43 protein-coding genes, 6 tRNA genes and 2 rRNA genes are annotated in these 49252 nt (G+C 53.3%); 16 read left to right on the top strand and 35 right to left on the bottom strand.

Going from position 1 to position 49252, the window contains the following annotated elements; all coding sequences use genetic code 11:
- Nucleotides 1-82 (bottom strand): 16S ribosomal RNA (locus tag PUT07_RS34480); the annotation flags it as partial.
- Nucleotides 83-511: 429 nt separating this feature from the next.
- Between PUT07_RS34480 and PUT07_RS34475 the strand changes: the two genes are divergently transcribed.
- Nucleotides 512-721: a hypothetical protein gene (locus PUT07_RS34475; protein WP_274473371.1), complete on the top strand. Its 210-nt coding sequence runs from the start codon at nt 512-514 to the stop codon at nt 719-721.
- Nucleotides 722-894: 173 nt separating this feature from the next.
- On the opposite strand, the gene PUT07_RS34470 is transcribed toward PUT07_RS34475, so the two are convergent.
- The gene (locus tag PUT07_RS34470) at nt 895-1284 is read right to left on the bottom strand and encodes a VOC family protein (protein WP_274473370.1); all 390 of its coding nucleotides are present in this window, start codon (nt 1282-1284) and stop codon (nt 895-897) included.
- A 102-nt stretch (nt 1285-1386) separates the two neighbouring features.
- Nucleotides 1387-1608 (bottom strand): hypothetical protein, encoded by a 222-nt coding sequence (locus PUT07_RS34465; RefSeq protein ID WP_274473369.1) that lies wholly within the window; start codon nt 1606-1608, stop codon nt 1387-1389.
- Nucleotides 1609-1769: 161 nt separating this feature from the next.
- Here PUT07_RS34465 and PUT07_RS34460 point away from each other — a divergent pair, with 161 nt between their 5' ends.
- Together PUT07_RS34460 and PUT07_RS34455 are read left to right on the top strand one after the other, a co-directional pair.
- Complete coding sequence (locus PUT07_RS34460) at nt 1770-2048, top strand: hypothetical protein (RefSeq protein WP_274473368.1); 279 nt, start codon at nt 1770-1772, stop codon at nt 2046-2048.
- Between the two features lie 137 nt (nt 2049-2185).
- On the top strand, nt 2186-4345 hold the full coding sequence (locus PUT07_RS34455; protein WP_274473367.1) for a 5'-nucleotidase C-terminal domain-containing protein: 2160 nt from the start codon (nt 2186-2188) through the stop codon (nt 4343-4345).
- Between the two features lie 79 nt (nt 4346-4424).
- Here PUT07_RS34455 and PUT07_RS34450 read toward each other — a convergent pair whose 3' ends face one another.
- The gene (locus tag PUT07_RS34450) at nt 4425-7121 is read right to left on the bottom strand and encodes a response regulator (RefSeq protein ID WP_274473366.1); all 2697 of its coding nucleotides are present in this window, start codon (nt 7119-7121) and stop codon (nt 4425-4427) included.
- A 154-nt stretch (nt 7122-7275) separates the two neighbouring features.
- Here PUT07_RS34450 and hisC point away from each other — a divergent pair, with 154 nt between their 5' ends.
- Nucleotides 7276-8400, top strand: a complete 1125-nt coding sequence (gene hisC / locus PUT07_RS34445) for a histidinol-phosphate transaminase (RefSeq protein WP_274473364.1) — start codon at nt 7276-7278, stop codon at nt 8398-8400.
- Between the two features lie 109 nt (nt 8401-8509).
- Nucleotides 8510-8980 (top strand): large conductance mechanosensitive channel protein MscL, encoded by a 471-nt coding sequence (gene mscL, locus PUT07_RS34440; protein ID WP_274473363.1) that lies wholly within the window; start codon nt 8510-8512, stop codon nt 8978-8980.
- A gap of 39 nt (nt 8981-9019) precedes the next feature.
- On the opposite strand, the gene PUT07_RS34435 is transcribed toward mscL, so the two are convergent.
- The 8 genes from PUT07_RS34435 to PUT07_RS34400 all read right to left on the bottom strand — a co-directional run bounded on the left by PUT07_RS34435 (nt 9020) and on the right by PUT07_RS34400 (nt 16353).
- Nucleotides 9020-9766, bottom strand: coding sequence for a (S)-benzoin forming benzil reductase (locus tag PUT07_RS34435; protein WP_274473361.1), 747 nt, complete (start codon nt 9764-9766; stop codon nt 9020-9022).
- A 38-nt stretch (nt 9767-9804) separates the two neighbouring features.
- Nucleotides 9805-10620 carry a hypothetical protein gene (locus tag PUT07_RS34430; protein WP_274473360.1) on the bottom strand — a complete coding sequence of 272 codons (816 nt, stop codon included), beginning with the start codon at nt 10618-10620 and terminating at the stop codon, nt 9805-9807.
- Nucleotides 10617-10820 carry a copper ion binding protein gene (locus PUT07_RS34425; RefSeq protein WP_274473354.1) on the bottom strand — a complete coding sequence of 68 codons (204 nt, stop codon included), beginning with the start codon at nt 10818-10820 and terminating at the stop codon, nt 10617-10619. Before PUT07_RS34425 ends, PUT07_RS34430 begins: the two co-directional genes overlap by 4 nt.
- Before the next feature lie 32 nt (nt 10821-10852).
- Nucleotides 10853-11182, bottom strand: coding sequence for a metal-sensitive transcriptional regulator (locus PUT07_RS34420; protein WP_274473352.1), 330 nt, complete (start codon nt 11180-11182; stop codon nt 10853-10855).
- An 86-nt stretch (nt 11183-11268) separates the two neighbouring features.
- Nucleotides 11269-13518: a heavy metal translocating P-type ATPase gene (locus tag PUT07_RS34415; protein WP_274473351.1), complete on the bottom strand. Its 2250-nt coding sequence runs from the start codon at nt 13516-13518 to the stop codon at nt 11269-11271.
- 190 nt (nt 13519-13708) lie between these two features.
- Entirely contained in the window at nt 13709-14191 is a 483-nt protein-coding gene (locus PUT07_RS34410; RefSeq protein ID WP_274473350.1) for a CBO0543 family protein, read from the bottom strand.
- Between the two features lie 60 nt (nt 14192-14251).
- Complete coding sequence (add, locus tag PUT07_RS34405; RefSeq protein WP_274473349.1) at nt 14252-15301, bottom strand: adenosine deaminase; 1050 nt, start codon at nt 15299-15301, stop codon at nt 14252-14254.
- Nucleotides 15302-15663: 362 nt separating this feature from the next.
- Nucleotides 15664-16353, bottom strand: coding sequence for a DNA alkylation repair protein (locus tag PUT07_RS34400; protein WP_274473348.1), 690 nt, complete (start codon nt 16351-16353; stop codon nt 15664-15666).
- 108 nt (nt 16354-16461) lie between these two features.
- On the opposite strand from PUT07_RS34400, the gene PUT07_RS34395 reads away from it, so the two are divergent.
- From PUT07_RS34395 to PUT07_RS34385, 3 genes are all read left to right on the top strand, one after another.
- Nucleotides 16462-17259, top strand: coding sequence for a Cof-type HAD-IIB family hydrolase (locus PUT07_RS34395; protein ID WP_274473346.1), 798 nt, complete (start codon nt 16462-16464; stop codon nt 17257-17259).
- Between the two features lie 383 nt (nt 17260-17642).
- Complete coding sequence (locus PUT07_RS34390) at nt 17643-18098, top strand: acyl-CoA thioesterase (protein WP_274473345.1); 456 nt, start codon at nt 17643-17645, stop codon at nt 18096-18098.
- 18 nt (nt 18099-18116) lie between these two features.
- Entirely contained in the window at nt 18117-18956 is an 840-nt protein-coding gene (locus PUT07_RS34385) for an SDR family oxidoreductase (protein WP_274473344.1), read from the top strand.
- Between the two features lie 499 nt (nt 18957-19455).
- Here the strand turns inward: PUT07_RS34385 and PUT07_RS34380 are convergent, their stop codons facing one another.
- From PUT07_RS34380 to PUT07_RS34350, 7 genes are all read right to left on the bottom strand, one after another.
- Nucleotides 19456-21165: a methyl-accepting chemotaxis protein gene (locus tag PUT07_RS34380; RefSeq protein ID WP_274473343.1), complete on the bottom strand. Its 1710-nt coding sequence runs from the start codon at nt 21163-21165 to the stop codon at nt 19456-19458.
- Nucleotides 21166-21254: 89 nt separating this feature from the next.
- Nucleotides 21255-22286, bottom strand: coding sequence for a galactose/methyl galactoside ABC transporter permease MglC (mglC, locus tag PUT07_RS34375; protein ID WP_274473342.1), 1032 nt, complete (start codon nt 22284-22286; stop codon nt 21255-21257).
- An 18-nt stretch (nt 22287-22304) separates the two neighbouring features.
- On the bottom strand, nt 22305-23822 hold the full coding sequence (locus tag PUT07_RS34370) for a sugar ABC transporter ATP-binding protein (RefSeq protein WP_274473341.1): 1518 nt from the start codon (nt 23820-23822) through the stop codon (nt 22305-22307).
- A gap of 135 nt (nt 23823-23957) precedes the next feature.
- A complete protein-coding gene (locus tag PUT07_RS34365) occupies nt 23958-25004 on the bottom strand; it encodes a galactose ABC transporter substrate-binding protein (protein ID WP_379241324.1) in 1047 nt (348 codons plus the stop codon).
- A 144-nt stretch (nt 25005-25148) separates the two neighbouring features.
- Complete coding sequence (locus PUT07_RS34360; RefSeq protein WP_274473339.1) at nt 25149-26129, bottom strand: substrate-binding domain-containing protein; 981 nt, start codon at nt 26127-26129, stop codon at nt 25149-25151.
- 12 nt (nt 26130-26141) lie between these two features.
- The gene (locus PUT07_RS34355) at nt 26142-27869 is read right to left on the bottom strand and encodes a cache domain-containing sensor histidine kinase (protein ID WP_274473373.1); all 1728 of its coding nucleotides are present in this window, start codon (nt 27867-27869) and stop codon (nt 26142-26144) included.
- Between the two features lie 83 nt (nt 27870-27952).
- Entirely contained in the window at nt 27953-29608 is a 1656-nt protein-coding gene (locus tag PUT07_RS34350) for a response regulator (protein ID WP_274473338.1), read from the bottom strand.
- Nucleotides 29609-29855: 247 nt separating this feature from the next.
- Between PUT07_RS34350 and PUT07_RS34345 the strand changes: the two genes are divergently transcribed.
- The 5 genes from PUT07_RS34345 to hprK all read left to right on the top strand — a co-directional run bounded on the left by PUT07_RS34345 (nt 29856) and on the right by hprK (nt 34741).
- Nucleotides 29856-30788, top strand: a complete 933-nt coding sequence (locus PUT07_RS34345) for an AAA family ATPase (RefSeq protein ID WP_274473372.1) — start codon at nt 29856-29858, stop codon at nt 30786-30788.
- 4 nt (nt 30789-30792) lie between these two features.
- On the top strand, nt 30793-31944 hold the full coding sequence (locus tag PUT07_RS34340; protein WP_274473337.1) for a DUF58 domain-containing protein: 1152 nt from the start codon (nt 30793-30795) through the stop codon (nt 31942-31944).
- A complete protein-coding gene (locus tag PUT07_RS34335) occupies nt 31907-33274 on the top strand; it encodes a DUF4129 domain-containing protein (protein WP_274473336.1) in 1368 nt (455 codons plus the stop codon). Before PUT07_RS34340 ends, PUT07_RS34335 begins: the two co-directional genes overlap by 38 nt.
- A gap of 138 nt (nt 33275-33412) precedes the next feature.
- On the top strand, nt 33413-33583 hold the full coding sequence (locus tag PUT07_RS34330) for a hypothetical protein (protein WP_274473334.1): 171 nt from the start codon (nt 33413-33415) through the stop codon (nt 33581-33583).
- Nucleotides 33584-33832: 249 nt separating this feature from the next.
- Complete coding sequence (gene hprK, locus PUT07_RS34325) at nt 33833-34741, top strand: HPr(Ser) kinase/phosphatase (RefSeq protein ID WP_274473333.1); 909 nt, start codon at nt 33833-33835, stop codon at nt 34739-34741.
- 217 nt (nt 34742-34958) lie between these two features.
- Here the strand turns inward: hprK and PUT07_RS34320 are convergent, their stop codons facing one another.
- Nucleotides 34959-35492, bottom strand: a complete 534-nt coding sequence (locus tag PUT07_RS34320) for a hypothetical protein (RefSeq protein WP_274473332.1) — start codon at nt 35490-35492, stop codon at nt 34959-34961.
- Nucleotides 35493-35638: 146 nt separating this feature from the next.
- Here PUT07_RS34320 and PUT07_RS34315 point away from each other — a divergent pair, with 146 nt between their 5' ends.
- A complete protein-coding gene (locus PUT07_RS34315) occupies nt 35639-36652 on the top strand; it encodes a hypothetical protein (RefSeq protein WP_274473331.1) in 1014 nt (337 codons plus the stop codon).
- A 145-nt stretch (nt 36653-36797) separates the two neighbouring features.
- Here the strand turns inward: PUT07_RS34315 and PUT07_RS34310 are convergent, their stop codons facing one another.
- The 7 genes from PUT07_RS34310 to PUT07_RS34280 all read right to left on the bottom strand — a co-directional run bounded on the left by PUT07_RS34310 (nt 36798) and on the right by PUT07_RS34280 (nt 45711).
- Nucleotides 36798-37040 (bottom strand): hypothetical protein, encoded by a 243-nt coding sequence (locus PUT07_RS34310; protein WP_274473329.1) that lies wholly within the window; start codon nt 37038-37040, stop codon nt 36798-36800.
- A gap of 42 nt (nt 37041-37082) precedes the next feature.
- Nucleotides 37083-39086, bottom strand: a complete 2004-nt coding sequence (locus PUT07_RS34305; protein ID WP_274473328.1) for a transglycosylase domain-containing protein — start codon at nt 39084-39086, stop codon at nt 37083-37085.
- A gap of 146 nt (nt 39087-39232) precedes the next feature.
- Complete coding sequence (locus tag PUT07_RS34300; protein ID WP_274473327.1) at nt 39233-40111, bottom strand: aldo/keto reductase; 879 nt, start codon at nt 40109-40111, stop codon at nt 39233-39235.
- Between the two features lie 144 nt (nt 40112-40255).
- Nucleotides 40256-41914 (bottom strand): thiamine pyrophosphate-binding protein, encoded by a 1659-nt coding sequence (locus tag PUT07_RS34295; RefSeq protein WP_274473326.1) that lies wholly within the window; start codon nt 41912-41914, stop codon nt 40256-40258.
- A gap of 5 nt (nt 41915-41919) precedes the next feature.
- Nucleotides 41920-43719 (bottom strand): GAF domain-containing sensor histidine kinase, encoded by a 1800-nt coding sequence (locus PUT07_RS34290; RefSeq protein ID WP_274473325.1) that lies wholly within the window; start codon nt 43717-43719, stop codon nt 41920-41922.
- A 21-nt stretch (nt 43720-43740) separates the two neighbouring features.
- Nucleotides 43741-44631 carry a GGDEF domain-containing response regulator gene (locus PUT07_RS34285; RefSeq protein WP_274473324.1) on the bottom strand — a complete coding sequence of 297 codons (891 nt, stop codon included), beginning with the start codon at nt 44629-44631 and terminating at the stop codon, nt 43741-43743.
- 42 nt (nt 44632-44673) lie between these two features.
- Nucleotides 44674-45711, bottom strand: coding sequence for an HD-GYP domain-containing protein (locus PUT07_RS34280; protein WP_274473323.1), 1038 nt, complete (start codon nt 45709-45711; stop codon nt 44674-44676).
- Between the two features lie 337 nt (nt 45712-46048).
- Between PUT07_RS34280 and PUT07_RS34275 the strand changes: the two genes are divergently transcribed.
- Nucleotides 46049-46618: a DUF1697 domain-containing protein gene (locus PUT07_RS34275; protein ID WP_274473322.1), complete on the top strand. Its 570-nt coding sequence runs from the start codon at nt 46049-46051 to the stop codon at nt 46616-46618.
- Between the two features lie 53 nt (nt 46619-46671).
- Here PUT07_RS34275 and PUT07_RS34270 read toward each other — a convergent pair.
- From PUT07_RS34270 to PUT07_RS34260, 3 genes are all read right to left on the bottom strand, one after another.
- A tRNA-Pro gene (locus tag PUT07_RS34270) sits at nt 46672-46745 on the bottom strand.
- Nucleotides 46746-46775: 30 nt separating this feature from the next.
- Nucleotides 46776-46852 (bottom strand) — tRNA-Arg (locus tag PUT07_RS34265).
- Nucleotides 46853-46859: 7 nt separating this feature from the next.
- Nucleotides 46860-46934 (bottom strand) — tRNA-Gly (locus PUT07_RS34260).
- Between the two features lie 166 nt (nt 46935-47100).
- Here PUT07_RS34260 and PUT07_RS34255 point away from each other — a divergent pair.
- Nucleotides 47101-47943, top strand: a complete 843-nt coding sequence (locus PUT07_RS34255; protein ID WP_274473321.1) for an AraC family transcriptional regulator — start codon at nt 47101-47103, stop codon at nt 47941-47943.
- Between the two features lie 10 nt (nt 47944-47953).
- On the opposite strand, the gene PUT07_RS34250 is transcribed toward PUT07_RS34255, so the two are convergent.
- The 5 genes from PUT07_RS34250 to rrf form a co-directional block, all read right to left on the bottom strand.
- Nucleotides 47954-48664 carry a phytanoyl-CoA dioxygenase family protein gene (locus PUT07_RS34250; RefSeq protein WP_274473320.1) on the bottom strand — a complete coding sequence of 237 codons (711 nt, stop codon included), beginning with the start codon at nt 48662-48664 and terminating at the stop codon, nt 47954-47956.
- A 152-nt stretch (nt 48665-48816) separates the two neighbouring features.
- A tRNA-Leu gene (locus PUT07_RS34245) sits at nt 48817-48896 on the bottom strand.
- A gap of 16 nt (nt 48897-48912) precedes the next feature.
- A tRNA-Lys gene (locus PUT07_RS34240) sits at nt 48913-48988 on the bottom strand.
- Between the two features lie 8 nt (nt 48989-48996).
- A tRNA-Met gene (locus tag PUT07_RS34235) sits at nt 48997-49073 on the bottom strand.
- Nucleotides 49074-49117: 44 nt separating this feature from the next.
- Nucleotides 49118-49234: ribosomal RNA gene (rrf, locus tag PUT07_RS34230) — 5S ribosomal RNA — on the bottom strand.
- Nucleotides 49235-49252 lie beyond the last annotated feature (18 nt).

The raw sequence follows: 49252 nt of genomic DNA, 5'->3' as shown, positions 1-49252 counted from the left end.
GCACCGAAGTGCTCCGCTCGACTTGCATGTATTAGGCACGCCGCCAGCGTTCGTCCTGAGCCAGGATCAAACTCTCCATAATAGCTGAACGATTGCTCGCTCATTTATTGAAAGCTGAATAGCTCAAATGACTTGCTAGCGAGATTGTTAATCTCATGTTTGAACGATTGCTCGTTCTGTTTACTCACTCGTTGTTCAGTTTTCAAAGATCAATGTCTTTCGTACACTGCCGCGTTTCCGAAGCAGCGAGAAGTAATATACCACAGCTCGTCCGTCCATTGCAAGAACTTTTTTCTCATCAATTTCTGGCGCGAAGTTCATACTATCATATGTTGCCGTTCCAAAGCAAGTCCGCTTGATTACTCAAGTTGTTCGCCGTTCAAAGCAACGAGGTATAATGTAACATGCCTTCAGACCAATTACAACCCCTTTAGAAATGTTCCGCAATTTCAATTGTTTCGAATGTTCTCGCAGGCACGGGAATACAATCCCTTAATGAAGAAGTTTATTTATGCATCGGGCTAAACGCAATCTTGGGCCCAGCCCGCAGCCCGCTCACGGACACAGCGGCCCTTATTCAATGAATGGGCACGTCTTGGAATATCAAACGGACACCAGCGCCGTTATTTCGCCGATTCCAGCGGTACTTCGCCTCGAAATCAACAAGTTAACGTTCCATGTGTCCGTTAAAAGTGTAACGTCCTGGTATCCGCCGATCTAACGGCTGTGCAGTCCGTTAGCTTTCGGATGACAGAAGCGATTCGCCTGCATTGTCCCACGGCTTGCAAGGCTGCCCCGAATGAGGCACAACGCCAGCACCTATGCAGCAGCTCTCGCCTCAGCATCGAAGCGCTCACCGTCCATGCGCGCAACGGCACCTATATGCCCGGAACCTTAACGGGTTGACTGAAAGAACTCGATCCGCTCGCCATCCAGCCCATTGAAGAAAAAGTATCTGGAACCGTTAGGCAGCGTAGTAATTTCTTCGTCCAACTGCTCGACGGAAAGTCCCTTGATTCTCGCAAACTCAGCTTCAACATCATCTACGGTGAAAGCCAAATGATGCACTTTCCCCTCTTGCGGCAAACCGGCGTTATAGCCCTCAATCAGCTCGACTTCCGTCTCGTTCGCCGCTTCAAAGCCTAGGAACGCGAGCCGGATAACACCGTTCGTATGAAGCAAGCTCCCTTTATGCTTAAGACCGATAACCTCTTCATAGAAACGAATTGACGCTTCCAAATTTGCTACCATGACACCGACGTGCTCCATTTTCATAACTGCCATATATAGAAACCTCCTTCTCTCAACTGCCTATAATTGTAGCGGAAAGAAGAAGGGAGAGCCATATACATTTTAGCTGTTTAAACTGCGACAGGGATACAAGACTTAACCCCAGCAGATCGTCTCAATCTCCCCGTCCAAAGAAAAGAGCGTAACTTCTTTATTCGTAATATTGACCAGACCCAGGTCATCGAAAATTTTCCGCACCTTGGCATTAGATAAGTGGCTCAGGATCGTCTCGACCGCTCTTTGCAAATAGGCCTGATGCCCGGACTCATAGAACATAAGGACCTCTTTGTCATTCACCCATAATTTCGTGTAATTCATGCCATATACCACCCCCAGCTCATATTAAATTAATTGTATATATTGGAAACTAGGAAAGTGTGAAGACATTATTAGATATCTGTTAGGAACGCAAAATTTGCCCACAAGGGCCCCAATCGTTGTATACTATGGCTAAGAATGTTAGACGGGAGGGTACAAACATGAGATTGTTAAAGCTTTTGCAAATCTATGAGGTGGATGGGATTACGCCCAAGCATCAGTCAGAACGGTTCAATTTTGACGAGATTCAAGGGCAAACTTTCCGTGAAATGAACCCAACGGAAGTCGGTTCCCCGATGATTCTATCCGGCATACATCGATATTTTCCATTCAAAACTACTAGAGTTCAAGCGATAGACCGGGATGGCGTGGATTTCCGGGTACTTACGCGTAATACAATCTATCATTTCGAGGTATACAAAGACCGCAAAGCCACTTAGCCTTGGAAGGCTGGCGGCTTTTTTTGTTCCTTTTTATAATAATAATTTCTTTACTTCTCAAAAACTACCAATCCCCTTTATACTAATAGATGGGTTATTAACCGACGTTCTATTATTATGGAGGAGGATTTCTTTACATGAAAAAAACTTTGACGACGCGTCTCACCGCACTCGCTCTTGTGGCCGCACTTACAAGCTCATTTGGAGGCAGTCTGGCTTTCGCGGAAAGCGCGGGAACAACCGCTGCAGCACCTGCATCGGCGCTGAAATCGGACATGCGGCTTGCCATTGAGAACGGCGCAGTAGAAGGTTATGGAGATAACAACTACCGGGAAGCCAACCCGGCAACTAGAGCGGAAGTCGTGACGATGATCAACCGGGCGGCCAAGCTGAAGAACGCTGATCTTACCTCCTTCGCATTCCCCGATCTGGCGAATTGGCAGAAACAAGCTGTCGCCAACGCCGTTGCAGCGAAACTGATCAGCGGCTTCGCGGACGGAACCTTCCATCCGGATGCAGTGGTAACCCGTCAAGAGTTGGCCGAGCTCATTGTGAAGACGGTTACAGGCGGACAGCTTCCGAACGTCAATGAGAAGGTATTGAACTATTTCAAAGACGCCTCTTCCATCGCTGAGCAATCCCGTCCTTATGTCGCCTATGCGGTGATTAGCGGTATTTTCTCCCCAACGCTCGATGGAAATTTCAATCCGACCGCCCCGGTAACGCGCGATGAAGTCGCCAAGGCGCTTAAGCCGATTCTGTTCAAAGTCGTCGACATTCTAACAACCAATGACATCCACGGCAAAATCGAAGTCGGCTTCGATAAGAAAAGGAATCAAGGGCAAGGCGGGATCGAAACGTTAGGCGGCATCGTAAACGATTTCCGCGCCGTGAATCCCGATGGCACTGTCGTCGTTGACGGCGGGGATGCTTGGCAGGGGACGCTGATCTCCAATACAACGAACGGTCAATCGGTTATGGATACGATGGCTCAAGTTCAATATGACGCCGCAGCTATCGGCAACCATGAATTCGATTTCGGTCGCGATGTGCTGATCTCCAATATTAAGAATGCCAAATTCCCTATTCTCGGCGCCAACATTATCGATGACAAAACAGGCAAACGCGTCGATTGGACACAGCCTTACACAGTGGTCGAGAAAGACGGTCTGAAGATCGGCATCATCGGCTTCGCTACTCCGCAAACGACGACGACAACCAAGTCAACGAACATCGAAGGCCTTTCCTTCGTGAATCCGGTGCCGTTAGCCAAAGATTTGTCCGAGGAGCTGCGCGCGAAAGGCGTTGACATCATCATGGTGACGTCCCACCTGCCTGGTGAACAAGATCAAAAGTCCAATGAGATCATCAGCGAGCTGGCGGACTTGGCCAAAGGAACTGGAAACGGCACATTGGATGCCATCGTTGGCGGCCACTCCCATATGCGCGTTTCCGGCATCGTGAACGGCATCCCGGTTGTAGAAGCGCAAAGCTGGCTGTACGCAGTCGGTCATATTCAGCTTTTCGTCGACAAAACAACGAAGCAAGTCGTATCTTCCAACGCAAGTCTGCTAGAAACATATACAAACCTGACGACAGCCGACGAGAGCATTCATAAAACCGTCCAGGATTACAAATCGAAGATTTCCGCGAAATCCGGCGAAGTCGAAGTCATCGTCGCAGAGCCGCTCACGCGCAAATCGTTCCGTTTCGCAACGAATGGCGGTGTAGACCGGGATGGCGCTTCGCAATTAGGCAACAGCATCACTGACGCTATGCGCGCTTCCGAGAAATCCGACATCGCCTTCACCAATATCGGCGGTATTCGCGCGGATGTAGATAAAGGCGAGCTGACCTACGGCGAGATGTTCGAAGTATTCCCGTTCGGCAACTACAATGTAACGGGCACCATGACCGCCGAACAAATCAAGAAGGCGCTCGAAGTGACGGATAAGTACTCCAACCTTCCGGCCATCCAATTCTCCGGTCTGAAGGTAGAATGGGATGCTACCAAGCCGGCAGGCGAGAAATATTCTAAAATTACACTCGTTGACGGGACGCCGGTCTACGTTGACGGCAAGTTCAATAAAGACCGTACGTTCAAAGTGACGACCAACGATTTCATGGCTACCGGCAGCGGCGACGGCTTCACCGTATTCGGCGAGGTGAAGGATTGGAAAGATGGAGCGATTATGCTTGATGCATGGGTCAATTACGCCAACTCCTTGAAAACGGCCGGCAAAGAGCTGTCTGTTGTTGACGATGGTCGCGATGTCCGTTTGGATCTGAAGAAATAGCACTTATCCCTAATTCATAGCTCAAAAACAAATAAAAAAAGCCTTTGCCTCTCCACCAGAGAGCCAAAGGCTTTTTCGATTATGCCAGCCAAACCCGCATCAGGGACAATAGCTGATTTAAGTTAAGCGGCTTGCTGATATAGTCGCTAGCCCCCGCCTGTAAGCAGATGTCCCGGTCCTGCTTCATCGCCTTAGCCGTGATCGCTATGATCGGCACCTGCGCATAGCGGGGATTCCTGCGGATCGTCCGCATCGCATCATAACCGTCCATGATTGGCATCATCATATCCATCAGGATCAGATCGATCTGCGGCTCCCGCTGCAAAATAGCGAGACATTCCTGTCCGTCATGGGCGACGCTGACGTTCATCCCTTCATTCTCAAAAGCGTTGGTTAACACGAATACGTTGCGGACGTCGTCGTCGACGATCAGCACGCTCCGCCCCTGCAAGAAGCAGGCATCAGTGAACGGCGCTGCCTGCTCCTCAAGAAGCGCATGCTCATGGCCTGCCGCCGCTTGCAGATGCGCACTCTTGATCTCGCTGACAGCAGGCTCCAATGACGGGATATACACTGTAAATGTGCTCCCGATCCCTATCTCGCTGCGCATTTCGATGCTGCCGCCCAGCAGCCCGGCGAGCTCCCGGGATATGGAAAGGCCTAGGCCCGTCCCGCCATACTTGCGATTCGTCGTGCCGTCCGCTTGCCGGAAGGGCTCGAAAATGAGCGTTTGCATATCCGGCGGGATGCCGATTCCCGTATCCGCAACGGTAATGGCCAGCACATGCACGTTCTTGGCATCGGGAAGCAGAGCTGCCGCTTTATCCGCATCGCACAAGCTTATATGAACCTCCACCCTGCCTTCATGTGTGAATTTAAACGCATTGGAAAGCAAGTTCTTAATAATTTGGCCGAGCCGCTGCTCATCCGTATAGAAAACTTCAGGTACTTGGGCATCCAATTCAACATTGAACAAAAGATTACGCTGCTCGGCTACCTTGGCAAACTGGCTGCGAATGAGCTTCGGAAGCTCTTGCACACGGAACTCCCCGATATGAATATCAAGCTTGCCCGCTTCCACTTTGGACAAGTCCAGGATATCATCAATGAGCAGCAGCAGATCTGTGCCCGATGATTGAATCACTCGGGCATATTCCAGCTCGTCGGGGCTTAAGTTCCCCCGGCTATTCTCCTGCAGCATCTGGGACAGAATGAGCACGCTGTTCAGCGGCGTGCGGAACTCGTGGGACATATTGGCCAGAAACTCGGATTTGTACTGCGAGCTTAACTGCAGCTGGACGGCTTGCTCCTCCAGGGTGGCTTTGATGCGCTCCAGCTCCCTAGACCTTTCCTCTGCAAAACGGCTATGTTCCTCCAGCTGTTCGTTCGTCATGTGCAGCTCCTCCTGCTGGCTTTGGAGCTCCTCGGTTTGAATTTGCAGCTCTTCGGTCATCAGCTGGTACTCCCGCAGCAGCCGTTCCACTTCCGCACGCGTTTGAACGCTATGGACTATCGTTCCCAGCACTTCCAGAATATCCTCCAACAACTCTAGCTGCTGCCCCGTGAATTTGTTCATGCTGGCCAGCTCCATAACGGCGATGACCTCATGATGATGTTTGATCGGTACGACGAGCACGCTCTGCGCTTTCACGGCACCGAGTCCGGACGTTATTCTGACGTAGTGGTCGGGAACGTTCATGAAATGGAACATCCGCTTCTCCAGCGCACATTGCCCGATCAGACCCTCACCAATTTGAAAGCGCCTAGTACCGATTTCGTCTTGGTCCTGCATCATGGCATAAGATGCTATTCGTTCCATCGTATCTTTGCCTTGATGAGCGGTTCTGAGGTAGAACAGCCCGAAGGATGCGCCGAAAAGCTCCGCCGCTTTGCTGATGAAAGTGGAACCGAGCGTCTCGAGATCGGATATGCCCTGCAGCATATGGATCACTTCGGCCAGCTTACGCTGCTGCCACTCGATCTCCGCCTGACTCTCCAGCAGCATATTGGTCGCCTCGGCAAGGTCCTTCACCTCATCGTTCATGGTGACATCGATGCGCTGCGAATAATCTCTTTTGAAGGAGCTCAGTTTCAGTATGCTTTTGGTCACCTGCTTGATCGTCCCGACAATCGAATGCGAAATGACAAGTGCAGCCGCCAACGAGAAAATCAGCAGAATCGTCAACATAACGAATAAAGAGTTCGTAAACATGCGATTTTGCTCATCCAGCAGCTTCGCTCTATCCTTCGTGAACCCAATCTCCATATTCCGGAAACGATCCAGTTGGGCGCGGATATCCTCGACGTTTTGCTTCCCGAGATAGAAATCATACGGATTGACCAAGCCGGCCCCGGCATCTACATTTCTCTTCATCATAGGTCCCGTCGGCCCGCCCAGCAGCATAATCCAGGATTCGATCGCCTCCTTGATGGCCCGGAGGCTTTGGACCTGCACCTCATTCTCTTTGGTAAGCCCGACTAACCTCACGTAGGACTCCCGCCATTCCGTCTCCCCTTTATGATAAGGTACGAGATAGGACGGATCGCCGGTCAACAGATACCCGCGCTGTCCGCTTTCCATATCCATCACATACCTCTCGATTGCGTTGATTTCACTGTGGACGGCAAAGTCATGCTCGATAATGTAATTTCTATCCGTTTGCATAGACGTCACCTGATTGATCACTAACGTAAGTACAATTGAAATACAAGCGATATTGAATATGTAACCAAGCATGATTTTGGATCGGATACCGAATCTCTTCATTTTCCCCATCCCCGCTGAGTCAACTCCTTATGTCGAATCGAGCATTCTTTTGTATTATACTACGCTCCCAAAAGTTGGGATATGGGCTTTTTTTGCTTTACTACGTTACTGAGTTAATGTATTATTTAACTAAAGCATTTATTAAGACTAAGGAGTGATCCCTTTGAGCGATCGAATATCCGAAAGCATTCGCCCACGCAGCGTTCTGACCCGTATGAAGCCCTATTCCCCCGGCAAACCCATCTGGGAGGTTCAGCGGGAATTAGGCATTGAGACTGTAACGAAGCTGGCCTCCAATGAAAATCCGATCGGCCCGTCACCCTTAGCTGTCGCAGCCATCCAAGCCTATCTGACCGACATTCACCGCTATCCCGACGCGGATACGGCCGACCTGAACCGTGCTATTGCCGGCAAGCTAGGCGTGGAACCGGATCAGGTGCTCGTTACGAACGGTGCCGACGAGCTTATTACGCTTCTCTCCGAAACGTTCCTGGAGCCCGGCGATGAGATCATCGTTCCCTCCCCGACCTTCAGCGAGTATGAATTCGGTGCTAACCTGATGGGAGCGGCGGTTGTCGAAGTCCCGCTTCGCGAAGATTACAGCTATGCGATCGGCGACATTCTTGCGGCCGTAACCGAGCGAACGAAGCTGCTGTATATTTGCTCGCCTAATAATCCAACAGGCACCTACATGAGCAAACAAGATTTATATGCGCTTATGGATAAGCTGCCGCCGCATGTGCTCGTCATTTTCGACGGGGCCTACAGCCATTTCGTAACCGCGGAGGACTACTGCGACGGCATCGAGCTCGTTCGCCAGGGCTACCCCCTCATCGTGACGCAAACTTTCTCCAAAATCTATGGCTTGGCCGGCATTCGCGTCGGCTACGGCATCGCATCCGCAGCAGTCATACGCAGCATTCGTCAAGTGAAGGAGCCTTTCAATGTGAATGCGTTGGCTCAGGTCGGTGCGGCCGCGGCCATTCAGGACGATGCGCATCTTATGGCGACCCGGGACATGAATACGCGCGGAAGAGAGCGTCTGTATGAAGCCCTGCAGGAGCTGGACTTGAGATTCACTCGCAGCATGAGCAACTTCGTGCTCGTCGAGCTCGGTCCGGATGCCAAAGCCATCTATGACGGCTTGATGCGCAGAGGCGTGATTCTCCGGTATGCGGGGGCATGGAATCTGCCTCATCATGTGCGGATCTCGATCGGCACCCCGGAAGAAATGGACGTGTTGATCCATGCGCTTAGCGCTGAGCTGCTCGTTTCGAAGAGCCAATAAGCTCTTCAAGCCCATCAGGGGTAAATTTTCGGCAAGCCGTCCGACTCATTGTTTGCCTGTGGCGAAATATGCTACAATGCACTAAATTGCAGTTTGTTGGAGGTTCGCTATGCTAAAGGAATTTAAAGATTTTGCTTTCAAAGGGAATATGGTCGATTTGGCTGTAGGGGTTATCATCGGAGGCGCTTTCGGGAAAGTCATTACATCGATCGTCAATGACGTCATCATGCCGCCAATCGGTTTATTGCTGGGCAGAGTGAACTTTAACGAGCTGTTCATCTCCCTGAACGGCAAACATTACAATACACTCGCTGAAGCCGCTGCCGATAAAGGTGCGCCGGTGTTGAAGTACGGTGTATTCATTTCCACGTTTTTGGACTTTTTGATCGTTTCAGCCGTCATTTTCATCGTTATTCGACAATTGGCCAAGTTCCGCAAGAAGGACGAGCCGAAGGAAAAGGCCCCGGCCACCAAGGAATGCCCGCACTGTTTGTCCGACATTCCGGCCAAAGCTACCCGCTGCAAATTTTGCACCTCGGAGCTGGCTTCCGCACCATCGGTTTCCGGCAGCATCCAATGAAGACCACAAAAGAGTTAAGCGCATAGCGCTTAACTCTTTTTATTTGGTGCGCAGATCGGCGATCTCTCCCTGCGCGAAAGCCCCCGCATGCAGCAGGTCCAGCAGCCGCTTCGCCGCGCTCTCGGGCGGTTGCAGCTCGCCGTCCGCATGCAGCTTCACGAACCGGCTCAGCTGCGGGAAGTCCTCTTCGGATGCAGCGCGAATCTCCCGCTGCATATCCGTGTCCACCACACCCGGGGCTACGGAGTAAGCCTCCACCGGGTAGGGCTGGTTCGTCTGCTCGACGCCGATACAGCGCGTCAGCATATCGAGCCCGGCTTTGGCGGTGCAGTAGGCACCCCAGCCGGGGTAGGGCTTCTTGCCCGCGCCCGAGGAGATCTGGACGACACGCTTCACGACCGGCAGCGACTGCGTCTGCCGGATGAAGCTGTTCGTCAGCAGCGAGGGCGCGACGAGATTGACCTGCAGGTTCAGCTGCAGGTCCTCCTGGCCGGCTCGGCCGATGAGCGTCATCGGCTCGAGCTGGCCCGCGTTGTTGATGAGCGTGATGGCATCCGCTCGATCTACAGCGCCGAGGATTCGCTCCATGAGCGAATCCAGGCGGTCCGTTTGCGCCAAGTCGCAAGCATGAAAGGTGTAGGCACCTTGCATGCTTGCCGCCGCTTGGCGGAGGGTTGCGTTATCGCTGCGGGACACACCGTGAACCGCTGCGCCCTGCGCTAGAAGCTGCCGAACCAACTCGGCGCCGAGCCCTCTGGAGCTGCCTGTGATGATATAAGTGGGCATGGGTTTGACTCCTTCTGTCTTCACTTAACGGGGACAACTTACGGAACCTTCACGACAAAAGGCACTGCGAACACTTGGCCGTCTCGCTGAAATTCGCCCCAAATTTTGTAGATGCCGCTTTGCGGAAAGGTCGTCATGAACTTGGCCGACGGCCCCGTCGATTTCTCATCCGTCGGATGAACATGCAAGTATTGCTCAGCGGCCGCATCGAGAATAACGACATGGCCGACAGCCCCTAAGTACGGCTGCAGATTCTGAACCGGAGCTTTCGTCGCAGCGTCCTTGAACGTATACGTCAAGTTCGCCTCTGCCCCTGCCTTCAGCCCGTCGATCGCTAATGCAACCTCGGTGCCGTTCACGGTTGCGGTCAGCTTGGCGTCCGGCTTCAAGCCGGCCGGCGAAGCGGCGTTCCCCTGCACCGTCAGCGCATGGCTGAGCACGGATTTCTCTTTCCCGCTCGGCGCGAAATCAGCGAACAGCTTATAGTCCCCGCCGGCCGGAAAGCGCGTCGTTACCGTGAATAACCCTTTCCCTTGATATTCCGGATGAATGTGATTGAAGTAGGAGAGATCTTTGCTAACGACGATCAAATGCATCATTTTCTCATGATTGAGATCGAACTCGTTAACCGGCTTGCCTGCGGCGTCTTGAATTTGGATGGTCAGAGGGGTGTCGTCCTGGGCCTTGGCGGCCGTCTGCCCTCCTGACGATTTCACGCCGAATACCGCCTGTACCTGCTCCTTGCCCCCCGCTTCATGGCTTCCGCCGTGCGCCCCGTGTTCGGCCGGCTGGGATTTGGCGCAGCCGCTCAGCAGCAGCGCTGCCGATAAGAGAAGAATACTCGCTATTCTCATTGCACGACATCATATCCTTGCTCTTCAATCGCTTCCTTGATCGCTTGCTCGCTCAGCTTGCTCTCATCGTACTCCACTTCGACCCGCTTGCCGGCGAGATCTACTTTCCCTTGGGCGCCAAGCTCTTTCATCGCCTTCTCGATGGTATTCACACAGTGGTTGCAAGACATTCCTTCTACTTTCAAAATCAAATTGGACATTTGCATTCTCTCCTTTACTTGTAGACAATTTATTATTTCATCAAGGTGTTCATCGTTTTGAGCAGCTCGTCGACAACGTCCATGTCGCCCTCTTGAATGCGCTCGACCACACAGCTCTTGAGATGTCCGGCGAGCAGCAGCTTGCCGACGCCGTTGAGCGCCGACTGAATCGCCGCGATCTGGTGAAGCACGTCGTCACAATACGTATCCTTCTCGATCAGACCCTTGACTCCGCGGACTTGACCTTCAATGCGGTTCAACCGCTTCGTCAAATCGGCTTTGAGCTTATCGGAATGGTGGCTTTTGCGCTCATTCACATCCAAGCTGCAATGGCTCACTTCCATATCTTGTTCATTATTCATGGCGGTATTCTCCTTTGGGGGCAATTAAGTATTATCATTATCATACCCCCATCCCCTATATTGTCAATCATTTCGGATCCTCACCCCTAAAGTTTAACCCGCTGCAGCCTCAAGGCATTCAGTACGACCGAAACAGAGCTTAACGCCATCGCCGCACCTGCCACCCAAGGCTCCAACAAGCCTAATGCAGCGATTGGAATGCCGATCGTATTGTAGCCGAGAGCCCAGAATAAATTTTGCTTAATGTTCCGCATCGTTCTGCGGCTCATCTCCATGCTGTCCGCGATGGAGGTCAGCTCGCCGCGCATCAGCGTCACATCCGCGGCCTCCATCGCAATGTCGCTGCCTGTGCCCATGGCCATGCCGACATCCGCCATCGCCAGCGCCGGCGCATCGTTGATGCCGTCGCCGACCATCGCAACGCGCAAGCCTTGAGCCTGCAGCTTCTTCACCTCGGCCGCCTTGCCTTCGGGCAGCACTTCCGCCAGCACCTGCCGGATACCGGCTTGCCGGGCTATAGCTTCGGCGGTTCGCGTATTGTCGCCCGTAATCATCATGACCTTGATGCCCATCGCTTCCAAACGGGCTACCGCTTCCTGCGACGTTTCTTTGATCGTATCCGCTACGGCTACATACCCCGCATACGCACCGTCTACGGCGGCCAGCATAACCGTCTTGCCCTCGCTTTCCAAACGCTCCATATCTGACAGAGCTTCGGAAATGTTAATCGTATGCTGCGTGAGCAGGCGGCGTGTTCCTATCACCACAAGCTTCCCTTCCACTACGGCTTCTACGCCGAAGCCGGGGATCGCCTTGAAGCTGGAAGCTTCGGGCAAGGACGCAACCAGCGGCAGAATGCCCTGAACGATCGCCTCGGCCAGCGGATGCTCCGAACTGCGCTCGGTGCCGCCGACGAGGCGAAGAAAGAGTGTTTCCTCCAGCTTCGTCCGATAGTCGGTGAGCTGCGGCTTGCCTTTCGTGACCGTCCCCGTCTTATCCAGGACGACGGCATCGATGCGGTGAGCGGCCTCCAGATGTTCTCCGCCTTTGAACAGTACGCCTAGCTCAGCCGCTCGGCCGGACCCCGCCATAATCGAAGTTGGTGTCGCCAAGCCCAGTGCACAAGGGCAGGCGATAACGAGAATGGCGATCGTCTTCTCCAGTGCCCCGGCGAAATCACCCGGGTCGAACCAGAAGTACCAGAGGACGAAGGCGACAAGCGCAATGCCCACGACGATCGGAACGAAAATACCCGATATGACGTCCGCCACCCGCTGAATCGGCGCCTTGGATCCTTGCGCTTCTTCTACGACTTTGATGATCTGGGCCAGCACGGTATCGCGGCCGACCTTGGTAGCCTCCATTCGGAGAACACCGTTCTGATTCTGCGTCGCACCGATCACCCGGTCCCCTTCCTGCTTGTGAACGGGCAAGCTTTCGCCGGTCAGCATGGACTCATCCACGGAGGAGCTGCCTTGCATGACGATACCGTCCACGGGTATCTTCTCGCCGGGCTTCACGATGATGAGGTCGCCGGTGACCACATCCTCCAACGGGATGCTGAGCTCTTCGCCGCCGCGAATGACCGTGGCCCTCTTGGCCTGCAAGCCCATCAACGATTTGATCGCTTCGGAGGTGCGTCCTTTGGCCAGAACTTCGAACCATTTGCCTAGAATGACTAACGTAATGAGAATGGCGCTTGTTTCGAAATAGAGCTCGGGCATATGGCTGTGACCGCCCTGACTGCTCTGTCCCGCCCATTGGATCGTTAAGATTAGGCTGTAAAAGTAAGCCGCCGACGTCCCCAGCGCAACGAGCACATCCATGTTGGCGCTCTTGTTGCTTAGCGCTTTGTACGCTCCGACGTAGAATTGGCGCCCGATGATGAATTGAACGGGGGTGGCCAGAGCCAACTGGACCCACGGGTTCATCAACACTTCCGGCAGCCAAATCCATGAGGTAAAGGTAAAATGACTAACCATCGCCCATAGCAAGGGGAAGGACAAGATCGCGGACACCCACAGTTTCAGCTTCATCCTGCGAATTTCTTTCGCTCTATGCTCGCTTGTTTGAGCTTTTTCTCTTTTCAGCGCGGCCTCATACCCCAGCTTAGCGACCTTGGCTTGCATATCGTCAGGCGTTACTTCCGAGGGTTGGTAGACAATGCGCGCGGTTTCCATGGCCAAATTGACGGATGCTTGCGCGACGCCGGGCATTTTGTTCAACCCTTTCTCGATGCGGGTTGCGCAGGCGGCGCAGGTCATTCCGGTAATATCAAAATCAACCGTTGCAGTCGGTTGGCCCTCTGACTGCTTCAAGACGGAATCAGTGCTCATAGGAATTTCACCTCTCATGAATAGTTACATCGTTCATGTTTATATAGTATACCCCCCTACCCTATATTGTCAAGCGGAGGGAACATCATTTTTCCAAAAAAGTTCTTACTTGCTCCACGAGAGATCGGCAGCCAACTGCTATCACAGCGTCATAAACGCAAAAAAAGAAGAGGCGCCCCTCTCCTTTTCTTTACTGCCGCTTGCCGAACAGGATCTCCATCTTTTTAAAAAACCACCTGTAGTACCCGTAGGAAATCAGCAGAGTGAACAAGATCGACAGGAAGCTCATAAACCAGTTCCAATTCAAATACGCAATGAGGTCGGTATGCGTCTCGAGCCATACTTCGCCTGCCGTCAGTACGGTAGGGAAGATTAGGGTGTACGCGATTTTCACCGGCCATGACTTCTCTTTAGGAAAATGAACGTTAAAGATGGCGCTGACTGCCGGATACACGAAAAATTCATAAGTAAAGCTAGCTTTATACACCATGCTCAGAAAACCGACCGGGTACTCGATAAGCCCGCCCTTCACGGCAAGCGATCTCAGCAACCAAGTCGGGACCTGCATGAACATGAAGCTTAACTGTGCTCTGATGTGGTGCCGTCTGCCAATGAAGATGATCAAGAGAAGAGCGGTAATGATCCAGACGCCATATAAGATTATCGTGTCCACGCGTGGCCAAGTCCTTCTTAGTTGTTTGATACCACCAATATGTTCAATGGGGCGTTTTTTTTAGTCTGTCTGCATCCCCATATCTCGGAACTCCGCTTCCATCTCCCGCCGCAGCAATAACTTCTCGCTTTCCTCCATAAAAGCAGCCTCCACCCCGTTCATAACAAGCCTTATCAGTTCAGGTTCCGTAAAGCCGAAACGGTCCGATAACACCCGGTACTCGTTCGTAATGTCCGTTCCCGACACACTTGGATTGTCCGTGTTAATTGTCACCAGAAGCCCTTGCTCCAAATACTCGCGAATCGGATAGGACTCCCAGCCAGGCACAGCCTTGGTTTGGATGTTGCTGATCGGGCACATCTCCAGCGGAATGCGGCGGTCTTTCACCATCGCCATAATCTCGCCGTCCTCCTTCAATCTGACGCCATGGCCGATGCGCACGGCACCGAGATTCGCTACAGCTTCATAGACATTCATCGCTCCCGCGGCCTCCCCGGCATGAATTGTCACTGGAATGCCGAGCCTTCGCGATTCGGCGAATACGTCCCTGAACCATTCCGGCGGGTAATTGGCTTCGTCTCCGGCCAAATCGACGGCAACTACGCCTCTGCCCACATACCCGGCAGCCGCGCGGATCACTTCCAGATTGGCTTCGCGGGAATGATTCCGCATGCAGATCGCGATGACGCCGGCCTTCACGCCGAAATCCCGTTGTCCGCGCTTCATCCCCTCTACGACATGGTAAATCGTTTCTTCGACGGTCAACCCGTTGGCACGGTGCAGTTGGGGCGCGAACCGAACCTCCACATACTTGCAATTATGCTCGGCCGATTGCTCCGCCACCTCATAGGCAACCCGCTCCAAAGCTTCTCCGTTTTGCAGAAACCGGGTCGTGAAATCGAATTTACTCAAATATTCGACGAGGCTGCCGCATTCCTCGCCTACACGCATATGCGGAATTAATCCTTCTGTATCATACACGGGAAGATCTAAGCCTTGGCGGAGAGCAAGCTCCAGAATCGTTTCCGGCTTCACACTCCCGTCCAAGTGCAGGTGAAGATCAACTTTAGGCAGCCGCGTCAGCCAATCCTGCGTCCGATTATGTTTCATCTTCCATCATCCCTTCTCATGTTTTTAATCTGAGGGGTGTTGTGTGCCCCCATGAATAATTTTAATTACTTTAAATCAATGTTATTTATATGTCAATATATATGACAAATTATTTTAATTATTATCATATGCGTTAGTTTTCGTGACGTGAACGGCGCCAATGCAGCCGTAACGTAAAAAAGGCTGCCCCTGAAGCCATGTAAATGGCTGGGACAAGCCTTTTTGTGCGCGGCTTTTCTCCGTTGGCCGTGTCTTAGGCTTAATGCGTCTAACCGACTCCACGGCCTCAATGCGCCGACCTTACCAACTGCCGACCGTCTGCCGCAAGCCCCCGCACCGCCAGCCGGGGAATAGCAGCGAGACTACTCGTCCCCGCTCTTCCGCTGAATAACCTTCAGCGCTTCCCTCACGCTAAGCGGCGACAGCTTCGTCTCAGCGACGAACGCTTGCACGGCGCCGGCGTCCGTCTTCGAGTATTCGCGCAGCGCCCAGCCGATCGCCTTGCGGATGAAAAATTCATCGGAATCCGCCATCTGCCGGATACAGCTAAACAGCAGCGGCACATCCGTGTGCCGCTTATATTTGAGCTGAAAGAGGATCGCCGTCCGCTGCAGCCACATATGGCCCGAAGCCAGCCATTTCTCGACGTGAGCCGGGATGAGCTCCGGATACTTCTGCATATGGAAGCCGATCAAATGGTCAGCAATTGTATCGACCGAATCCCACCAGGCATTCGTCACGACCAAATGCTCCAACAGCGCAATGCGTTCCTTCTCCGCCTCTTTGCGCAGTTGGATGAGCAGCAGCAGCGCCGTATAATGAAACTCCCGCTCAGGCAGTGCCCAGAGCTCTTCCGCCGCCTTCACGCCCTCGGCTCCTTTGGGCATCCCGTGCTCCTTCCAGAACTGCTTCGTTAGCGCCACGCGCTGCGGATTGCGAATGCCCAAGAAAGGGAAATGGCCGCGCATATAAGCGGCCATCGCCGCTGCGTCGGCCTCACTGGCGTGGGCTCTGAGCAGGTCCTCCAGCTTTTTTGTATAAGATGATGACATGGCCATGCGCCTCCTTCGTATCCTTTTATTCTAGCAATTCCACCCTGTTTCGGGTATGCTTATAGCAGAATTTTTGCATAGATCACCTATCGGAACGGAGAGGAACACATGACTTATAAGTTAGTAGCAACGGATTTAGACGATACGCTTCTGCGCGATGATTTGACGATATCGCAAGCAACGATCGAAGCCATGCACCAGGCGGTTGCGCAAGGTGTGACGGTGACGATCGCTACAGGGAGAAGCTTCCCGTCCGCAGCGAAAATCGCCAACCAAATCGGGCTGAACGTGCCGATCATTACGTATCAGGGCGCACTCATCAAAAACCTCCTCGATGAAGAGGTCTTATACGAGCGCACCGTTCCTGTGGATAGCGCCCGCTACCTGCTTGATTACTGCGAGCAGAGAAATCTCCATCTCCAGCTTTACCATGGCGACGAGCTTTATGCAGGCGAAGATAACGATAAAATCAAAAACTATGTACGCTTATCCAAAACCCCGTATATCATTGGCGACCTGCGCCAATGGATCGACATTCCGCAGCCCAAAATGCTGATCGTTGATAAACCGGAGGTTTGCGACCAAATCCGCGAGGAGCTGCTCCCGATTCTTGGCGATAAGCTGCATATTACGAAATCTAAGCCTCACTACTTGGAATTCATGCACAAAGAAGGCACCAAAGGCCACGCGATTGCATTCCTGGCGAGCCATATCGGCTGCACGCTCGAGGAAGTCATCGCACTTGGCGATGCGTGGAACGATCGCGAGATGCTCGAAGTCGCCGGTCTTGGCGTGGCGATGGACAATGCGCTGCCGGAACTGAAAGAGCTGGCGAATTATGTGACCCGAAGCAATAATGAAGACGGTGTAAGACATGTTCTGGAGAAGTTTATTTTGAACGTGTAGATCGTAAAATAGATCCCCTGCATGCTCTGGCATGCTGCGGGATTTTTTTGCGTTGCACGATCTTCGGCGAAGAGCTGGCCTGGGTCGGCGTCACACTGGCGATGACCGCAGATGCAGCCGTGATGGCCGGATCCTCGGACCTGGCTGATCAAACCGCGAACCCCTGCGTGCTGCACAGCTAGCGGAACAAAAATGGAGCCGCCGCTTTCTTTACAGCCATCTGGTTGTGTGAGAGCATGGAAGTATATTCGCTGCCGTTGGCCGCGGGGTGTGCATTTGAGAGCTGCTGCTGCGCTGACGAACAAGCACCTTAAGAATGTAAGCGCCATCTTCACCTTTAAGCCGAAGCTCCCCGTAACTTATTTTAAGGAGGCTGTACCGTTATGCACTTCTCCGAATTGGAAGGATACCGTTATTTTACCCCTACGAAGGTTCGTTTCTGCGAAACCGATGCCAACGGGCATCTGAGTCATCTTTCCTCGGTCATTTATATGGAACAGGCACGATGCGAGTACATGAACGGGTTAGGACTATTTTTCATCGATGGCGCTCCGGCCGACAAAACGTTTTTTCTTGTGAACCAGCGTGTTGAATATAAGTCTCAGGCACATTTTAATGACGAACTGCTGATATATATGAAAATAAACCGGATTGGCAAGTCGTCCGTCGAAGCGCATTACGCGATTGTGCAGCGTGATACGCAGCAAGTCGTCAGCGTAGGGGCCAGTACAGGGGTGTATATCGATGTGCGGACGCAAAAAAGCACACCGCTGCCGGAGGATCTGGCCGGCCGGATCGAGCGATTCGAGGCTGCGTTCGCAGCAGCTGCAAATCAATGATGAAGGGCGAGGATGCTTATGTTCGATTCAGCCTTATTGCAGGATAAAGTCATTCTCATTACCGGCGGAGGCACGGGATTGGGCCGGGCTATGGCCGAGCGCTTCTTGGAGCTGGGCGCGCGTCTGGCGATTACCTCCCGGCGCGAAGAGGTGCTTGCGCAAGCGGCCGCCGAAATGGGCGGCAGCGTCTTCTACAAGAGCTGCGATGTGCGCGATCCGCAGCAAATTGCAGAGATGGTATCGGCTGTGGAGCAGCATTACGGCCGAATCGACGTACTGATTAATAATGCGGCCGGCAATTTCGCCAGTCCGACGGAGAAACTGTCTCCGCGTGCGGTAGACGCCGTACTGAACATCGTTCTGCACGGCACGTTCTACACCACGCTGGAGGTGGGCAAACGATGGATCGAGCAGGGCTCCGGCGGGACGATGCTGAACATCGTCACCTCGTACGCCTCCACCGGCTCGGGCTTCGTCGTGCCGTCGGCGGCCGCCAAAGCCGGCGTGCTGGCGCTGACGCGCTCGTTAGCCGTCGAGTGGGCGCGCCACGGCATCCGGCAGGTCGCCATCGCGCCGGGGCTGTTCCCGACCGACGGCGCGTGGAGCCGCTTGGCTCCGACGCCCGAGCTGTCGGAGAAACTGCTGAACCGCGTGCCGCTGCGGCGGGTCGGGGAAAAGGATGAGCTCGCGAACCTCGCGGCTTATCTGATCTCGGACTATGCCGGATACATCAACGGCGAGGTTGTCACGATTGACGGCGGCGAGTGGCTGCAGGGCGCCGGGCAGTTCAACGACCTGCTCGAGGTGACCGAGGAGCAGTGGGTCTCGCTTGCGGAGATGACGCGCAAGGGGAAGTGACCGGCTAACTAACGGTCACAGCGGCTCTTATTCGGCGAATTGCAGCCGAATTGCAATTGTAACGGACACGGGTGCCGTTATTCCTCTCTTTTCGGGCGTGTTTCGCCTCGAAATCGGGAAATAGGGGCAACGGTGTCCGTTAGATTTGAGGCGCGTCGGTTTTCGCGGCAATAGCGTCTGCTGTGTCCGTTAGTCAACACTTGGACCGACGGGCGTGGCCGTCCAGTAGGCATAACTGGAATTTCTCCCGCTAATTCCAGGCAAAATCGCCCCCGTACCGGTTTCACCGCCAAAATAACGGGAGATTTTCCTTTTAATCAATCCAAAAGCACAGAAGTCGCCAGAATAACTGGAGGAATTCCATTTATCACCCGCCGTGCCGCCGCGCCCCCGCGCCCCCGCGCCCCCGCTCCACCCGCTCCATCTCCTACACCCCCTCCAACAAGACAAAAAAGGCGCCCCACCGGTAACATGCTACCGGCAAGACGCCCCCACAACCTCACACGCGGAACCGCGCGATCAAAGCCTGCAAATCCCCCGCCATCGTGCTGAGCACGGCAGCCGAGGAGACGATCTCCTCCATGCTCGCGTACTGCCCCTCGATGTTCGTCGAAACGTTCCGCGCGCCCGCCGCCGTCTGCCCCGCGACTTCGTCGATCGCGCGAATCACATCGACGGCTGCGCGCGTCTTCTCCGAGATGGCGGCCGAGCTCTCCGCCACCTCGCCAATCTGGCGCGCAACGTCGTCCATCGCCGTGCGAATGCGGCCGAACGTCACCTGCGCGACGCCGACCACGTCAAGACCCGTCTCCACCTCCCGGCTTCCCGCCTCAGTGGAGACCATAACCATCCTCGTTTCGTCCTGAATGCCCGCAACGAGCTCCGTTACCTCTTCCGCCGCTGCGCCCGTCTGCATAGACAGCTTGCGGACTTCCTCCGCGACGACCGCGAAGCCTTTGCCGGCCGCTCCCGCTCGTGCCGCTTCGATGGAAGCGTTGAGCGCGAGCATATTCGTCTGCCGCGCTATCCCGGCAATCATCGCATTGGCTTCCACGATTTGCGCAGACCGCACACCCAAACGCTCGACAGAAGCAGCCAGCTCCTTCATCTTCAGATGAATGGCGCGCATCTGTGCGATCGCCGTCTCCACGGCCTCATGGCCGGAGCCTGCCGCTTCCTGAGCAAGCGATGAATGCTCATGTGCCATCTGCGTAACACCTGCAATCTGCGTGACCGCCGCCGACATTTCCTCCATGATGGAGACGCCTTGATGCACGCATTGCACCTGCGCATCCGTCCCCATCGATATGTCCTGCACCGTGAACGTGATGCGCTCCGAAGACTCGCTAACCTGTTCGCTGTTGTAGCTTAACGCTTCAGAGGCCGCCGCTACATGCTGCGCGCTGCTTCCTACCTGACTGATGATGCTGTGCAGATTGGCTTTCATCGCATTGAAAGCCGTCGCCAAAACTCTCAGTTCATCTCTATTGCTTACCTGGATATCGGCCGTCGTCAAATCGCAGGCCGCGATGCGTTCCGCCGCCCGAACCATGGATCGGATAGGCTGTACAATGGCTCGCGAGAGCAGCAGACCGATGGCCAGCGCGAAGAGGAAGGCAGCTACGCTAACCCAGATCAACGTTCTAACGGTCGAAGTGACGACATCATGATTGCGGGCAATTGCTTCCTCCTGAACGCTCCGCTCCAGCTCCTCGATCTTCGCTGCGGCCTGTGTCAGCGTATCTGTCGTAGGAATCGCCCATTGCATCGCTTCAGCCTTGGCCAGCGGGACGTTGCCCTTGTCCGCGTATTCCGCCACTTTTTTGACCAGACGCGCAAACGTCTGATTGGAGTCCACCATGGATTGAATGGCGCTCTGCTCTTCCTCGCTATGAGACAGCTCCCCCATCTGCGCAATGATCGAAGTCAGCGTCCCATTCATATCGTTCAGCAGCTTCTCCTTCTCTGGCGTCGGATCAAGCACATAGCCGAACAGCATGCTATTCTGCATTTGCGTTTTCTCTTTGATATCGGCAACATTGCGCAGAATTGAAACATTATCACTCAAAAGCTTGGTGTAGGAGTTGTCCACCTTATGCAAGTATGTATAGGACATACCACTCGTCACTGCAACGAGTAAAGAAACGATAGCGAAGGCACCTACAATTTTGCCCCGCAGAGAGACTGAAAGCATATTCTTGATGTTCATTTAGGGACCCCCTCCCATAATTTGGGTAAACGCTTTCACAAATTGACAAAACAACAGGCTGCCCTCCGTTGTGACAGCCTGCTGCATGATTATTTGGAATTCATATATTTACGCATATCGAACGCCACTGCTGCAACGATAATGACACCTTTGATAATCAATTGCCAGTAAGGGCTGATACCAATGAATGTCAAACCATAGTTGATAACGCTGAAGATCAATACCCCTGCCAGAACGCCCGGTACCGTTCCGATACCGCCGGATGTAGATACGCCGCCGACTACGCAAGCCGCAATCGCATCGAGCTCATACATATTTCCGTAGTTGTTCGTTGCGCCGCCTGTTCTTGCCGCTTCCAGTACCCCTGCCAGACCATACAATGCGCCTGCAATGGAGTAAATGTAGATCAGGTAACGGTTCACGTTAATACCGGAAACGACTGCTGCGTGAATATTGCCGCCAATCGCGTACATGTACTTGCCAAGCTTGGTTTTATTGAACACAATCCATACAATGACTGATACGACAATAGCAATAATGACGATATAAGGAATGGAGTAAGTGGAGCTTGAACCGATCGCTCCTGTACCGAGCGTACTGAAGTCCGGACGCAACCCGCCGATCGGCTGGGACTGATTCGGTTTCATATCGAAATACAAGGAGTTAGCTCCGTACACGGCAACCATCGTTCCGAGCGTCGCAATGAACGGCGGAACCTTGAGTTTAGCTACGATCAGACCGTTAATGAGACCTACCAGAAGACCTGCGGCAATCGCGATCAAGATAGGTACAAGCAGCGGCAGGTGCGGAAGATCCGGGAAAAATCTGCGGCCGTAGTCCTGCGTTTGCAGCATCGAGGCCGAGATAACGGCGGTCAATCCGACGATCCGTCCTGTCGAGAGGTCCGTTCCTCCCGTGATCAGGATGAACGCTGCGCCGAGCGCGATGATTACGCGTGTGGATGACTGCAGCAGAATGTCGCGTAAAATGCTGACGGATAAAAAGCGGGGATCATAAATCGCAATCCCGATAACGAGCACGACAAGCACGATGTAGATTGCGTATTTGGTCACGAATCCGCTAAAGTCTCTGGATTTCACTGTTTCTGTTTTTGTACTCATTGGTTTCTTGGCCCCCCATTATGCCATATGCTGTGCAGCAAGGCGCATGATCTCTTCTTCTGTTGCTTTCTTTCCATCTACGATCCCCGTCAGGCGTCCTTCGCACATGACCATGATTCGGTCCGACATCCCAAGCAGCTCGGGCATCTCAGACGAGATCATGATGATACTTTTCCCCTGCTTCGCAAGGTCGGCAATGATGGAGTAAATCTCGAATTTGGCGCCGACGTCGATCCCACGCGTCGGTTCGTCCAGCAAGAGCACGTCCGGTTCGGTCAGAAGCCATCTGGCAAGCAGCACCTTCTGCTGGTTACCGCCCGACAGGTTTTTGATCAGAGCATGCATGTTCGGCGTCTTCACCCGAAGCATCTCGATGCTCTTCTCCACTTCCGCTTTCCGCTTCGCTTCTTGAATGAACCCGAGCGGATTCATATAGCGGGACAGATTCGCAATTACCGTATTCTCAAGCACGGATAATACCGGGAAAATCCCCGTAACCCGGCGTTCTTCCGTGAGCAGCGCGATTTTGTGCTTAATGGCATCGATCGGCGATTTGAGCTTCACCTGTTTGCCGTGCATCGATATGCTGCCGGATACAACGCTTCTCAGTCCGAACAAGGCTTCAATCAGCTCTGTCCGTTGAGCGCCGACCAATCCGCCTACGCCAAGAATTTCACCTTTGCGCAGCTCGAAGGATACGTTCTTGAACGATCTTGGAATGACCGAAGTCAGTCCTTCGACACTCATCAAAACCCCGTTCGGTACGTTGCTTCTCTCAGGGAACCGCTCTTTCAGATCCCGTCCGACCATTTTGGAAATAATCATATCGGTGGTCAGCTCGGAAGATGCCCACGTGCCAATCTTCGTACCATCGCGCATAATGGTAACTTCATCCGAGATCTCCAAAATTTCTTCCATTTTATGTGAAATATAGATGATCGAGACGCCGCGGCTTTTCAGGTCGCGAATAATGCGAAACAGCTGCTCAACCTCATTGCCGGTCAGCGACGAAGTCGGCTCATCCATAACAATGACTTTCGAATTAAAGGAAACGGCTTTGGCAATTTCAATGGATTGTACTTTGGAAACGGACAAATTGCCGACCAGCGTATCTGGTTGAATATCCATCTGAAGCTGCCGGAACAAGTTTTCTGTATCTTTACGCATTTTCTTGTGATCCACTAATTTCAACGGTCCGATCCCTTTCAGCGGGAAGCGGCCCAACCAAATGTTCTCCATCACGTTGCGATGAGGAACCGGGTGCAGTTCCTGGTGAATCATGGAGATGCCGTTAGCCAAAGCATCTTTGGAATTCGTAATGCTCGCGGTCTCGCCGTTCAATTTGATCTCTCCGCCGTCCGGCTTATAAATACCGAACAAGCATTTCATGAGCGTCGACTTCCCCGCTCCGTTCTCTCCCATCAGCGCATGTACGCTTCCCGGACGGACCTTCAGGGTCACGTTGTCCAGCGCTTTTACGCCGGGGAATTCTTTGGAGATTTGATTCATTTCAAGTACATACTCGTGTAATGTCATGGTAACTCCCCCTACAAGCTCGCGATAATCCCCACCAATGTGCAGCCTTTTTTCGAAGCTCTTTTTCTCTTTGCCTTTGTACGGTTTCCAAATAAGGAGGGCAAGAGCGGAAAGCTCTTGCCCGCTCTATGGCGATTATTTCGCTTCGTTCATGTTAGCTTTTGTAATCTTTTTGTAGGAAATCCATACATATTTGCCGTCTGTGATGTCATACCCTGTGTTTTCTTTGCTTGGCGTCAAGCCGTTAGCCAATGCCGTAGCTACGCTCGTAGTCGCAGCACCTTGGTTTTTCGCATCGTTCAGAACCGTTCCGAGCAAAGTACCGTCGCTAAGAGCTTGCAGAGCAGGAGCCGTAGCGTCTACACCGACAACCGGCAGGTATTTGCCGTCTTTGAAGTAACCCTTTGCTTTCAACGCTTCGATCGCACCTAGCGCCATATCGTCGTTGTTAGCAAGTACCGCTTCGATTTTGCTCTCGCTGGATGCCAGGAAAGCAGCCATTTTCTCTTGACCTTTGACACGATCCCACATAGCTGTATCTTCAGCTACTTTCTCTACGCCCAGACCTGCATCCGTAATCGCTTGGATGGAGAACTTCGTACGAAGCTCGGCATCTTGGTGGCCCGGCTCGCCTTTCAACATGACGTATTGGATTTTACCGTCTTTATTTTTGTCCGCTTCAGGGTGAGCTTTGAAGTAGTCAACAAGCAGTTGGCCTTCCATCGTACCGGATTGCTCCGCTTTCGCGCCTACGTAGTAAACTTTATCCCATTTCTTCATATCGTCAGCAAGCGGCTCGCGGTTCAAGAAGACGACCGGCACGTTCGCTGTTTTCGCTTTGTCGATGATAACGCCGGCCGCTGTGCGGTCTACTGCGTTAATCGCTAGAGCGTTTACTTTTTTGGTGATGAAAAGGTCTACTTTATCGTTTTGCATCGGTTGCGAGTTTTGGCTGTCTACGATATCCACAACAGCTTTGTCTTTGGCAGCGTCAGCGATCGCAGCGCGAACACCGGACATGAACGTATCGTCAAATTTATAGATCGCTACACCGATCGTTGGTTTTTTACCGTCAGTTTTAGCAGGAGCCGCTGTTGCCGCTGCACCTGCGCTAGCTGCTGGAGCTGTAGATGCCGCTGGAGTTTGTGCTTTATTGCCACAGCCAGCTACGGTTGCTACCAAAGCGCTCGCTACTGCAAGGGTAATTAGTTTTTTCAAGGTAAGACCCTCCCTAAAAGGTTGTGTTGTTTATTTACATGTCTAAATATACGGCATGGCGATAAGGAAACAAATGCAATATCCTCATGTCTTCTATCGAAATTCTCATCACTTTATGAACGGGAATAGCAATTTCTGATTATCGGACCAGAACATATTGCTCAGATCGATCGCCTTGGTACCGGTATCCACACGATCCGGAATCTTCTTCCCGTTCGAGGCTTCCACCGCATTCTTGACGCCCAGATAACCGATGCTGAACGGGTTCTGGATAATGGTCGCCTGGATCACGCCCTCCTGAAGCAGCTCCAACTCCTCGGACGTGCTGTCGAAGGTGATGAGCTTCACCCTGTCCTGCAGGTTCAACCGTTGGATAGCGTCCGCCACGCCGACCGAGGACATTTCGTTCAACGCGACAATCCCGTCGAGGTGCGGATATTTCTCGATGATGCCCTGCGTAAGCTGGTCGGCCGTCCCCCGGTCTGTGAGCGTATACACTTTGGCAATAACCTGAATGCCGGGATACTTCGAAATTTCTTGAAGCAGCCCTTGCTCCCGAAGCTCCGCATTGCGCTCACCCTGCTTGAAGCTGACGATCGCGATATTGCCTTTGGTTCCGGCAAGTTTGACCAGCTGTCGTCCGGCCAATTGCCCGGCTTCGTAGTTATTGGCTCCTATGAAGCTCTTCGCCTTGCGCGTGCTGACCTCCGAGTCGATGGTCACGACCGGAATGCCTCGCTCCGCTGCGCTGTCGACGACGGGACTCAGCTCCTTATAGTCGTTCGCAGCCAGCACGATACCGTCGGGGCCGCTGCCGATCGACTGCTCCATGAGAGCGATTTGTCCTTTCACATCCGCTTCATCGCCCGGCGCGCGGAAATCGAGCGTCACGTCGAATTCCTTCGCGGCGACCTCCGCACCCATTTTCACCGTCTTCCAATAATCGCCTTCCTGGCTTCTCAGCACGACTTCCAAATGCTTCTTCTTCTGGGTCGGGATCGTTTCGCTTTCTTTCATGCAGGAGGATAAGGAGAGAATTGCGGCCAGGACGGCAAATATGAGAGGGCTCCATTTCATTGTTTTATCCATCGCTTCTCCTTCCTATTCATCTTCCAGAATGGCTGGAATCGTAATCTTCACGACGGTGCCTTCCTCCAGCTCGCTTTCCACCTTCACACCGTATTCGGGACCGAAATACAGCTGAATCCGCTCATGAACATTGCGCAGGCCGACGCCTGAGCCTTTCTCGCTTTTGACGGAACCGTTCATAATGTTCTTGAGCGTTTCTTCGGACATGCCGACCCCGTTGTCCCGAACCTGAAGCACGATGGTATCCTTGAATTTCCTTGCGGAGATGTGAATATGCCCCTCGTCCACCATGTATTCGATGCCATGATAGAGCGCATTCTCGACGAACGGCTGAAGAATGAGCTTCAGCGTCTTGTAAGCCAACACTTCTTCGTCGGCCTCGATGCTGTAATCGAACTTGTCCTTATACCTCATCTTCTGGATGATCAAATAGTTCCGGATATGCTCGATCTCATCCCCGATGGTAATGATGCTCTTGCCTTTGCTGAGCGAAATCCGAAAAAACTTCGATAACGAAGTAATCGTCGTGACGACTTCATCATTCTTCCCGGTACCGACCATCCGGACCACCGAATTGAGCGTGTTGTACAGGAAGTGCGGATTGATTTGAGACTGCAGCACCTCGAGCTCGTTCTTCCGCTTGATCTCCTGCTCTTGAATGTTCTGGTCCATCAGCTCGCGCACCCGGGACACCATGAGATTGAAGCGGCGTGACAGCTGCTCCACTTCATCGGCGCCGCGAACATGGATGTACGTGTCGAAGTGGCCCTTCTCGACCATTTCCATCGATTTCTTGAGCCGTTTGATAGGCTGGGAGATGCGGGCCGACATGAAGGAGGAGATGAGCAAAATGAAAATAAGAACAATGACGAGCAGCCAAATCATGAACGTGCTGATTTCTTTGCGCGTCGTGATCATCTCATCGAGGTAGGACACGCCGATAATTTTCCACCCGATATTGTTCACGGTTCGAACGACATTCAGCCGGGACTCGCCTTCGCTCACGTCCATATATTTGCCGTAGGAGAATTTGAGCGCCTGCTCCACATTCTCATATTTCAGGCCGATATAGATCAGCTGCTGCTGCGGATGGTACACAATGTTGCCGGCGGAGTCGTCGATAATATAGACATAGCCTTTCTTGCCCAGCGACACCGTGCGGAAGACGTCATCCAGCGTTTTGAAATTGACGTCGACGAGCAGCACCGCATCCTGCCATGTGCCGTTCCTTTCGATCGATACCCCTTTGCTCATGGAGACGACCCAGCGGTACGGGTCCTTGAACAAGTTCTGAATATGCGGCAGCGAGAAGGAAAGATGATTCGGGTTATCGAGTGCGGACCTGAACCAGGATTGCTCTAGCAGCCGTGTGTTTTTCCGCATTTCGGCGTTATGAATGCCCGTAATCATCGTCCCGTCAGCCGCAAACAAGTTAATGGACACGATGTCTTCACGCGTGCTGGCGATCGTCTCCAGCTGCTCGCTCAGCTTGTCCGACGGCACGCCATGGCTGTTCGCGATTTTGGCGTCGACGACCTCGAAGGTATCCGCCATGCCCTTGATGTAATTTTCCAGGTTAAACTGCACCTGTTCGACGATTTGTTGTGTATTCAGAAACGCGCTTTCTTCCGCCGTACGCGAGAATTTGTTGTACAGGACCAGCGAGATGATGAGCATGACGGTCACGGTAATGAAAATAAAAGACATCGTAATCGCGAACTGGATGCTCTTCACTCTCATCGTGTCCAGCAGCACAACATACAAGGACCTGAACAGCGCTTTCACTTTTCGTATCAAACTGACACCCCCGTTCCATTCCTGCGCTACCCTTTGGTGCTGTTATTGCGGTATTCCTTCGGAGAGACGCCGACATTCTTACGGAAGGAGAAGCTGAAATAGTTGGCGTCGGCGTAGCCCACCTTCTCGGCAATTTCCAGCGCCTTCATATCTGTCGTGCGCAGCAGCTCTTTGGCCGCCTCCATCCGGATATGGTTCAAATAGTTCACGAACGTCATCTTCGTCTCTTTCTTGAAAATCGAGCTGAAATACCCGGCGCTGATATGCAAGTGCCCGCACACCTTGTTAATCGTAATATCGCCCTCATGATAGTGAGCTTTCGTATAATCCTTGGCCATCTCCACGAGATTTCTATATGTGCTTTGGCGGTCCGTAGCAATATGATTCATCATGGAGAGACACAGCTCGGCAAGCCAGTGCTTGGCCTCCTCAAGCGAGGTGAATTTGTTGATCTCCGTGAATGGAATGAAGTTGTCGCCGAACACCTCGTCCACGTTCAGGTTGGAGTCCTTCGCCGCCTTCAAGATGCAGGTGAGAATTTCAAGCAAATAGATCTGATAATCCTTCACGGAGCCGGCTCCTTCAATCCCGTGGAAAAGCTCGTCGATCGTCTCGCGAATCTCCACATTCGTCCCGACCTTAATGCAGCGGGTCAAGGCATGCTCTTTCACATCGTCGAACCGGATCTTCTCAATGCTGCGCTTCTCCACGTCATCGATCGATATGATCCGGTTGTTGCCCAGAATCAGCCGGTAATCCAGCGCCAGCACGGCATCCTCATACGAATAGCTGATCTTGGAGATATCCTGCATCACCGTTCCGATGCCGACCGTCAACGTGAGCTTCAAATATTTCTCGACGTTCAACCGGATTTCTTCCAGCACCTTCATCGTTTCCTGCAGGGCCTTCTCCCGCTCGCTGCTCTCCCTCACGGCCAATACGACCACTTGGTCATTATGCATGAAAACGAGCCCAAGCCCGCGCTTCTCGGCGATCTCCTCCGTAATGTTTAACAGGGCGAAATATTTCAGCGCCTGATCCTCCGAGTATTGCAGCGAGACGGATTTGGACAGCTCGCCCCGGTTCTCCGGATCCACCTCGGGGATCAGCACGGCGTCAATGCTCATCACCGCAGCGACATAGCAGTTCCCGTTCAGTTCGATCCCGTAATTGGCCGCTTTCTCATACACTTCATCGCGCGGAAGCTTCCGGTTCATGAGCGTAGCCAAGAAATTCTCCTTCAGCACAGGCATGCTCTTCCGGTAATGCTCCATCAGCAGTTGAACGTTCTTCCGGTGCTCGACTTCCTCCTGAATGTGGCCTTTCACTTTCAGCAGCGCATTAATCAGCTCCTGCGCGGAGAACGGCTTCAGCACATATTCGTCAATGTGCAGCTTGATCGCTCGCTGCGCGTATTCGAACTCGTCGTGCCCGGTGAGGATGATCAGCTTGATCGTCGGGTACCGTTCACGGACCGCTTCAGCCAGCTGAAGGCCGTTCATGAACGGCATCTGGATGTCCGTCACGACCACATCCGGGAGCAGCCGCTCCACAAGCTCCAGCGCTTCCCTGCCGTTCTCCGCTTTGTCGATCACCTCGAAGCCGATGGCTTCCCAATCCACTTCGCGGACGACACCTTCTCTGACATCCTCTTCGTCATCCACCAACAGCAACTTATACATGGAAATCCCCCTTATTTATTTACAAATAAAACACTTACTTGTCAGTCTGCAAGGTATTCAACCACATTGTACTCACTGCCTATCGAATACACAACAGCAGCCGAGGTTATCGAAGGAAGTCGTGGTAAATTTACCCTAGGGTCTGTTAAAATGAGAAGGGACAGCCATTATGTATTCTTTGACATATTAGTTAACGACATTAATCGTTTGGGAGGAACCGCCGTTGGATTTCGCACAGCTGGGACGCATGGCTTCACGAATCAAGGAGAATGTAGGCAAAGTCATTGTAGGGAAAGACGATACGATCGAGCTGATGGTCATCGCGCTCATCGCTTCCGGCCATGTGCTGCTGGAGGACGTGCCCGGCACCGGCAAAACACAGCTCGCCAAGGCGCTGGCCCGTTCGCTCGACGGCACGATGAAGCGCATTCAATTCACGCCCGATCTGCTGCCTTCGGATGTTAGCGGCATTAACTTTTACAACCAGAAGCTGGCGGAGTTCGAATTCCGCCCGGGCCCGCTGTTCGCCCACATCGTGCTCGCCGATGAGATAAACCGGGCGACGCCGCGTACGCAATCCGCGCTGCTGGAATCCATGGAGGAGCGCCAGGTAAGCATCGACGGGGAAACGCACGCGCTCGAAGCGCCGTTCCTCGTGATCGCGACACAGAACCCCGTCGAGAATCAGGGGACGTTCCCGCTCCCGGAAGCGCAGCTTGACCGCTTCCTGATGAAGCTCTCCCTCGGCTACCCGGCCGCCGCCGAGCAGGTCCAGATCTTGAAGCGCTACCGGCAGCAGGACCCGCTCGAGGCGCTGCAGCCGGCCGTCAGCCGCGCGGAGCTGCTGGAAGCGCAGCGCTTGTTCCCGCAGGTGCGCGTCAACGACGAGCTGCTGCAGTACATCGTGCAGCTGGCGGAAGCGACGCGCACGCATGCCGATGCGGCGCTCGGCGTCTCGCCGCGCGGCATCCGCGCCTTGATGAAATCGGCGCAGGTACTCGCCGCGCTGCGCGGCCGCGATTACGTGCTGCCGGACGACATCAAGGCGCTGGCGCAGCCCGTCTGGGCGCACCGCATCTTGCTGCGGACGCGGTCGCGGCAGCAGGATCAGCAGGTGCAAGCACTGCTGGCAGGCGTTCTCGCCGCGACCCCCGTGCCTACGGAAGTGAAGCTGGGGTAAGCCCATGAGCATCGCATGGATTGTGCTCATTGCCGCCCTCCTCTTCCTTGTGCAGCATGCAGTCTTCGCTCGTTTGGGGTTCCGCGGCCTTACGATCGGGCGAACATTCAGCCAGAAGCACGCACATGCCGGGGACCGCATCGAAATGATTGAAACGATCGTGAACCGCAAGCTGGCCCCGATCCCGTGGCTGCGCTTGGAGTCCACCATCCACGCCGGTCTGCATTTCGCGAGAATGAGCAATCTCGCGGTCAGCAGCGGCGAGATTTTCCAGAATCACCGCAGCCTCTTCTCTTTGATGCCTTATACCCGCATCGTCAGGCGGCACCAGGTCGTCTGCGGGAAGCGAGGCTGGTATAAACTTGAAACCGTTTCCGCTTCCATCGGAGATCTCGCCGGCGTTCAAGCCGCCACGAAGAGCCAGCGGGTAGCGCTGGAGCTTCTCGTCTACCCCCGTCTCGTCAGCCGGGAGGAGATCCCGCTGCCGTCCAGCCGCTGGCAGGGAGACGTTACCGTGAAGCGCTGGATCATGCCCGATCCGTTCCTCGTCTCCGGTGTGCGGGAGTACCGTTATGGGGATACGATGAACAGCATCCATTGGAAAGCGACCGCACGCAGCCAGCGGCTGCAGGTGTACAATCGGGAGTTCACGGCGGACCCGAGGCTGCTTATCGTCGTGAATACGCAGATTACGCCGACCATGTGGGATGCGGTCAGCGATCCGGAACTCGTCGAGAAAGGCTTGTCCTACGCCGCCACGCTGGCGGAATACGCGGTAAGCCAAGGCGTGCCCGCAGGCTTCGGCTACAACGGATCGCTGCAGGACCAGCCCGGCGTGCCCGTGTATGTAGCTCCGGCTGGCGGGTATCCGCATCTGGCCTACATCTTTGAAACGATGGCTAAAGCTGCGGTTTCCTGCACCCGCTCTTGTGCGGACTACCTTGACGGGTGGGTCGAGCGGGAAGGAAGCGCCATGGACATCGTTCTGCTGACGGCTTTCGTATCGGAGGCCATCGAAGCCAGCATCCAGCAGCTGGAGGCCTCGGGACATTCCGTCTTCATCGTTCCCTTGCGGCATGAGCTGCTAAACTTGCACGACACGGAGGGAGGTTCCCGGGATGACGGCACCGCTTCAAGAGCAAGCACGGCAGGCTAGCCTGGAGACATGGCTGCGCGCTTTCGGGTTATCATGGCTGTTCGCCTTCATCGAGCTGATCTTATTCGCGCCGCTGGTCGTGCTTGCGCACGCTTATTTGTCCGAGACGTCCATCTGGCTGTTCGCTCTGCAGCTTCTGCTATGCTATGTAGCAGGACGCTTGCTTGGGGGCATTCGCTGGCTTTCCCGCACGCTCTATGAGCTTACCGGAAGCCTATTAACCGGATGGGCTGCGGCCTCGCTCTTCCAAGGCAGCGGTTGGCACAGCTGGGCATGCGCCGCTATCGGGCTGCTTCTCGCCTTTCGCGGGATACGCTGCTCGAAGTTCGGCTGGAACGCTTTATTCCCTCCCGCCGGATATTTGACGGCCGGCTTGCTGTATGTCATCGCTGTTCCGGTGATGGGACGTCTCACCTTATTTCATCCGTATATGGGCTGGTTGAACGGACTTGGCTTCGTCTCGATGGTCATCTTCTTCTGCGCTACGCATCATGCCCGGCTGCTCGCAGCGACATTAGCCGGAGACGAACAGACAGCCGCGTCATCGCTATCCCGGACCGTGAAACGCTCCAGCCGCATATGGTTAATGACCTTACTTATGATCATCGCTTTCGTCGGGTACTTCCAGCAGGTTCGTCATGCTCTAGGTTCCTGGCTGCGGGCTGCGATCGCATGGGTACTCGGTCTGCTGCAGTCCGATCCGCCGCCGGATGCGCCGCCCGAGCCTAACCCTACGGCGATGCCGCCGCTGCTGCCGCCCGCTTCCCCGAAGGAACCGAGCTGGCTTGATACGCTGTTCCACTATGTGCAAGTGGTGTTCGGGTACCTCATTGTGATAGCCGTCGTCCTGCTTGCCGTCTATCTCATTGTCTCGAAACTGGCACCTGCCCTGCGTAAGCTTCTCATGCGTCTGATGAAACGATCGGTCGGCAGCGGACATCCGGATGGCTCCGATGGTTACATCGATGAGAAGGAAGCACTGGTGGATTGGAGAGAGCTGCCGCGTTACTGGCTGCGCAATAGGAAGCTCGGCCGGGAACGGGGACAGGCGAAGAAATGGTCGCATCTGCCGAACAACCGGGAGCGCGTCCGTTACTTGTACCGGCTGCTCATTGAACGGGCCGCGCAAAGCGGATATTCGTACAATCGCGCCTTAACGCCGAACGAAACGGAACAAGATCTCGCCGGCCGACAGCTGCCGGCCGACACCGTTCACGCCATCACGTCTGCCTATAACGAGGTTCGGTACGGGGAGTCCGATATCACTGACCGTAAGCTCGATGAAGTGCTGCAGTCGATCGAGCCTAAACTTCGCAATCACCTCAAATAGGCGCTTTGTAAACCACGAAGAGGCTGTGCAGCACCCGACTGCATGGCCTCTTGCACTTTTTTATGAGAAATCGTCACATTTCGTCCCGCCGCCGCATATGCATAATTGTTTGAATACAATTGATGAGGTGGTTTTGAGATGTTAGCATTAAAAACTAGCTGTGAAAGACAAGAAGTCGTTCAAACCCTGAATGACATGGGCTTGGATCAAATCGCAAGATGGATCATGGTACTGCCAGAAGACCGTTGGGAAAGCATGTTTCTATCGACATGGCCAACACTTGCGAAAAAATGCGGCTACAACAGGTAGGCTGCTTTTACATAAACATATGACACGACCTACTTGGCCTTTCGTCTCTTTGCGCTTCATGCAAAGAGCGTTTTTTTTATTTATTTTGCAGATTGGCGGTGAACCATCTGTGCATAATTGTAACGGAATTATGACAGCATTTACGCTTAAATCGTATTTGGCGTGTCGTTCAAACGCTTTCATGCAGGATTATCGCAATATGCGGGCGAAATACAAGGAAATTGCATGTTCACGAAGGAGGGACAGGTTGTGAAGCACGTCACTGTCAAAGATCTAGTCGAGCGCTTCTCGCTCGAAGTCCTGGCCGGACATTCCGAGCTGCATCGCCCGATTACCAAAACCAAAGCGCATCGCCCTGGCCTGGAGTTCGTCGGTTATTTCGAATATTTCCCGCAAGCTCACGTCCAGCTGCTCGGCCGCAAAGAAATTACGTATTTGCATAAATTGAGCGAAAATGAACGCAATCTGCATATCGGCAATATTGTCAAATATCATCCTCCTTGCTTCGTCGTCACCAGAAATCAAGAAGGCTTGAAATATTTAACGAAATATTGCGAGGAAGAGCGCATTCCGCTTCTGCGCACAGCTGCCGCCACAAGCAAATTTCAGGATCTGGTCGATTTGTTCTTGAGCAAGTCGCTCGCCCAGGAAATCGCAGTTCACGGTGTTTGCGTCAACGTTTCGGGCATCGGCATTTTGCTGCGCGGGAAGTCCGGGGTCGGCAAGAGCGAAACCGCCCACACGCTGATTCGCCGAGGGCACCGTTTGGTAGCCGATGATATTGTCGTTTTGAAAAAAATCAGCCCGGAGACGCTGCTCGGCACGCATAACGGGAAAACGAAGGAATTCCTGGCGCTTCGCAGCATCGGGTTGATTAACGTCTCGCGCCTCTACGGGCGCAAAGCGTTCCAGGACGAAACGCGCATTGTGCTCGACATCGAGCTGACCAAATGGCAGGAACATGCGCTTAATAATGATTTGGAGCTGGAGCCTTCTTATACCGAGTATATGGATATCAAAATTCCGCATATCGAAATCCAGCTGCAGCCGGGACGGGATGTGGCCGGATTGGTTGAGGCGGCGGCCAACTCTTGGTATTTGCGCCAGCAGGGCTATAGTGCGGCAGAGGAATTCATGCAGCGCTTGCAGAGCGATTAGCTGGGCGGGCTTCGAGCTTAACGCTCGCGAATGCTGAGCAATGGGTTGCTGCGCCGGCGGCTCAGGGCAGCCTTGGGGCGGGGCTTCGGCTGGACGCCTCTTATCGGCACTCTCCCGTCGGCTCAGGGCCGGCTGGTCCCCACTTATCCGCACTCTCCCGTCGGCTCAGAACGTGTCGCCACTACTAATGAAAAAAGCAGCCTAGCGGCTGCTTCTTTCATTTCGCTTTCTCCCTTGTCCCCCAAGTCGGTGTGCTGATCCGAATCGTAAGCTCTTCGCCATCCTCTTCCTCCAGCTTCCGATAGGCTCTTTCTTGCCATAGCTGGTATAGGTACAGCATGAACGAAAGCCCCGTCATGATCAGAAAGACGTGGTACTTCCTTGCATTCACCAGCTCCCATATGCCCATACGTTCTGCAATCGGAATCCCGACATAAGAAAAAAACAAGTCTAGCGCAAGATTAACGACGACATACAACCAGATTCGTCCAAATGTAAAGTGACATACCCACATCATACCAACCATGAAAACCCCAAAGGTAAATGACACACCTGTCACATACCCCCATGGGACAATCGAAGTTTTGATCTCCCACCATTTATACCTGTAAGCAATCTCAGAAACAATCGTCAGCAAAAGCGCCGCGAGAATAGATACAGGCATGTATCTGTAGATGCTGTTCCGCTTCATGACAAACAAGGATAACCACGGCAGAACGAGTGCTATCCACCCTAACCACTTGTTGAGCAAGCGATTTCCTCCTTCCGGGTTTAACTTTGTTTCTACCTTAACCCATTACCTAACCGATTATGCATGGCTCCATACGAACATCCCCATCCCTCATACCGTCTCAAAACAACCTTCTTGACCGAAAGCTGTTAATGGAGGTGTTTCACATGTTAATGCGCAAAAAATTGCCCTTTTTCATCGTCACCGTTACGCTGATCGCTTTAGCGCTATGCGGCTGGACAGCCTATGCGGCAACTTCACCCGACTCTCCCCTTTCAACTTCGGTCAAAGGCACTCTCAAATCCTTGAACTCGGATGCCGTCACCGTGGTTACTGAAAATGGAGATCAAACGGTTCCTTTGGCTAAATCAGTTTGGGTTTATCGCAATGACCAGAAGGCTCAGCTGTCCGATTTGAAAGCAGGAGACCAGATTGAAATAATAGTCAACAGCAAGCATCAGGCGGCTTATGTCAAAGCGGCGTCTGCCGCTGCGGTGGCCGTACCGTCGCCGTCTCCATCGGCCGTGCCTGCATCTGCGCAGCCTGAGCCGACTCCAACGCCCGTGCCTTCTCCGCAAGCCTCGGCGCAACCGTCGGCAGCAGCGCAACCGTCGGCAGCGCCATCGCCGAAACCGGCTCAACTTCCGGGTACCGCCCTTATTCCCGGTTTGGAGGACATCGACTTGAATGTCGACGGGAAGCATTTCAAGCTCCATATCAAACAATCCAAGGAACCGGGCGGCACGACGTACGATCTCAACGTGAAGCCTGACGGTGCGGGGATGATTCATCTCAAAGGCGAAGAAGCCGCGCAATGGATTCAGATGCTTCTCGCTTCCATCGATCTTCGTTCGGAAGGAGCCGAGTCGCGGATTGCCGCTCTGCTTGCGCAGCAGTACAACCTGGATGCCAGCAAGCTGAATGTCCATATGAAAACCAAATGGGGGCAGCAGCAACAGCAGGTTCAGCAGCAAGTTCAACAGCAGGCTCCGAAGCACGATGACGATGATGAAGATGAAGATGAGGATGACAACGATCAAGACCGCAATAGCGAGCGGAAGGTAGAAGCGAAAGAGTCGCAGTCTGGGCCCAAAAACGGTAAAGACCACAACGCCAATAAACAGCGCGGCAATGACGATCACAAAGCAAACGAGAAAGCGCGCGGTAACGACCGCGATTAAAAAAATGCAGCTCCCTAGCCATGAAAATGGCTTGGGAACTGCATTTTTTTTGTTCCTTTGCTCGCGCGCAGCACAGCTAACGGACACCACGTCCGTTATTCCCGCCAAAACCGCCCCGTTATCGCTCTAACGGACACACGGGACCCTATTTTGCCGTTTCCACGGCAAAATCACCCTCCCACCGGCGAATAGCGGCACCTGTGTCCGTTACATTTCCGCAGCGGCCGATATTCGCCGAATAAGTGCCGCTGTGTCCGTTAGCCGGCGGTCCGGCCCCTCGCCGAGCCATCCGGCCAGCAACTGCAAGGCCGATGCTTCCGTTCGCCGGCAGCGAGCCTCTTCTCGCGCCGCCTCGCCTCTCAGTCGCGCAGCGCCACCTGAGCCTCACCGCACAGCCCGCTCACGCCACGCCCGCGCGCAGCGACTAGCACTAGTCGTCCTTCTTACCTTTGCCGCGCCCTGGCTTCGCGCCCTTCTCGGGTTTCGCCTCTTTGTCCCCCTTCTCCGGCTTCTTAGGGTCCTCCGAGGAGATGGACGAGGCTGCTTCACGCCCTACAATCGGCATATCGAACGGCACAACCGGAGCTTGCGCCAGCGCCCGACTCATCATCTCCCGGAACAGAACGGCCGGCACCGCACCTCCGGAAGTCGTCAAATAATGCTCCTTGTCGGTACGGTCATACCCGACCCACACGGCCGCCGTCAGCTCCGGCGTATAGCCTACGAACCAGGCATCCTTCGCACTCCCGCTGCTGATGCCCTCGAATTCCTTCGTCTGCGGCAGCTGCGTGGTGCCTGATTTCCCCGCAACCGGACGATTCATCGCCGCATTCTTCCCTGTTCCCTGCTGCACCGCCACTTGCAGCATGGAGGTCATGGCATAGGCCGTCTCAGGCTTCATGACCGGGACACTCGCCGGAGCGGCTTGGACGAGCAAGTGCCCGTCGCCGGTCTCGATTTTCGAGATCGTATGCGCTTCGTGGAGATTGCCCTTGGCGGCAAAAGCACTGAACGCTTGCGCCATCTGCAGCGGCGACACGCCCTCGGACAAGCCGCCCAGCGCGATGCCGAGCTGCCGGTCTTGAGCGGGCAGCTGGATGCCCAGCGACTTGGCAAATTGGAGGCCCTGATCGATGCCGATTTCATGTAGGAGCCATACGGCCGGGACGTTCCACGACGACACGACGGCTTCCTGCATCGTCACCTGCCCCCGCGTCTGATGATCCCAATCCTGAGGCTGGTATCCCTCAATGTTGAGCGGTCCGTCATACAAAGTCGAGAACGGCGTGTACCCTCGCTCCAGAGCGGGACCATAGACGGCAATCGGCTTAAAGGAAGAGCCGGGCTGACGCTTCAACTGCGTCGCGTGGCTGAATCCGCGGAACACGCTCTCCCCTCTTCCGCCGGCCAAAGCGCGGATCCCGCCGGTTCGCTGATCGACGACCGCCGCTCCGCTTTGAATGAGCTGATCCGGCTTGCTTGCAGGGAACAAGCTGTCGTCCTTATACACCTCCGTTACCGCGTTCTGCACGGCGGGATCGAGCTCGGTCGTAATGCGCAAGCCGCCCGTGAGCAGCTGTTCTTCCGTAAAGCCATACAAGCGAACGGCTTCACTAATAACCGCACTCACATAAGCGGGATATCTGCCCTTGAGGTCGTCCGTCTTATCCGACCTGACAACGCCTAGCGGGCTCGCCTTGGCTTGCTCGTAAACCTCCGGCGTAATTTTGCCCTCGTCGCGCATCAGCACAAGCACGGTGTTCCTGCGCTCCAGCGCCTGCGCTTCGTCTTGGAATGGGGAGTACCGGCTCGGCGCCTTCGGTAATGCGGCAAGCACGGCGGCTTCGGGCAGGGTCAGATCCTGTACATTTTTATGAAAATACGTCTTGGACGCCCCCTGCACCCCCCAACTGCCTTCCCCGAAATAAATGCTGTTGAGGTACATCTCCAAGATTTCGTCTTTGCTATACGACGTATCGATTCTGATCGCATAAGCGGCTTCACGCAGCTTGCGGCTGAGCGTTTTATCGGCGTTAAGAAAAAGGTTCTTGGCCAGCTGCTGCGTAATCGTGCTCGCACCCTCCGAGTAGCCGCCCCGCACCACATCGCGTGCCACTGCGCGCATAATGGATTGGAGGTCGATGCCTGTATGCGAATAAAACCGCCGGTCCTCCACCGCCACAATGGCATCTGTCAATACCTTCGGCATCTGGGATATCGGGACGGGATCGACCTTCGAAGAGGAGAGCTGCGCCGCCGCTTTGCCGTTCTTGTCGAGCACGAGCGTAGCCTCCGGGAGCGGCTGATTTAATTTGGATACGTCAAGTCCGCGAATATACGAGTAGCAGGACGCCACTACGACTATTCCCCCGGCAAGCAGCGTGCCACAAGAGACCAGCCAGAACTTTTTGTTTCTCCATAAACGTTTAACCATCTAAACTTCCCCCTTACATTCGCTTATAGGTATTCGTTGAATGCCAGGAGTAAGTGACGCATGGGGAGAGCCATTTCATGTCAATTTTGTGAGGCTGATAAAAAAATAAAAAACACCTCCCCCTAAGGGAAGGTGTCTTGCACAAATTAAGCGATCGACGTCGGAGCTCCGAACACGGACGTATAGCCGCTGATTCCGCTCAGGATTCGCTCGGCCTCCTCATTCGTCATCGAACCATACCGCTCCACCGCCTCGACGATTTTGGGGAACAAATGAATATCCCCCGCACTGGCGAACCCGCTGAGCCCCGGGAACGACAAAACAAAATGCACGCAAGCATCAATGACCTGCTGTTGATCGAACGGCTCGTACCACGTTGCGTACGTACGATCCTGTCCCTCCGCCCACGGCGCCTTCGCGATCGCCTTAATGACGCGAACCGCCGCCTGCTGCTTGCCCGCCTCTTCCATCAAGGCGTCGAACGCTTCTCGGTACTCCGGCAAGCTGTACATATAGTAATTCAGCGGCAGCAGAACCGTAGCGAACGGATAGCGGCGCAGCGCCTCCAAATGAACGGCCGGTGCATCATGCCCATGGCCGGTAATGCCGATTTCCTTCACGATGCCTTCCGCCTTCGCTTCCAAAGCGGCTTCCAGAGCGCCGCCTTTCTCCGTACAACGGTCCAGCTCCTCCATCGAGCCTACGGCATGAAGCTGAAGCAAGTCGACCGAGCTCACCTGCATGCGCTCCAAGGAGCGGTAGATCTCTTCTTTCGCAGCCTGCTTCGATCTAAGTCCTGTCTTCGTAGCGAGGAAAATATCGTCCCTCACCCGGCTGATCGTCGGTCCCATACGCAGTTCGGCATCGCCGTAGGAGGCCGCTGTGTCAAAATGGTTCACACCATGCTGCAGCGCATAAGCGATGGAGGCGTCGGCCTCTTCCTGTGTCACATTCCCAAGACTTGCTGCGCCAAACATAACGACTGAGCTTTCGTAATTCAAACGACCTATGGTACGTTGTAACATGAATGAATCGCTCCTTCCGTATGGTTCTTGCACCCTTTTACCATATCACTTCAGGAACCCGTGTACAATCTCCTCCCCTCCTATGCATAAAAAAAAGCCCTTGGTTGCCGGCCAGCCGACTGGCGCCCAAGAGTCTAATAGGGATTAATAGGTTGCTCCCTGCAGAAACTTCACTCGTTCCCCCATAGGTGGAATCTCATTTCCGTCTACAATCACTTCAACGACAACCGGACCTCCGTGAGCCAGCCATTCTTGCACGTTCTGAGGTTGAAGCTCGTCCAGCGATGTAATCTCTACACTACGCAGACCGAGCGAGCTCGCAATCCCTGCGATGCTAATCCGCTGCTGCGAGAAGTCATCCAGGCACCGTTTGTACTGCAGCATATGTCCATGGTATACCATGCCCAAGCGGGCGTTGTTGATGACGACGAAAACAATCGGAAGCTGATACTCCTTAGCCGTCAATACTTCCATCCCGTGCATGAAAAAGCATCCGTCGCCCGTTATGCAAATCGTAGGCCTGTCCGGCTCGGCCAGCTTCGCCCCGATCACTCCGCCCAGGCCTGAGCCCATACCGCCGAAATTGATGTCGATATCGAATTGTTGGCCGCTCTCGATGAGCAGGTTCTGGATGGAGTACGTCATGAACTCGCCGATATCAAGGAAGAACCGCGCATTCTTCGGTGCGGCAGCGCCAAGCCCGCGAATAGCCGCCCGCGTGTTCCATTTCTCCTCGACCGCTGCGCCCGCCGCAGCTTCGGCTAACCCGGCATAAGCATCGCTGACAGCTGCTTCATCCTTCTGTCCTTCGTCCGACAGCTGTTCAAGCAGCTCCGCGATGACCGCCTTGATTTCCCCATGAACCGGGTAATGAGTCTCATACACTTTGCCCAGCTCACGGCTATCGTAATCGATGTGCACGAGCTCGCGATTCGCGGTCAAACGCGGCTCCCAATTGCTCGTCGCCAGCTCGCCCAAGCTCGAGCCAATGATCAGCAGCACTTCGTGATTGCCGCCATTTAAATATTCGCTCGCCTTAATATTCGCGGAGAGTCCGTATACCCCCAAGGACAGCGGATGCTCCTCCGGGAAAGCGCCCTTGCCCCTCGGTGTCGTCGCTACGCCCCAGCCTAACGCCTCAGCGAACGGCACGACCAAGTCCGCCGCTGCTTTAGCCCCGCTGCCGAGCAGAATAGCTCCGGACGAACCTGCCGCCTTCAACCGCTGCGCAGCCGCGCTGACTGCAGCCCAATCCGTCGCCCGCTGCTCGATGGGCGGAAGCACCGGCAGCTCTCTTGCGCCGATCTCCGTCATCTGAATATCTATCGGAATCGCCAAATGCACCGGTCCCGGCACACCGCTAATGGCCGTATGGAACGCCTCCGCCATAATCTCAGGCAGCGCCTCAGGATTCAGAACGGTACGGCTCATCTTCGTAATCGAAGCGAAGATCGGCTCCGCATACAGCTCCTGCGCGCCTCCCTTGCCCAGCTTCGTAGAAGGCACCGAGCCTGTGATGAAAATAACAGGTAGCTTCTGTTTCCAAGCGTTGGCCGCCGGCGTCACCAAATTCGTCGCTCCCGGACCGCTGGAAGCTACGCACAAGGAAGGAATGCCGGTAATGCGTGTGTAGGCCCCTGCCATGTACCCGGAGCTGTTCTCATGCTTGGCTACGATCGGCTTAAGCTCAGGAATATCCAGAAGGGCATCATAAATAGCATTGATAGAGCCCGCCGGAATACCGAATACATATTTCACACCCTGCTGTACTAGAAATCTCAATGCTAGTTCAATTGCCCGCATTCTCGTTACTCCTTTCCCGTAGGTAAAGTAAATTTAAATACCGAACCTTGGCCTTCGCTGCTGTCGAACCAGATGCGGCCGCCGTGCAGCTCGATGAGCTGTTTGGAAATGGCCAGCCCTAAGCCGGTGCCGTTGATTTGATTATTAGCCTGATAAAATTTCGTGAAAATGTTCTTCTGCTTCTCGAACGGAATGCCGATCCCGTTATCGTGCACTTCGACCGTGAGCAGGTTGTCCTCGAACTTCGTTTTGATGGTAATGACGCCTAGCGGCGGCGTAAACTTGATCGCGTTCGAGAGGAGGTTCAACAGGATCTGCAGAATGCGCTGCTTATCGACTCGGACGACACTGTCCGTATCCGCATCCGTTTCTACAATGAGAACGAGCTTCTTCTTGTTAATGAGCGACTGCACGATCTCGACGGACTCCTTCACAATATCATTGAAGTCCGCCTCCGTGTACATCAGCTCGAACTTGCCGTTCTCCATTTTCGCGAAATCGAGAAGCTCGTTCACTTGATCGAGCAGACGGTCGATCGATTTGGCGGCTATATCCAACAGATCCTTCTGGGACTCATTGAGATCGCCGAGAATCCCTTTGCCCAGAATATCGACGGAACCCTTAACCGCTGTAATCGGCGTGCGAAGCTCATGGGACAGCGTTGCGATGAAGTCGCTCTTCAGCTCGTTCAGATGCTCCAGCTCCCGAACCAGCCCCTCCAGTTTGAAATTAGCATGCTGCAGCTCAATCGAACGCTCATGAACGGAATGATCCAGCTTCTCCGTATGCTGGGCGTTGGATAGGGCGGTTGCCGTCGCATCGGAGATCGATTGGCAGAATTCCAGAATGCTCGCTTCATATTTCCGCTGCTTGCCGATGGACGGAATTGCTACGACTCCGTATACCGAGCCTTTGGCCACGAGCGGGAAGACCATGATGCTTCTGATGTCAAAAGAGACGAAAGCCTTATGATTCGGCCGTGGATCCGCATAGACATCCTCGATAGCGGCCGCTTTTTTCTCCGTGATGACTTCATACAACAGCCGGTCGTTCTCAATCGTCAGCTTCACTTCGCGATGCTTCACTTTCCACTCGTCCATCGTGACATTCTCGGAAGAGAGCTGGTAAGGCTCGATCGTATGCTCTTTCTCATTGTACAAATGAATACCGATGTCTTTCGATCCGCTAGCTTTGCGCATATAATGAAAGAAAGTGTTCAATACATCCTTAACGGATAGAGATTCCGATAACGCCTTCGTGGCGTCAAGCAGAAGCTGCTGCTTCTCCATGAGCAGTTGACGCTGCTCAAACATGCGAATATTGCGAATCGCGACACTGGCCATGTTCACGAACGCTTCCGTCACTTCCATCTGCTCTTGCGTAATATTCATCGGCTTACCGAAATCGTGAACGAACACGAGGCCGAACACCTCATTATCGACAATGACCGGAATACCGAGAATCGATTTAATCTTAAGCAGCTGCCGCTTCGACTGATCCAGTCTCAAATCCACACTCGTATCTGAAATATAGTCGCTGGCCTGATTGCGCAAAATGTCTCGGACAAACTCATCTTCCTTCGGATCAATCAGCAATTCCGTGATATCGACAGGCAGCTTATTGCCTTTGTCCCCCTTGAACGTGCCGTCGGGCTGTTTGAGGAAGAAGCCGACCAGATCGGCCTGGGTGATTTCCCCGGCTATGGCGTCTACGAATACCTGCAAGATTTCTGACAGCTCAAACTGCGAATTGATGACCTTCGTCATCTGAAACAACTTCTGAAAGCTCATAAGTTCCATGACCATGTTTCACCCATTCTCCTTTAATTAGCGTATCTTTATTTGATGTCTTCCGCTGTTTTTCGCTCCGAGAAGTGCTGAATCCGCTTGTGTGATCATTTGCTCAAAACAGGTAGGATCGAAATTGTTCGCAAGTCCTATGCTGACCGAAAATTCTTGGGATTTACTAGGCGCAAGACTGACCTTCAAGCAATCGACCTCTTTCACGATGCTGTCAGCAATCTCCATCGCGTTCGAATCTTTGTGCAAGAGCACCAAAAACTCATCCCCGCCGTATCGAAAAGCCAGGTCGTGCTCGCTGGAAATCTTAGCCTGTATGATCGAGGCAACCTCACGCAGCACCTGATCGCCGACCAAGTGGCCCAAATTATCGTTAATGTCCTTGAAATAGTCCATATCGACCATCATCGCAGCGTGGAATTGCTTCTTCCCTTCCCTCATCATGGCGATTGTCATATCCAAGTAAGCCCGGTTGTATAGACCAGTCAGCGCATCCACATAGACCAGCTTGGCGAGCTGCTTATTGTCTTTCTTGAGGTTCTTCACCTGGGCCTTCTGGTGCAGGGCGATTTCAACTTTGCGTTCCAACACATCAAGGTCGAAGGGCTTCGTCAAATAATCGACGGCACCGAGCCGCAAGCCATGCAAAATATCTTCTTTCTGGGCGTTCGCCGATAAGAAGATGATCGGTATGTCGAAATCCGCTTCCGCCATTAACTGCCGGCAAATTTCAAAGCCTGTAATCTCCGGCATCATCACATCGAGCAAAATCAAATCCGGCATTAGATCTCTGACCATCGATAGCGCTTCTTTGCCGTCTTCAACCGTGAAAATTTCGTAGTGCAGCGAATTTAGAAAGATACGAAGAATATTAAGATTATGCGGCTCATCATCGATGATCAGAATACGTCCGTTCATTGATTATCCCATCTTTCATTTCAATAATAGTTGTTTGGAAAACTAATCATTCATTTGCATTTGCTCATCGATGATGCTCAGAAATATCCGCACTAGATCCTCGTCAAACTGTTTGCCCGCATGAATGAGCAGTTGCTCTCTTACCTCATGAACATGAAGCGAATTCCGATACACTCTCGTCGATGTCATCGCATCGAACGCATCCGCGATACACACAATCCGCACGAGATAAGGAATATCCTCCCCAACCAATTGGTCCGGATAGCCACGGCCATCCATGCGTTCGTGATGCCACCTGACCATCGGCAGAAGATGCTCGACCTCCGGCAGTTCCTTCAGCAGCTCATGTCCGATTACGGGATGCTGGCGGATTACGCGAAACTCATCGTCTGAAAGGCGGCCCGGCTTCATCAGGATGTGATCGGGAATGGCCAGCTTCCCAATATCGTGGAGCAGCGCTCCCAGCTTCAATGTTTCCAGTTCCACCTCGCTGACGCCGGCTTTGGCTCCTAGCAGAGTAGAATAGAAAGCCACATTGTAGCAGTGGTCCACTGTAAAACTATCTTTGACCCTAAGCGTGTTGAAAAGGCTCTCGTAGGCTTGCTGCTTCAGCACTTGCTTGCGGAACTGAATCTTCTTGATCAATTGCTCCATATGCAGCCTGATCAGATTGCACAGATGCAATTGCTCGTCTTTCAACATCGTATTCGAAGGAAAGGAGAACAAGAGAGCGCCGTAAGAAGAACCGTGTTTTATATGAAATCCATATATGCAGGCATATCTGGATTGAAGAAGATGTTCTTTCATTGTCCCGCTCGCCTCATCCATTGACAATCGCATTCCGTCGGGCGACAGGGAAAAAAACTGCGTTTGGAGAACTATGTATTTAAGATGCTCCATGACCGCTGTACTAATATTCACCGAATAAGCCGCTGGGGTAAGCTGATACTTATCATCCATTAGAAAAAGAGAGATATGTTCACAGCCAATTGATTTCTTGGCGATATCATTCAGTTGGCCGATCGATTCGAAGATGGAATCAGAATTGATTACATTCTTGAAAAACAATGAATTCTGCATAGATGTACCTCTTATTCTTATCAAGTAGACTACCCCAACTATTTAATTAGTACTAGTTCTTCTTATTAAGGACAATCTCCTCTATTATACTTAATAATTTCCAATATTTTAATATTTTTTTACTTTAATAGTTATAATTACACATAAACTCCGTCTTTTCGCGCGCCGTTCCCGTCGATTCGTGTCAACGCGTTTCATTCGCCCGATTTCCGGGGTAAATATCGCCCGACACAATCTGACATCATCCTCTTATTTTATAATTAAACAGGTATAGTGTGAAAGTCATCTTAGTATGGTAATGTATGGCTATACGATAGAAAAGAAGGTAGTGGCATATATGAAGATTTATATCGCTTTCATTCGAGGTATTAACGTTGGCGGCAAAAACATCATTAAAATGGCGGATTTGCGGAAAGCTCTGGAGCAGACTGGCCTGCAGCGCGTTCAGACCTATATTCAAAGCGGCAATGTCCTGTTCGCATCTGCCGAGGATGAAGACCAACTGCGTAAGAAGATCGAAGACACAATCAACGCAGCCTTTCACATCCCTGCAGCCGTCATGCTAAGAACCGCCGATGAGCTGAGAACCAGCTTCGCGAATTGTCCGTTCTCCGAGTCGGAGATTGCCGAAGCGGAGTCCTTGTCCGACGCCGAGAGCCTCTATATCGCTTTCATGCCTGATGAGCCTTCAAGCGCAAGCTTGGCGAAGCTGGAAGCGTACCGAACGGACAACGACCAGTTCCGCGTTCAAGGCCGAGAGCTCGTCCTGCTGTATCGACACAGCGTCCTGAAATCCAAGCTCGCCAATAATCTGACGAAGCTGGATGTGCCTGTAACCGTGCGAAATTGGCGAACGTTAACGAAACTCGTAGCGTTAGCCAATGCCATGGAGGAACCGGAAAAATAAAAAAAAGCGTAATCTGTCAGTATCTCTACTGATCGGATTATGCTTCTTGTCGATCGGGACGACACGATTTGAACATGCGACCCCCTGCTCCCAAAGCAGGTGCTCTACCAAGCTGAGCTACGTCCCGGAACTGCTATGTATAAGTGCAAAACATAAATGGCGCGCTCTGAGAGATTCGAACTCCCGACCTTTTGATTCGTAGTCAAATGCTCTATCCAGCTGAGCTAAGAGCGCTAATTCATGGAGCGGAAGACGGGGATCGAACCCGCGACCCTCGCCTTGGCAAGGCGATGCTCTACCGCTGAGCCACTTCCGCATACGTTCCCGAAGTTGTTACCGGGCGGCGTTTGGTTCCGCTCGTTTTAGGGACAAGTAGTAATATAACAGGATTCTTTACAAAAAGCAAATCATTTTGGCACTTTTTTTTCACCAATTTTTTCCTTGATTGATTCGATAGTTGCCCATTGGAGGAGTTGACTGCATTGCCCCCCTTTTTCGATCCTAGCATCCCGCGGGAGTTCATTATCGAGGAACGGCTGGCCGTTTATACGCAGCATGATTTTCATACGCATGTCTCTCTTGAGATCAGCATTGCTCTCGACAGCTCGATGAAATACCCGATGGGCGATCAATGGTACTATGCGGATCCCGGCGATGTGTTTCTGCTCCGCCCTTTTGAGCCGCACTGGAATTTAATCCGGGAAGAGGGTAAGCCCGGCCGTTGGATCATGCTGCTCTTCTCACCGGAGTACATTTCCTTCATGCCCAAGGGAGACAGCCTGCTTGTTCCCTTCTATACGAAGAACGCCTCTCAGGTCATTCCTGCTGCCTCACCGTACGCCAGATGCATCGTGCGGCTGGCCCAGGAAGCACTGCTGGAGAAGGAGCACGCACAGCCAGGCTGGGACATCCAGTTGAAGACGCTCTTAATTCAGATTTTAGTTCAAATCCAACGGTACTATGCAGCCGTTTCCCTGGAACAATCGTCGGAATCAGGAGCGCTAACAGGGATCATTGCCGCTATCGAACATATCATGACCCATTGGGCGGAGGAGCTGGACATGGATGATCTCATCGAGCGGGCCGCGTTGAAGAAAACCTGGTTCTACACCAAGTTCAGAGAAGTAACCGGAATGTCTCCTCACGAATTTATCATCAGTCTCCGCCTTCAATACGCGGCACATATGCTGCTGTATACACAGGATACCATTACAGATATTGCCCTGCACTGCGGATTCGGCTCCTCCAGCTATTTCAATAAAGTGTTCAAAGAAAACCGAGGTCTGACGCCTAGTACGTACCGGAAGTCAAAGCCGTTAAGCTAACGCCGCCAGTCTAACCCCGCTTGTAACCCGACAAGAGAACGCGATCCTCAAGCAGCTTGCCTGTTTGCGCATACCGGCAGTTCGCCGCTGCCGCTTGGAACGCATAGGCGCGCCTAGGCTTATCCGTATGATTCTTCTTGCTGTGGTGAAGCGTCTCCCGGTGAAAGAATACCGCGTCGCCAGGCGCAAGCGGCAGGCACGGAGCGCCATTCTCGGGCTCTGAGGCGCGTCTATGGCCCGGTTCCGTATTCATGTTGGGTAATCGGCCTAACAGATGCGAGCCGGGAGCCAGCCATAAGCCCGCGTTGTCCTGCGTGATCTCATCCAGTGCAACGAATCCGTTGAGCATGTGACCCAGAATATGCGTGTACTGATTATCCTGATGCCATTCCAGCCCGTTGCCTTGGGGAGCCACAACCGCGTACATGCCCATCCATAGCTTCACTTGGTCCCCTAGAATTTGCTCTAACACGCTGACAATCGCCGGATTCGTCAAGAAGGCCGTCGTCTCCGGGTACACCTCCTGCTCCTTGGCGATATCGATGATGCTTCTGCTCTTCCACTCGCCGGTTCCGCCTTCATTGGCAAACGCGGCATTCTCCCTGTTGATAGCCTCCACTGCCGCTTGATTCAGAAAACCTCGAGCATAAAAGTAACCTTCCCGATAAAATTGCTCAATCATCTCTTGGGTTAGTACGAAATTCGTCATCTCCGTTGTCATCGCGCTCAGCCTCCCTACCGTTTCGATTTCATTGTACTTGGAACGGTGCCGAGCGGGCTTGCATTTCGCTGTGCCATTATTAGCAATTTTGTTCACTAGTGCAAAATAGAAAAAGAGCAGCAACGATATAATCGTTACTGCTCCTAATAAGATGCGCGTAGAGGGACTTGAACCCCCACGGTCGCCCGCTAGATCCTAAGTCTAGTGCGTCTGCCAATTCCGCCATACGCGCTTATGAAAGACAAAAATGGTGAGTCATGTAGGATTCGAACCTACGACACCCTGATTAAAAGTCAGGTGCTCTACCAACTGAGCTAATGACTCGCAATCATTGGTTGCGGGGGCAGGATTTGAACCTGCGGCCTTCGGGTTATGAGCCCGACGAGCTACCGGGCTGCTCCACCCCGCGTCATTGTAGGCTAATACTCTCTATAAACACCCCAAATGGGGTCTGCTTGGCGACGTTCTACTCTCCCAGAACCCTGCGGTTCAAGTACCATCGACGCTGGAGGGCTTAACGGTCGTGTTCGAGATGGGAACGCGTGGGTCCCCTCCGCCATCATCACCAAACAGTCAAAGCGTGTTTGC

This window comes from Paenibacillus sp. MAHUQ-63 (genome assembly GCF_028765165.1).
In the GTDB taxonomy this organism is placed as follows: Bacteria; Bacillota; Bacilli; order Paenibacillales; family NBRC-103111; genus Paenibacillus_E.
Note: the sequence above shows the minus strand (reverse complement) of the source record. Positions and strands in the feature narration are given on the sequence as shown.

Excerpts from the sequence above, each read along its gene's own strand:
- PUT07_RS34430 (WP_274473360.1), bottom strand. The coding sequence starts at position 10,620 with ATGAGAATAGCGAGTATTCTTCTCTTATCGGCAGCGCTGCTGCTGAGC.
- PUT07_RS34345 (WP_274473372.1), top strand. The coding sequence starts at position 29,856 with ATGGCTTCACGAATCAAGGAGAATGTAGGCAAAGTCATTGTAGGGAAA.
- PUT07_RS34460 (WP_274473368.1), top strand. The coding sequence starts at position 1,770 with ATGAGATTGTTAAAGCTTTTGCAAATCTATGAGGTGGATGGGATTACG.
- PUT07_RS34450 (WP_274473366.1), bottom strand. The coding sequence starts at position 7,121 with ATGGGGAAAATGAAGAGATTCGGTATCCGATCCAAAATCATGCTTGGT.
- PUT07_RS34250 (WP_274473320.1), bottom strand. The coding sequence starts at position 48,664 with ATGACAACGGAGATGACGAATTTCGTACTAACCCAAGAGATGATTGAG.
- PUT07_RS34420 (WP_274473352.1), bottom strand. The coding sequence starts at position 11,182 with ATGAATAATGAACAAGATATGGAAGTGAGCCATTGCAGCTTGGATGTG.
- PUT07_RS34315 (WP_274473331.1), top strand. The coding sequence starts at position 35,639 with ATGTTAATGCGCAAAAAATTGCCCTTTTTCATCGTCACCGTTACGCTG.
- PUT07_RS34390 (WP_274473345.1), top strand. The coding sequence starts at position 17,643 with ATGCACTTCTCCGAATTGGAAGGATACCGTTATTTTACCCCTACGAAG.
- PUT07_RS34380 (WP_274473343.1), bottom strand. The coding sequence starts at position 21,165 with ATGAACATCAAGAATATGCTTTCAGTCTCTCTGCGGGGCAAAATTGTA.
- PUT07_RS34400 (WP_274473348.1), bottom strand. The coding sequence starts at position 16,353 with ATGTCATCATCTTATACAAAAAAGCTGGAGGACCTGCTCAGAGCCCAC.
- PUT07_RS34280 (WP_274473323.1), bottom strand. The coding sequence starts at position 45,711 with ATGCAGAATTCATTGTTTTTCAAGAATGTAATCAATTCTGATTCCATC.
- PUT07_RS34350 (WP_274473338.1), bottom strand. The coding sequence starts at position 29,608 with ATGTATAAGTTGCTGTTGGTGGATGACGAAGAGGATGTCAGAGAAGGT.
- PUT07_RS34300 (WP_274473327.1), bottom strand. The coding sequence starts at position 40,111 with ATGTTACAACGTACCATAGGTCGTTTGAATTACGAAAGCTCAGTCGTT.
- PUT07_RS34290 (WP_274473325.1), bottom strand. The coding sequence starts at position 43,719 with ATGGTCATGGAACTTATGAGCTTTCAGAAGTTGTTTCAGATGACGAAG.
- PUT07_RS34360 (WP_274473339.1), bottom strand. The coding sequence starts at position 26,129 with ATGGATAAAACAATGAAATGGAGCCCTCTCATATTTGCCGTCCTGGCC.
- PUT07_RS34355 (WP_274473373.1), bottom strand. The coding sequence starts at position 27,869 with ATGAGAGTGAAGAGCATCCAGTTCGCGATTACGATGTCTTTTATTTTC.
- PUT07_RS34275 (WP_274473322.1), top strand. The coding sequence starts at position 46,049 with ATGAAGATTTATATCGCTTTCATTCGAGGTATTAACGTTGGCGGCAAA.
- PUT07_RS34305 (WP_274473328.1), bottom strand. The coding sequence starts at position 39,086 with ATGGTTAAACGTTTATGGAGAAACAAAAAGTTCTGGCTGGTCTCTTGT.
- PUT07_RS34330 (WP_274473334.1), top strand. The coding sequence starts at position 33,413 with ATGTTAGCATTAAAAACTAGCTGTGAAAGACAAGAAGTCGTTCAAACC.
- add (WP_274473349.1), bottom strand. The coding sequence starts at position 15,301 with ATGAAACATAATCGGACGCAGGATTGGCTGACGCGGCTGCCTAAAGTT.
- PUT07_RS34465 (WP_274473369.1), bottom strand. The coding sequence starts at position 1,608 with ATGAATTACACGAAATTATGGGTGAATGACAAAGAGGTCCTTATGTTC.
- PUT07_RS34475 (WP_274473371.1), top strand. The coding sequence starts at position 512 with ATGCATCGGGCTAAACGCAATCTTGGGCCCAGCCCGCAGCCCGCTCAC.
- PUT07_RS34395 (WP_274473346.1), top strand. The coding sequence starts at position 16,462 with ATGACTTATAAGTTAGTAGCAACGGATTTAGACGATACGCTTCTGCGC.
- PUT07_RS34470 (WP_274473370.1), bottom strand. The coding sequence starts at position 1,284 with ATGGCAGTTATGAAAATGGAGCACGTCGGTGTCATGGTAGCAAATTTG.
- PUT07_RS34455 (WP_274473367.1), top strand. The coding sequence starts at position 2,186 with ATGAAAAAAACTTTGACGACGCGTCTCACCGCACTCGCTCTTGTGGCC.
- PUT07_RS34340 (WP_274473337.1), top strand. The coding sequence starts at position 30,793 with ATGAGCATCGCATGGATTGTGCTCATTGCCGCCCTCCTCTTCCTTGTG.
- PUT07_RS34335 (WP_274473336.1), top strand. The coding sequence starts at position 31,907 with ATGACGGCACCGCTTCAAGAGCAAGCACGGCAGGCTAGCCTGGAGACA.
- PUT07_RS34425 (WP_274473354.1), bottom strand. The coding sequence starts at position 10,820 with ATGTCCAATTTGATTTTGAAAGTAGAAGGAATGTCTTGCAACCACTGT.
- mscL (WP_274473363.1), top strand. The coding sequence starts at position 8,510 with ATGCTAAAGGAATTTAAAGATTTTGCTTTCAAAGGGAATATGGTCGAT.
- PUT07_RS34385 (WP_274473344.1), top strand. The coding sequence starts at position 18,117 with ATGTTCGATTCAGCCTTATTGCAGGATAAAGTCATTCTCATTACCGGC.
- PUT07_RS34435 (WP_274473361.1), bottom strand. The coding sequence starts at position 9,766 with ATGCCCACTTATATCATCACAGGCAGCTCCAGAGGGCTCGGCGCCGAG.
- PUT07_RS34295 (WP_274473326.1), bottom strand. The coding sequence starts at position 41,914 with ATGCGGGCAATTGAACTAGCATTGAGATTTCTAGTACAGCAGGGTGTG.
- PUT07_RS34370 (WP_274473341.1), bottom strand. The coding sequence starts at position 23,822 with ATGACATTACACGAGTATGTACTTGAAATGAATCAAATCTCCAAAGAA.
- PUT07_RS34415 (WP_274473351.1), bottom strand. The coding sequence starts at position 13,518 with ATGAGCACTGATTCCGTCTTGAAGCAGTCAGAGGGCCAACCGACTGCA.
- mglC (WP_274473342.1), bottom strand. The coding sequence starts at position 22,286 with ATGAGTACAAAAACAGAAACAGTGAAATCCAGAGACTTTAGCGGATTC.
- PUT07_RS34285 (WP_274473324.1), bottom strand. The coding sequence starts at position 44,631 with ATGAACGGACGTATTCTGATCATCGATGATGAGCCGCATAATCTTAAT.